General features: G+C 60.8%; 45 protein-coding genes and 3 pseudogenes. 18 read left to right on the top strand and 30 right to left on the bottom strand.

Features of this window, described 5'->3' with window-relative positions:
• Positions 1 to 324 (bottom strand): annotated as a pseudogene (locus AACS24_RS19840) (glyceraldehyde-3-phosphate dehydrogenase); the annotation flags it as partial.
• Between the two features lie 211 nt (positions 325 to 535).
• Here AACS24_RS19840 and AACS24_RS19835 point away from each other — a divergent pair.
• Both AACS24_RS19835 and AACS24_RS19830 read left to right on the top strand, forming a co-directional pair.
• Positions 536 to 1,336 (top strand): DUF2989 domain-containing protein, encoded by an 801-nt coding sequence (locus AACS24_RS19835; protein WP_108571755.1) that lies wholly within the window; start codon positions 536 to 538, stop codon positions 1,334 to 1,336.
• Between the two features lie 7 nt (positions 1,337 to 1,343).
• On the top strand, positions 1,344 to 1,907 hold the full coding sequence (locus AACS24_RS19830) for an NUDIX domain-containing protein (protein WP_108571754.1): 564 nt from the start codon (positions 1,344 to 1,346) through the stop codon (positions 1,905 to 1,907).
• 107 nt (positions 1,908 to 2,014) lie between these two features.
• On the opposite strand, the gene lipA is transcribed toward AACS24_RS19830, so the two are convergent.
• From lipA to leuS, 14 genes are all read right to left on the bottom strand, one after another.
• Entirely contained in the window at positions 2,015 to 2,980 is a 966-nt protein-coding gene (lipA, locus tag AACS24_RS19825) for a lipoyl synthase (protein ID WP_005335190.1), read from the bottom strand.
• Positions 2,977 to 3,654: a lipoyl(octanoyl) transferase LipB gene (lipB, locus tag AACS24_RS19820; RefSeq protein ID WP_040066806.1), complete on the bottom strand. Its 678-nt coding sequence runs from the start codon at positions 3,652 to 3,654 to the stop codon at positions 2,977 to 2,979. Before lipB ends, lipA begins: the two co-directional genes overlap by 4 nt.
• A 62-nt stretch (positions 3,655 to 3,716) precedes the next feature.
• Positions 3,717 to 3,980, bottom strand: coding sequence for a DUF493 family protein YbeD (gene ybeD, locus AACS24_RS19815; protein WP_005335178.1), 264 nt, complete (start codon positions 3,978 to 3,980; stop codon positions 3,717 to 3,719).
• 292 nt (positions 3,981 to 4,272) lie between these two features.
• Positions 4,273 to 5,469, bottom strand: coding sequence for a D-alanyl-D-alanine carboxypeptidase family protein (locus AACS24_RS19810; protein WP_005335176.1), 1,197 nt, complete (start codon positions 5,467 to 5,469; stop codon positions 4,273 to 4,275).
• Between the two features lie 186 nt (positions 5,470 to 5,655).
• Complete coding sequence (locus AACS24_RS19805; protein WP_108571753.1) at positions 5,656 to 6,627, bottom strand: septal ring lytic transglycosylase RlpA family protein; 972 nt, start codon at positions 6,625 to 6,627, stop codon at positions 5,656 to 5,658.
• Complete coding sequence (mltB, locus tag AACS24_RS19800) at positions 6,566 to 7,567, bottom strand: lytic murein transglycosylase B (RefSeq protein WP_108571752.1); 1,002 nt, start codon at positions 7,565 to 7,567, stop codon at positions 6,566 to 6,568. Before mltB ends, AACS24_RS19805 begins: the two co-directional genes overlap by 62 nt.
• The gene (gene rodA, locus AACS24_RS19795; RefSeq protein ID WP_033112715.1) at positions 7,567 to 8,670 is read right to left on the bottom strand and encodes a rod shape-determining protein RodA; all 1,104 of its coding nucleotides are present in this window, start codon (positions 8,668 to 8,670) and stop codon (positions 7,567 to 7,569) included. The genes mltB and rodA overlap by 1 nt, the downstream gene beginning before the upstream one ends.
• Complete coding sequence (mrdA, locus tag AACS24_RS19790) at positions 8,663 to 10,585, bottom strand: penicillin-binding protein 2 (RefSeq protein WP_108571750.1); 1,923 nt, start codon at positions 10,583 to 10,585, stop codon at positions 8,663 to 8,665. The genes rodA and mrdA overlap by 8 nt, the downstream gene beginning before the upstream one ends.
• Before the next feature lie 99 nt (positions 10,586 to 10,684).
• Positions 10,685 to 11,152, bottom strand: a complete 468-nt coding sequence (gene rlmH, locus AACS24_RS19785; protein WP_005335166.1) for a 23S rRNA (pseudouridine(1915)-N(3))-methyltransferase RlmH — start codon at positions 11,150 to 11,152, stop codon at positions 10,685 to 10,687.
• Between the two features lie 21 nt (positions 11,153 to 11,173).
• Complete coding sequence (gene rsfS, locus AACS24_RS19780; protein WP_033112713.1) at positions 11,174 to 11,515, bottom strand: ribosome silencing factor; 342 nt, start codon at positions 11,513 to 11,515, stop codon at positions 11,174 to 11,176.
• Positions 11,516 to 11,612: 97 nt separating this feature from the next.
• Positions 11,613 to 12,263, bottom strand: coding sequence for a nicotinate-nucleotide adenylyltransferase (nadD, locus tag AACS24_RS19775; protein WP_108571749.1), 651 nt, complete (start codon positions 12,261 to 12,263; stop codon positions 11,613 to 11,615).
• Positions 12,257 to 13,294 (bottom strand): DNA polymerase III subunit delta, encoded by a 1,038-nt coding sequence (gene holA, locus AACS24_RS19770; protein WP_108571748.1) that lies wholly within the window; start codon positions 13,292 to 13,294, stop codon positions 12,257 to 12,259. Before holA ends, nadD begins: the two co-directional genes overlap by 7 nt.
• A gap of 100 nt (positions 13,295 to 13,394) precedes the next feature.
• The gene (locus tag AACS24_RS19765; protein WP_033112710.1) at positions 13,395 to 13,877 is read right to left on the bottom strand and encodes an LPS-assembly lipoprotein LptE; all 483 of its coding nucleotides are present in this window, start codon (positions 13,875 to 13,877) and stop codon (positions 13,395 to 13,397) included.
• Between the two features lie 98 nt (positions 13,878 to 13,975).
• Positions 13,976 to 16,555 carry a leucine--tRNA ligase gene (gene leuS / locus AACS24_RS19760; protein WP_108571747.1) on the bottom strand — a complete coding sequence of 860 codons (2,580 nt, stop codon included), beginning with the start codon at positions 16,553 to 16,555 and terminating at the stop codon, positions 13,976 to 13,978.
• A gap of 145 nt (positions 16,556 to 16,700) precedes the next feature.
• Between leuS and AACS24_RS19755 the strand changes: the two genes are divergently transcribed.
• A complete protein-coding gene (locus tag AACS24_RS19755; protein WP_108571746.1) occupies positions 16,701 to 17,189 on the top strand; it encodes a zinc ribbon-containing protein in 489 nt (162 codons plus the stop codon).
• 158 nt (positions 17,190 to 17,347) lie between these two features.
• On the top strand, positions 17,348 to 18,469 hold the full coding sequence (locus tag AACS24_RS19750) for an AAA family ATPase (protein WP_108571745.1): 1,122 nt from the start codon (positions 17,348 to 17,350) through the stop codon (positions 18,467 to 18,469).
• Positions 18,470 to 18,552: 83 nt separating this feature from the next.
• Here AACS24_RS19750 and AACS24_RS19745 read toward each other — a convergent pair whose 3' ends face one another.
• The 3 genes from AACS24_RS19745 to fldB all read right to left on the bottom strand — a co-directional run bounded on the left by AACS24_RS19745 (position 18,553) and on the right by fldB (position 22,055).
• On the bottom strand, positions 18,553 to 19,893 hold the full coding sequence (locus tag AACS24_RS19745) for a TldD/PmbA family protein (RefSeq protein WP_108571744.1): 1,341 nt from the start codon (positions 19,891 to 19,893) through the stop codon (positions 18,553 to 18,555).
• Entirely contained in the window at positions 19,893 to 21,293 is a 1,401-nt protein-coding gene (locus AACS24_RS19740; RefSeq protein WP_108571743.1) for a TldD/PmbA family protein, read from the bottom strand. Before AACS24_RS19740 ends, AACS24_RS19745 begins: the two co-directional genes overlap by 1 nt.
• A 243-nt stretch (positions 21,294 to 21,536) precedes the next feature.
• Positions 21,537 to 22,055, bottom strand: coding sequence for a flavodoxin FldB (fldB, locus tag AACS24_RS19735; protein WP_108571742.1), 519 nt, complete (start codon positions 22,053 to 22,055; stop codon positions 21,537 to 21,539).
• 217 nt (positions 22,056 to 22,272) lie between these two features.
• Here fldB and xerD point away from each other — a divergent pair, with 217 nt between their 5' ends.
• Positions 22,273 to 23,172 carry a site-specific tyrosine recombinase XerD gene (gene xerD, locus AACS24_RS19730; RefSeq protein WP_108571741.1) on the top strand — a complete coding sequence of 300 codons (900 nt, stop codon included), beginning with the start codon at positions 22,273 to 22,275 and terminating at the stop codon, positions 23,170 to 23,172.
• Here the strand turns inward: xerD and AACS24_RS19725 are convergent.
• Positions 23,169 to 24,704 carry a sensor domain-containing diguanylate cyclase gene (locus AACS24_RS19725; protein WP_108571782.1) on the bottom strand — a complete coding sequence of 512 codons (1,536 nt, stop codon included), beginning with the start codon at positions 24,702 to 24,704 and terminating at the stop codon, positions 23,169 to 23,171. The genes xerD and AACS24_RS19725 overlap by 4 nt on opposite strands.
• Positions 24,705 to 24,793: 89 nt before the next feature.
• Positions 24,794 to 25,204, bottom strand: a complete 411-nt coding sequence (mscL, locus tag AACS24_RS19720) for a large-conductance mechanosensitive channel protein MscL (protein ID WP_033112703.1) — start codon at positions 25,202 to 25,204, stop codon at positions 24,794 to 24,796.
• Positions 25,205 to 25,522: 318 nt separating this feature from the next.
• Here mscL and AACS24_RS19715 point away from each other — a divergent pair, with 318 nt between their 5' ends.
• From AACS24_RS19715 to nqrE, 4 genes are all read left to right on the top strand, one after another.
• A complete protein-coding gene (locus AACS24_RS19715) occupies positions 25,523 to 26,170 on the top strand; it encodes a disulfide isomerase DsbC N-terminal domain-containing protein (protein ID WP_050513379.1) in 648 nt (215 codons plus the stop codon).
• Positions 26,136 to 27,866 carry a single-stranded-DNA-specific exonuclease RecJ gene (gene recJ, locus AACS24_RS19710; protein WP_033112701.1) on the top strand — a complete coding sequence of 577 codons (1,731 nt, stop codon included), beginning with the start codon at positions 26,136 to 26,138 and terminating at the stop codon, positions 27,864 to 27,866. The genes AACS24_RS19715 and recJ overlap by 35 nt, the downstream gene beginning before the upstream one ends.
• 229 nt (positions 27,867 to 28,095) lie before the next feature.
• Positions 28,096 to 28,539: a hypothetical protein gene (locus AACS24_RS19705; protein ID WP_238567458.1), complete on the top strand. Its 444-nt coding sequence runs from the start codon at positions 28,096 to 28,098 to the stop codon at positions 28,537 to 28,539.
• Between the two features lie 153 nt (positions 28,540 to 28,692).
• Positions 28,693 to 29,292, top strand: a complete 600-nt coding sequence (gene nqrE, locus AACS24_RS19700; RefSeq protein ID WP_033112700.1) for an NADH:ubiquinone reductase (Na(+)-transporting) subunit E — start codon at positions 28,693 to 28,695, stop codon at positions 29,290 to 29,292.
• A 60-nt stretch (positions 29,293 to 29,352) separates the two neighbouring features.
• Here nqrE and lnt read toward each other — a convergent pair whose 3' ends face one another.
• The 5 genes from lnt to miaB form a co-directional block, all read right to left on the bottom strand.
• Positions 29,353 to 30,897 carry an apolipoprotein N-acyltransferase gene (gene lnt / locus AACS24_RS19695; protein ID WP_108571740.1) on the bottom strand — a complete coding sequence of 515 codons (1,545 nt, stop codon included), beginning with the start codon at positions 30,895 to 30,897 and terminating at the stop codon, positions 29,353 to 29,355.
• A gap of 140 nt (positions 30,898 to 31,037) precedes the next feature.
• The gene (gene corC / locus AACS24_RS19690) at positions 31,038 to 31,922 is read right to left on the bottom strand and encodes a CNNM family magnesium/cobalt transport protein CorC (RefSeq protein WP_033112698.1); all 885 of its coding nucleotides are present in this window, start codon (positions 31,920 to 31,922) and stop codon (positions 31,038 to 31,040) included.
• A 99-nt stretch (positions 31,923 to 32,021) separates the two neighbouring features.
• On the bottom strand, positions 32,022 to 32,486 hold the full coding sequence (gene ybeY, locus AACS24_RS19685; protein WP_041209973.1) for an rRNA maturation RNase YbeY: 465 nt from the start codon (positions 32,484 to 32,486) through the stop codon (positions 32,022 to 32,024).
• Positions 32,483 to 33,532, bottom strand: coding sequence for a PhoH family protein (locus AACS24_RS19680; RefSeq protein WP_071913025.1), 1,050 nt, complete (start codon positions 33,530 to 33,532; stop codon positions 32,483 to 32,485). The genes ybeY and AACS24_RS19680 overlap by 4 nt, the downstream gene beginning before the upstream one ends.
• 54 nt (positions 33,533 to 33,586) lie before the next feature.
• Positions 33,587 to 35,020, bottom strand: coding sequence for a tRNA (N6-isopentenyl adenosine(37)-C2)-methylthiotransferase MiaB (miaB, locus tag AACS24_RS19675; protein ID WP_108571739.1), 1,434 nt, complete (start codon positions 35,018 to 35,020; stop codon positions 33,587 to 33,589).
• Positions 35,021 to 35,287: 267 nt separating this feature from the next.
• On the opposite strand from miaB, the gene AACS24_RS19670 reads away from it, so the two are divergent.
• The 5 genes and pseudogenes from AACS24_RS19670 (at position 35,288) to AACS24_RS19650 (ending at position 39,002) form a co-directional block, all read left to right on the top strand.
• Complete coding sequence (locus AACS24_RS19670) at positions 35,288 to 36,451, top strand: FAD-dependent oxidoreductase (protein WP_108571738.1); 1,164 nt, start codon at positions 35,288 to 35,290, stop codon at positions 36,449 to 36,451.
• Between the two features lie 18 nt (positions 36,452 to 36,469).
• Positions 36,470 to 36,865: a hypothetical protein gene (locus tag AACS24_RS19665; RefSeq protein ID WP_108571737.1), complete on the top strand. Its 396-nt coding sequence runs from the start codon at positions 36,470 to 36,472 to the stop codon at positions 36,863 to 36,865.
• A 100-nt stretch (positions 36,866 to 36,965) separates the two neighbouring features.
• Positions 36,966 to 37,532: an isochorismatase family cysteine hydrolase gene (locus tag AACS24_RS19660; protein WP_033112693.1), complete on the top strand. Its 567-nt coding sequence runs from the start codon at positions 36,966 to 36,968 to the stop codon at positions 37,530 to 37,532.
• Between the two features lie 187 nt (positions 37,533 to 37,719).
• Positions 37,720 to 37,857 (top strand): annotated as a pseudogene (locus AACS24_RS19655) (excalibur calcium-binding domain-containing protein); the annotation flags it as partial.
• A 197-nt stretch (positions 37,858 to 38,054) separates the two neighbouring features.
• Positions 38,055 to 39,002 carry a GGDEF domain-containing protein gene (locus tag AACS24_RS19650; RefSeq protein WP_108571736.1) on the top strand — a complete coding sequence of 316 codons (948 nt, stop codon included), beginning with the start codon at positions 38,055 to 38,057 and terminating at the stop codon, positions 39,000 to 39,002.
• Positions 39,003 to 39,089: 87 nt separating this feature from the next.
• Here the strand turns inward: AACS24_RS19650 and AACS24_RS19645 are convergent, their stop codons facing one another.
• Positions 39,090 to 39,998: a LysR family transcriptional regulator gene (locus AACS24_RS19645; RefSeq protein ID WP_108571735.1), complete on the bottom strand. Its 909-nt coding sequence runs from the start codon at positions 39,996 to 39,998 to the stop codon at positions 39,090 to 39,092.
• A gap of 115 nt (positions 39,999 to 40,113) precedes the next feature.
• Between AACS24_RS19645 and AACS24_RS19640 the strand changes: the two genes are divergently transcribed.
• Together AACS24_RS19640 and AACS24_RS19635 are read left to right on the top strand one after the other, a co-directional pair.
• Positions 40,114 to 40,359, top strand: a complete 246-nt coding sequence (locus tag AACS24_RS19640; RefSeq protein WP_108571734.1) for a hypothetical protein — start codon at positions 40,114 to 40,116, stop codon at positions 40,357 to 40,359.
• Positions 40,356 to 41,045 (top strand): HAD-IA family hydrolase, encoded by a 690-nt coding sequence (locus tag AACS24_RS19635; RefSeq protein WP_108571733.1) that lies wholly within the window; start codon positions 40,356 to 40,358, stop codon positions 41,043 to 41,045. The genes AACS24_RS19640 and AACS24_RS19635 overlap by 4 nt, the downstream gene beginning before the upstream one ends.
• 113 nt (positions 41,046 to 41,158) lie before the next feature.
• Here the strand turns inward: AACS24_RS19635 and AACS24_RS19630 are convergent, their stop codons facing one another.
• From AACS24_RS19630 to AACS24_RS19615, 4 genes are all read right to left on the bottom strand, one after another.
• Positions 41,159 to 41,761 carry a nitroreductase family protein gene (locus AACS24_RS19630; RefSeq protein WP_108571732.1) on the bottom strand — a complete coding sequence of 201 codons (603 nt, stop codon included), beginning with the start codon at positions 41,759 to 41,761 and terminating at the stop codon, positions 41,159 to 41,161.
• 184 nt (positions 41,762 to 41,945) lie between these two features.
• Positions 41,946 to 43,307, bottom strand: a complete 1,362-nt coding sequence (dcuC, locus tag AACS24_RS19625; protein WP_108571731.1) for a C4-dicarboxylate transporter DcuC — start codon at positions 43,305 to 43,307, stop codon at positions 41,946 to 41,948.
• A gap of 54 nt (positions 43,308 to 43,361) precedes the next feature.
• Positions 43,362 to 44,279: a ribonucleoside hydrolase RihC gene (gene rihC, locus AACS24_RS19620; RefSeq protein WP_258223002.1), complete on the bottom strand. Its 918-nt coding sequence runs from the start codon at positions 44,277 to 44,279 to the stop codon at positions 43,362 to 43,364.
• A 16-nt stretch (positions 44,280 to 44,295) separates the two neighbouring features.
• A complete protein-coding gene (locus AACS24_RS19615) occupies positions 44,296 to 46,098 on the bottom strand; it encodes an adenine deaminase (RefSeq protein ID WP_108571729.1) in 1,803 nt (600 codons plus the stop codon).
• Positions 46,099 to 46,232: 134 nt separating this feature from the next.
• Here AACS24_RS19615 and AACS24_RS19610 point away from each other — a divergent pair, with 134 nt between their 5' ends.
• Positions 46,233 to 47,174: a LysR family transcriptional regulator gene (locus AACS24_RS19610; RefSeq protein WP_108571780.1), complete on the top strand. Its 942-nt coding sequence runs from the start codon at positions 46,233 to 46,235 to the stop codon at positions 47,172 to 47,174.
• Between the two features lie 268 nt (positions 47,175 to 47,442).
• Positions 47,443 to 47,647: pseudogene (locus tag AACS24_RS19605) on the top strand (hypothetical protein); the annotation flags it as partial.

Genomic DNA, 47,647 nt, shown 5'->3' with positions numbered 1-47,647 from the left:
GTCCTCGATCCCCGCCTCATCCTGATGATCCTGCCAGTAACCGACCGCCAGCTTGCCAAGGTCTACCTCGGCGGCGGTGGGTTTGAGGGCAACGATGGCCTGGAGCAGGGGGAAGCTTTGCTGGATGGGGAGGGGGGCGCCCTGGTGGCGGCGAACGACCCGGTGGGCCTTGAGGATATCGATGGTGGAGGCGTTTTGCAGCGGGCGGCCGTAGAGGGTGATCTCGACCCCTTGTTGTCGGTAGAGGCGACCAATCAAGGGCTGCATGGCTTCGGCGAGCTCCTGGCTCTCCTGCCACGTTTGCAGATAGTGCTCGTGGGTCATTGACCAGATCCTTTATTTCACGTTGTTGGTGCAAATAGAAAATTCGTCGAATGCAGATCAGTGTAGGGGTGTCGATTTCGTTATAGTATTCTGCAATCGCGGCCTTATACGGCGCGCGCATTGTAATGGATATGTAACCGGTTTGCTAGCCGAAGGTGGCCACATAAGGCTCCAGTTGTTGCCAGTCACTGTTATCAACCAGATGTGAGCCATGATCCCCACAGCCCTGCGACAACCGCTCTTTATCCTCTCGGCCGGCCTTGCCGTCGCCGGTTGCGATAACGATCGGCTCCACACCATCTGCAGCAATCACCCCGAGCTCTGTCAGGATCTGGTGGACGACGGCTGGTGCCGCTACGAGCGCACCGATGTCATCCGCAGCCGCTTCTACCTGCAAGAGGAGCAGAGCGATCGCCGCAGCTACGAGCTGATGCGCAGTCTGGAGCGTTACATCAAGTGCGCCGAGCACTCCACCAACATCGAGTACAAGCGGGCCCGCGAGCAGAAGAGTCCACGGGTAGAGGGGATGCTGGCCGCCGGCGATCAGCTGGCCCGGCTCGATACGGCGACCCGCAACTCGCAGGATCCCTACCTGCTGCTCTGGCACTGGACCAACAACAGTGACGAGCGGGCTCGCCAGCTGTTTCTGGCGCAGGAGGGGGGCAAGGGGCTGGAAGAGCCCGACCTGCAGCTGGTGCTGGCCGGCATTTATGCCAAGAGCGAGCCGGACAAGGCCATCGTCATCCTGCACCACGGCCTCTCCCTCTATCGCGAGGGGGAGCCGCTCAACAGCCGTCTGCTTACCTCCCTCAGCACCCTCTACATGGGCCAGAAGCAGTATGAGCAGGCCTATCTGTGGGGCAAGGTGAGCGAAGCCTTCCCGAACAACCCCGAGGTCTCCGCCAAGCGTTTTGGCCTCTACTACAGCCTGAGCAAGCCCCGTCAGGATGCCCTCGATGCCCAGGCGGCCGAGATCGTCCGGCAACTGCAAGGCGGCAGCTACCGACCCTGAGGAGATGATGAGCAACCCATCCGGGGCCAGCGTCTGGCCCGAGCCCTTTGACCTCTCGTTTGTACACGGCGAGATAACCACCAATGGCCGCACCCTGGAGCGCCTCACGGTGCGCGCCGTGGTGCCCCGTGGCGACGAGCTGCTGCTGGTTCACTCCCGGGTCAACGGCGATCTGATGTTCCCCGGGGGCGGCATTGAAGCGGGGGAGAGCCACCATGTGGCGCTCGCTCGCGAGCTGCTGGAGGAGTGCGGTGCCGAGCTGCGGGAAGTGGGGGGCCTGCTTGGCGAGACCCGTGAATATCGTGCCGCCCGCGAGCCGGGGTTCGATGCCTACTGTATCCGCTCGCTCTACTACTTGTGCCGGATTGGCGATCAGCTGGTGGCCCCGCAGCCGCAGCCCTACGAGATCCGCCTTGGCTTCGTGCCCGGCTGGTTTGCTCTCGACGAAGCGTTGCAGACCAACAAGACCCAGCTGGCGGGGCCCTGTCCCCAGTGGACGGCGCGGGAGACCCGGGTGCTGGCCCAGTTGCAACGCTGGCATCAGCAGGGGATCTTCGACCACGGCTACTGAAGTAGATCAAGCCGCAACGGTCAGTGACACCAACAAAAAGAGCGCCAATGGGCGCTCTTTTTTTCATTGCGAGGGTGGCGGTTGCTGGGCCACTCTGTCGTACGAGATCATTTGACCTCTTCGCCCTTGGCTTGCAGATCAGCATGGTAGGAGGAGCGAACGAAAGGACCGCAGGCAGCGTGGGTAAAGCCCAGCTCCATGGCGACATCTTTCAGCTCGTCAAACTCTGCTGGCGGCACGTAGCGCTTGACCGGCAGGTGGTGGCGGCTCGGCTGCAGATATTGACCCAGGGTCAGCATGTTGACGCCGTGGGCGCGCAGATCCTTGAGCACCTCGACGATCTCTTCGTTGGTCTCGCCAAGGCCCATCATCAGACCGGACTTGGTCGGCACGTGGGGGTGCATCTCCTTGATGCGGCGCAGCAGCTCCAGCGACCACTTGTAGTCGGCGCCCGGGCGGGCGACGCGATACATGCGCGGCGCGGTTTCCAGGTTGTGGTTGAAGACGTCCGGCGGGGTCTCGCGGAACACCTCCAGCGCTTGCTCCATCCGGCCACGGAAGTCCGGGGTCAGGATCTCGATGCGGGTCTGCGGGCTGTGCTCGCGGATCTCGCGGATGCAGTCGGCGAAGTGCTGGGCACCGCCGTCGCGCAGATCGTCGCGATCCACCGAGGTGATCACCACATACTTGAGGTTCATCTCCTTGATGGTCAGCGCCAGCTTCTTCGGCTCTTCCGGATCGAGCGCCAGCGGGCGGCCGTGGGCCACGTCGCAGAAGGGGCAACGGCGGGTGCAGATGGCGCCCATGATCATGAAGGTGGCGGTGCCGTGGTTGAAACACTCCGCCAGATTGGGGCAGGAGGCCTCTTCACAGACCGAGTGCAGCTTGTTCTTGCGCAAGGTGCTCTTGATGTGTTCGATCTTCTGGCTGGAGGGGGGCAGCTTGATCCGCATCCAGTCCGGCTTGCGAAGGAGTTCTTCGTTGGGATCCGGCATGAATTTCACCGGGATCAGGGCCATCTTGTCGCCATCGCGCAGCTTGACGCCCGGCTCCATACGAACGGGTTTGCTCATGATTCACTCTCGGTGTTTGTTATTGTTTGATAGCCAATCAGGCGAGCCAGCTCGGCCACCAGAATGGATTGCGCCTCGGCCACGCTTTGCGGGCCGCCCAGGGCGCTGGTCTGGGTCATGGCCATGCCCGCATAGCCGCACGGATTGATGTGCAGGAAGGGGGTCATGTCCATGTTGATATTGAGGGCCAGCCCGTGGAACGAGCACCCCTTGCGGATGCGCAGCCCCAGCGAGGCCAGTTTTGCCTCCATGCCAAGGTCATTTTTCACATAGACCCCGGGGGCATCGGCCTTGGCATAGGCCTGGATATCGCTTTTGGCGAGGGTGTTGATGATGGCTGTCTCCAGAGCGGTCACCAGCTCGCGAACCGAGAATTTGCAGCGGCGGACATCCACCAGTACGTAGAGCACCAGCTGGCCCGGGCCGTGATAGGTCACCTGACCGCCGCGATCGCTCTGCACCACCGGGATATTGCCCGGATTGAGCAGGTGTTCGGCCTTGCCGGCCTGGCCCTGGGTGTAGACGGGATCGTGCTCGACCACCCAGAACTCGTCCGGGGTGTCGCTGGTGCGGTTGTCGGTGAAGGCTTTCATGGCGTCCCATACCGGCTGGTAGGGGCGGCGACCCAGCTGCCTGACAATCAGGCTGGACTGGGCGGGGATCTGGGATGACATGGCGTCCTCGCGGCGTGCTGCGGCCAAAAACAGTCGCCCCGCAGAACGGGGCGAGAGAGAAATTACAGTACGTATTTCACCAGCTCGATCTTGCCAAGGGCGTGGTACATCGCTTCGATGTGCTCTTTGCTCTGGGCAGTCACGGTCACGCGGACCGAGTGGTAGTTGCCCTTGGAGCTCGGCTGGACGGTCGGGCTGTAGGTGCCGGGGGCGTGCTGCTGCAGCACTTCAACCACCATTTCCGGCAGTGCCGGGTCGGCAACGCCGAGTACCTTGAACGGGAATTTGCAGGGAAACTCCAGCAGTTCATCAAACTTGGTATTCATTTACTCACCTTTTGCGTCATCACCGGGATGACTTCATCTTGGATGGCTAGTGGCCGATGGCCCGTGGAGGCCGCCATTTCAAGTCTATATGGGCACGGCTCATAACTATATGGGCGCTGCCCGGACCGGGATCAAGGCCAGGATCGGTCAGACAAGGATGGAAGTGCTGCTTTTTACCACAAATCAGGGTAAGGCGGAACCTGCAGTTTACAGGGTTATTCACTGCTTTTGTCTGTCACAGACAGCAGCGGCGCCTGTTGGCGCCGCTGTTTGGTGAGGATTGTGCGTTGGATTACTTGAACCAGCTGGTGACCAGCAGTACCAGGTAGTCCCACAGACGGCTCATCAAGCCACCTTCCTGCACCTCTTCCAGGGCTACCAGCGGCACCTGCTTGATCTCTTTGTCACCCTGTTTCAGGAACACGGTACCGACGCGCTGACCTTTGGCCAGCGGCGCTTTCAGCTCGCTGTCGAGCTGGAAGTCAGCCTTCAGGTTGTTGCCCTGACCGCGGGTGACCAGCACGGAGACATCTTTGTCGACGCCCAGTTTCACTTCCGGTTTGTCGCCCATCCAGATCTTCTGGGTGACTAGCTCGGTGCCTGCCTTGTACGGGGTCAGGCTCTGGAAGAAGCGGAAGCCGTAGGTGAGCAGTTTTTTGCTCTCGGCGGCGCGGGAGGCTTCGCTGCTGGCGCCCAGTACCACGGCGATCAGGCGCATGCCTTCGTTGTTGGTGGCAGAGGAGACCAGGTTATAGCCGACCTGGCTGACGTGGCCGGTCTTGATGCCGTCAACTTGCAGGGATTGATCCCACAGCAGGCGGTTGCGGTTGTGCTGGGTGATGCCGTTGAACACGAAGGATTTCTGGGAGTAGATCTTGTACTCCTCCGGCAGGTCGCGGATCAGCGCCTGACCCAGACGGGCCATATCGTGAGCGGTACTGTAGTGACCTTCCGCATCCAGACCGTGCGGGTTCATGAAGTGGCTGTCGTTCATGCCGAGCTTGGCGGCCCAGCTGTTCATCAGGCTGGCGAAGGAGTCGGTGCTGCCCGCCAGGAACTCGGCCATGGCGACGCAGGCGTCGTTGCCGGACTGGATGATGATGCCCTTGTTGAGATCATCGACGGAGACCTGCTTGCCCACCTCGATAAACATCTTGGAAGAGTCGGAGTAGTTCTTGGACCAGGCGTTCTGGCTGATGGTCACCATGTCGGTGCGCTTGATGTTCCCCTTCAGCAGCTCCTGGCCGATGATGTAGGAGGTCATCATCTTGGTCAGACTGGCAGGCGGCAGACGCTCTTCGGCGTTCTGCTCGGCCAGCACCTGACCTGAGTAGTAGTCGATCAGAATATGGGCCTTGGCGGAGATCTCCGGCGCGGCGGGAACCACCATGGGCATGGCATTCGGGGTCGGTGTCGGCACCGGCGTATTGGCCTGGGCGGTTACGCTGATCAGTGAGGCCAGAAGAACTGAACGGGCAAATTTGGACATCTTGAAATTCCTGCGAGCCAGATGGGGATAAAATGCGGGCCTAACTATACCAGATGCGCCCGCAGGTTATAGCCCGAGATGGCGATCAGAACTGGTTTTTTATCCATCACTCCCTGTCATCACGCCATAAAACGACGTGATGACAGTGAGTAAGCGGTTAGTCACATCCGCGGCAAAAGGGGGCGATCAGGGCACGATAAAGGCCTGTTCCAGCCCGCCCTGACGTACTTTTTCCAGCACACTTGCCTGCTGGTCGGCGGCGACCGGGCCAATCAGCACCCGGAAAATGGCGCCATGAGCATCGATTCGGTAGGGTACGCCGTAACGCTGGGTCATCACCTTGCCCATCGCCTCGGCCCGATCCCGGGAGCCGCTGGCCAGTACCTGGATCATCTTGCCATCATCACTGCTGGCAGGGGCTGCCGCCTTGGCCGGTGCCGCTTTGGCTGGCTTGGCGGCGGGTGCCTTGACGGGCGCCGCTTCTGCGGCCGGCGCAGCCATGGCGAGCTCGGTCGGTTGACCGATGAAGCCATCCTGTGACATCGCCTGAGGTGCAGCGGCGGCAGCCGGGGCGGTCGGCGTCATCTCGATGGGCTTCATCGGCTCCATGATCACCATCTGATCCGGGGTGTCGTTGATGAGTTCGAGCCGCACCCGCGCCTCGCCCCCCTCGATCATCTCGAGCTGTTTGGCGGCAGCGGGGGAGAGGTCGATGAGGCGACTGCTGTCAAACGGGCCGCGATCGTTGACCCGCACTATGGTCTCCAGCCCGTTGTCCAGATTGGTGACCCGCACGTAGCTGGGCAGCGGCAGGTTGCGGTGGGCGGCGCTGAACAGCTTGCTGTCCTGCACATCGCCGTTGGCGGTCTTCTGGCCATCGAGGGAGGGGGAGAGCCAGCTGGCAGTGCCCTCTTCGCTGTAGTGCTTGATATCGCGCCACACCTCGAATTTCTCCTGACCGCGCCAGTAGTCCCGGTTGCCGCTGGTGCTCAGGGGCTCGGGGCGCGGGATGGCGCCGGTGGCTTGCGGGATCTCGATAACGGGCGGTTTGCTGGCGGGCGGCAGATCGACCGGGGCGGACTGTTCCGGCTGGCTGCTACTGCAGGCGGCCAGCAACAAGCTCAGGCTGAGCGGGAGGAGTTTGTGACGAAGATGCATACGCTTCCTGAATGGCTTGGCTAAGTTGATACACCGCCATCGCGTAGAGCGGGCTGCGATTGTAGCGGGTGATCACATAAAAGTTATGCCGTGCGACCCAGTATTCCGGTCCATCGGCTTGATCAAATGCCAGTAACTTGACCGGCGTCTGCGGGGCCAGCGGCGTGGCGAGCTCAATCCCTGCCGCCGCCAGTTCTGACCACTGTTGTGTCAGCTCGGGCTCTCGCCTGAGCAGGGGATCAACCGCCATCAGCCCAATCTGGGCCGGCTCGACCACCGCTTCGCCCCAGCGCCACTGGTGGCTGGCGAAGTAGTTGGCCACGCTGCCGATGGCATCGGCCGGATTGGCGAAGAGATCCCGTTTGCCATCGCCGTCAAAATCGACGGCGTAGTGGCGATAGCTGGAGGGCATGAACTGCCCCATCCCCATGGCTCCGGCATAGGAGCCCTTGAGGGTATCGAGTTGCCACCCCTCCTCTTTGGCCAGCAATACCAGCTGGGCAAACTCCTTGGCAAAGAAGTCGCTGCGCTCTGGATAGTGAAACCCCAGGGTGTAGAGGCTGTCCAGCACCGGATGACGGCCCATCTGGCGACCGTAGAAGGTCTCGATGCCGATGATGGCGACGATAAGCGAGGCCGGTACCCGATAGGTCTGCTCGGCTCGCGCCAGCGTGGCGGCATGCTGCTGCCAGAACTGCAGGCCATCCCGGATGCGATCCGGGGTGACGAACAGCGGCCGGTAGCGGTGCCAGGGCTTGGCCTCCCACGGGCGGCTGATGGTGTCGAGCACCTCCTGCCTTAGCCGGGCGCTGGCCACCGCCGCCTGCAACTCCGCCAACGGCACCTGCTGCTGTTCGGCGAGCAGGGCGAGCCCGGCAGGTTCGACGGCCGCCTCTGCCGTAAGGGCAACGAGCGAGAGCAACAACCCAACCAGACGCATCAGGCAAGCAGTCTTCTATGAGTCTGGATGGACATCAGGATACCGAATCCGGCCATCAGGGTCACCATGGAGGTGCCGCCATAGCTCACCAGCGGCAGTGGCACCCCTACCACCGGCAGGATGCCGCTCACCATGCCCATGTTGACGAACACATAGACGAAGAAGGTGAGGGTGATGGCGCCACCCAGCAGCCGCTCGAAGCTGTTCTGGGCCTGCATCGAGATAAACAGGCAGCGGCTGATGACGTAGAGATAGAGCACCAGCAGCAGCGCCACCCCCACCAGACCGAACTCCTCGCTGAATACCGCGAAGATGAAGTCGGTGTGGCGCTCGGGCAGGAACTCGAGCTGAGACTGGGTGCCCTGCAGCCACCCCTTGCCAAAGACGCCGCCGGAGCCGATGGCAATCTTGGACTGGATGATGTGATAGCCGCGGCCGAGCGGGTCTTTCTCCGGGTCGATCAGCATCATGACCCGCTGGCGCTGATAGTCGTGCATCAGGAAGAACCAGAGCACCGGCATAAAGGCCGCGATCAGCAGCACCGCCAGTCCGATCAGCCACCAGCTGAGCCCCGCCAGGAAGATGACGAAGAAACCGGAGGCCGCCACCAGAATGGAGGTGCCAAGGTCGGGCTGGGCGGCAATCAGCAGGGTCGGCAGCAGCACCATGATGAGGGCTATCACCACGTGGCTGAGTTTGGGGGGCAGCGAGTGACGGCTGAGCCAGGCGGCCACCATGATGGGCATGGAGAGCTTCATCACCTCGGAGGGCTGGAACTTCATAAAGCCCAAGTCGAGCCAGCGCTGGGCCCCCTTGCCGATATGGCCGAATACGTCCACTGCGATGAGCAGCAGCACTACCCCGACAAACAGCGGCACCGACCAGCGGGCGTAGAGGGAAGGCGGCAGCTGGGCCATGCCGATCATCAGGGCGAAGGCGAGTCCGCCGCGCACCAGCTGGCGCACGATGGAGTCCATATCCTGGCCGGAGGCGGAGTAGAGCACCACCATGGAGAGGGCAACGACGGCCAGCAACCCCAGCAGCAGGGGCAGATCGATGTGCAGTTTGTACCAGATACTCTGCTGGCGGGCTGAATTACTCATTGGTTGCAACCTCACTCGGTTTGGACGGCTTTTCCGGTGCCGGTGGCAGTTGTGGTTCGGGCGGCAGCAGGAAGGCATCCATCATCTGGCGGGCGATGGGCGATGCGGCACGGCCGCCACCACCACCAATGGAGTTTTCCAGCACCAGCGCAACGACCGCCTTGGGGGCTTCAAAGGGGGCATAAGCGACGAATAGCGCATTGTCGCGATGTTCCGCCTTGACGGTTTTGATGTTGTAGACCTGGTTCTCTTTCAGACCGACCACCTGAGCGGTGCCAGACTTGCCGCCCGATGTATAGGGGGTATTGGCAAATGCGTGGCGACCACTCCCTTCCTTGCCTTGGTTCACCCGCCACATCCCCTCTTGTGCCACTTTCCAGAAGCTGTCGTTCTTGAGCTTGAGGGCGATGTTGGGGTTGACCGGGGCATCGACTACACCCGCTTGCGAGGCGGTGCTCTTAAGCAGGTGCGGGGTGACGTCGTGACCGTTCTGGGTCAGGATGCTGATCGCCTTGGCCAGCTGAAGCGGGGTGGCGCTCCAGTAGCCCTGACCGATACCGATGGAGATGGTGTCCCCCTGATACCAGGGCTGGCGCCAGCGAGCCATCTTCCAGTCGCGGGACGGCATGACCCCCTTGCTCTCCTCATAGAGGTCGACCCCGGTGTACTGACCGAAGCCGAACTTGGTCATGTAGCTGTGGATCTTGTCGATGCCGACCCGGTAGGCGAGATCGTAGAAGTAGGTATCGGCCGATACCTCGATGGCGCGATAGACATCGAGCCAGCCATGACCCCAGCGGCGCCAGTCGCGGAACTTCTTGGTGGTACCGGGAATAGAGAAGCTGGGGCCACCGAAGTAGCGATAGCCCGGGGTGATGGCCCCCTCGTTGAGGCCCATGATGGACATCATGGGTTTGACGGTGGAGGCGGGGGCATAGATCCCTTGCGTGGTACGGTTCACCAGCGGCCGCGCCGGATCGTTGAGCAGCGCCGAGTAGTTGGCGCCGGAAATACCGGTCACGAACAGGTTGGGGTCATAGCTCGGGCTCGACTCCATGGCCAGAATGGCGCCGGTCTTGGGATCCATCATCACGATGGCGCCACGCTGTCCGGCCAGCAACTGCTGGGCCTTGAGCTGCAGCCGCACATCGATGTTGAGGTAGATATCCTTGCCGGGAACAGGGGGCTGGAACTTGAGGGTACGGACAATCCGGCCGCGGTTGTTCACCTCGACCTCCTGATAGCCTGCCACGCCGTGCAGCTGATCCTCGTAATACTTCTCTACCCCCTGCTTGCCGATATCCTTGGTGGCTGCGTAGTTGGCGAGCTTGTCTTCCTTGTCGAGGCGCTCCACGTCGCGGGTGTTGATCTTGGCCACGTAGCCCAGCGCATGGGTGAGGGTGTCACCAAACGGGTAGTAGCGCTTGAGGTAAGCCTCGATGCTGGCACCCGGGTAGTTGTGCTGGTTGACCGAGAAGAGCGCCACCTGATATTCGGTCAGCTTCTCGTAGAGGGCGACCGGCTTGAAGCGGCGCTGGCGCTTCACTTCGGCCAGAAACTTCTCTTTTGTCCCCTCCGGCAGCCCCAGCAGGGCGACCAGCTCATCGGCGGTTTTGGCCAGATCCGGTGTCTCTTCGGGGACTATCTCCAGACTGTAGACGGGGCGGTTTTCCGCCAGCAGCACGCCGTTGGTGTCATAGATGAGGCCGCGCGGCGGCGCCACCGGCACCACCCGGATACGGTTGGAGTTGGAGCGGGTCTGGTAGGTGTCGTAGGACTCGACCTGCAGGTAATAGAGATTGCCCAGCAGCACCAGCATCAGCACGACGATGCCGATGTAGGCTACCAGGGTGCGCCGGAAGAACAGATTGCCCTCGGCACTGTGATCGCGCATCTCGATGCGTTGTTTCAGCATGCCTTTACCTCAGAACCATTGGGGCAATAACAGCAGGAGCGGCATTGTTCACTCTCTGTGATTCGCATGTGTGTCGGGGAGGGTGAGCCACATCCTGGCTCACTCCCTGTGATACGGGTGATTGGTGGTAATGCTCCAGGCACGGTAGAGGCTCTCGGCGACCAGTACCCGCACCAGCGGGTGGGGCAGGGTCAGCGGCGAGAGCGACCAGCTCTGCTCGGCGGCCGCCTTGCACTCCGGTGACAAGCCTTCCGGCCCGCCTACCAGCAGGGCGACATCGCGGCCATCGAGCTTCCACGCCTCGAGCTGGGTAGCCAGCTGCTCCGTGGTCCATGGCTTGCCCGGAATGTCGAGGGTGACTATGCGCGAGCGGCCAGCGGCAGCCAGCATGGCTTCCCCCTCTTTTTGCAGAATGCGGGGAATATCGGCATTTTTGCCCCGTTTGCCGGCGCCAATCTCCACCAGCTCGAACGGCATATCTTTCGGGAAGCGGCGGCGATACTCTTCAAAGCCATGCTCTACCCAGGCGGGCATCTTGGTGCCCACCGCGATCAACTGAATCTTCATGTCGGTACTTTGCTGCTCTCGTTATTGCGTGTTCACTTGAGCGGCACCGCCCCACAGTTTTTCCAGCTGGTAGAAGTCACGATGTTCATCCTGCATCACATGCACGATCACCGATCCCATATCTACCAGTACCCACTCTCCGCTCAGCTCGCCTTCCACGCTCAGCAGGTCTAGCCCGGCATGGCGGGCTTCACTGGCCAGATGGTTGGCGATGGCGCAGACGTGACGGTTGGAGTTGCCGGAGCAGACGATCATGGTGTCAGTGATGCTGGATTTGCCGCGCACATCGAGGGTGATGATATCGCGGCCTTTCATGTCATCAATCTTGTCGATGATAAAGGCGTGAAGTTCTTGGCCTTGCAATGAGTCTCTCCTGTATTCCGGCGCCTGACAGCGTGAGGGCGGCGGATTATATCATGGTCACTCCCGTTTCCTACCGGAACGGGACAGCTGGGGAGTCTTACCGGCAGATGGCGCGGTAGAGCCCCTGTTGATCAATATAGTGCGCAACCGGCTCGGGCAAGAGGTAGCGGGGATCTTCTCCCGCCGCCAGCAGCTTGCGCAGCCGGGTGGCAGACAATTCAATGGGTTGGTTGCTGGCCAACCAGATATAGCCTGCCCGTTGCCGGTGCAGGGCGGCTACCTCTTTGACCTGATGACGGGCCAGCAGTTCAGCCAGTTCGGCCGGATAATCGGGTTGCCAGCCGGGGCGGGTACTTACCACCAGATGGGCGTAGTCGAGCAGTTCCCGCCAGCGGTGCCAGCCGGGCAGGCCAAGCAGCGAGTCCATCCCCATCAAAAAGCAGAGCGGCGTATCGGGCAGCTCCTGACGCAGCGCGATCAGGGTATCGATGGTGTAGGAGGGCTTGTCGCGCCAAAGCTCGCGCTCATCCACCACGAAGTGGCGGTTCTCTGCCGCCGCCAGCCTGACCATGGCCAGACGCTGCTCGCTGGAGCAGTGCGGGTTGGCGCGGTGGGGCGGTATATGGTTCGGGATCAGCCGTACTTCGGCCAGACCAATGGCATCACGCGCCTCGATGGCGGGGCGCAGATGGCCGATATGGATGGGATCGAATGTGCCCCCCAGCAGACCAATAGGCGCCTTCAGCATGGCGTACTCTCCATCGCCAGCGGCAGGGGCGTGCCGTCACGAAAGCCGAGGGCTATGGTCTGCAGCATCAGCCAGGCTTGCTCGGTATCGAAGCGGCGCTGGGCGTCATCCAGCTGCGCCATCAGCTGCCACAGTTGCTGCAGCTTGGCGAAGGGGAGCCGGGTCAGTGCCTGTTGAATGAGCTGCTGGCGGCTCTGCCAGATGCGCAGGCGGCTAAAGTGTTCCCCCAGCGGCTGGCCGTTGCGCATCGCCAGCGACAGTTCGGTCAGCTGCTCCAGCTCGCGGCAGAGGGTCCATGCCAGCATCCCCGGCTCGGTGCCTTCGGCCCGAAGTGCCGCCAGAATGCGCTGGGCCCGGTTCACTTTTCCTTCCAGCAGGGTATCGACCAGCTGGAACGGGGTGAAGTGGGCGTGGCGGATGATGGTCTCCTGCAGATAGGTGACGCTGATGGGCTGGGGCGGCGAGAGCAGGGTCAGCTTCTCGATCTCCTGACTCGCGGCCAGCAGGTTGCCCTCGTAGGAGTGGCACATGAAGTTGATGGCATCCGGCAGCGCCTTGAGACCAAAGCGTTGGAAGCGGGCGCTCATCCAGCGCGGGAAAAACTTGGGCTCCGGGTGGTTGACCGGCACATAGGTGCCGATCTGGTAGAGCTTGTCGAACCAGGATGCCTTCATCTGGGTCTGGTTGAGACGACCGCCGCTGAGTACCAGCAGCAGATCAGGGTGGAGCTGCTTGCCAATGTCGCTGATGCGGGCAGCGAGATCCTTGTCGACCTTGGCGGGCAGTTCCAGTTCAATGATTTGGCGGGCAGAAAAGAGGCTCATCGCCTGACAGGCGTCGTAGACCTGATTCCAGTCCAGCCCCTGTTCCACCACGAAGGTGTGGCGTTCATCGAATCCCTGCTTGCGGGCGACCTGACGGATGGCGTCGATGGCTTCCAGTCGCAACAGGGGCTCGTCACCAAAAACGAGATAGCAGGGCCGAAGCCCTGCTTTGAGGTGGTCACCAAATTGTTCAGGATAAATTCGCATCAGAAGCTTGCCTGACTGAAATGAAGGCGTGCAAGAGTAGCGGCCTGCTTTGGCTGCTTGAACTGCGACTCGTCACCAAATTGTTCAGGGTAGATCCGCATCAGAAGCTGACCTGACTCAACTGCCGGATCACCTGGTTGGCCGCCTGCTCCTGCATTTCGCGGTTGAGCTGCTCCTGCTCACGAGAGGAGGCGAGCGCTGCATCCGGCTTGTTGAGGAAGCTGCGGTTGAAGTTGATGGGGAAGACCTGAGTCGGTTTGCCGGGCACCGAAACGGTGAACTGGGTGCTAAAGCCCAGCACATACTCGGTATCGACACCCTGTGCGTTGACCGAGGCGACCTGACTGCTGGCACCGATGCCGCCCAGGGTCAGTACCGGGATCCCCTCCTTGTCGGCCAGGGTAACCCCTGACGCCTTGAGACGGGTGGTGACCATCCGGTAGAAGTCGCTCTTGTTGTCGCCCACGACCTTCATGGTCTTCAATTCGGCCGGAATGCCAGTGCCGCGCATGTGAAAGCCGCAGCCTTGCAGCAGCAGGGCTGCCAGCATGATAGCCATCCAGCGGGTGAAGATGGTGCCCATAGAAAATCCTCTTTGCATTAAGGGAAAGCGGCGGGCGCAGGGCCCGCCGTTATCATCCGTTTGCTGTTACAGATTGGCAATGATCAGTTGGCAACTGATCAGTTAGCGACAATGTTGAGCAGCTTGCCCGGTACATAGATCACCTTGCGTACGGTCAGACCGTCGGTGAACTTCTGTACCGAAGCGTCAGCCATGGCCAGCTTCTCGACATCAGCTTGGCTGATCTCGGCCGGTACGGTCAGTTTGCCGCGCATCTTGCCGTTGATCTGCACCACCACCAGCTTCTCGGTCTCGACCATGGCCGCTTCATCGGCCACCGGCCATGCAGCGTGATCCACGTCGTCGCCCTTGCCCAGCATCTTCCACAGCTCGAAGCCGATGTGCGGAGTGATGGGGTAGAGCATGACCACCACGGCTTCCAGCGCTTCCTGCATCAGGGCGCGGTCCTGCTCGTCGCTGCCCAGCTTGGCCAGATTGTTCATCAGCTCCATGATGGCGGCGATGGCGGTGTTGAAGGTCTGACGGCGACCCACGTCATCGCTCACCTTGGCGATGGTCTTGTGCAGTTCGCGGCGAATGGCTTTCTGCTCGCTGGTGAGGGCGGCTACGTCCAGCGCGGCAACAGCGCCACCGGAGACGTGCTCGAAGGTGGTGCGCCACAGGCGACGCAGGAAGCGCTGGGCACCCTCTACGCCAGAGTCGGACCACTCCAGAGTCATCTCGGCCGGGGAGGCGAACATCATGAACAGACGGACGGTATCGGCGCCGTAACGCTCGACCATCAGCTGTGGGTCGATGCCGTTGTTCTTGGACTTGGACATCTTGGTCATGCCGGAGTGGATCACTTCACGGCCCTCAAGGTCGATGGCCTTGGTGATGCGACCCTTATCGTCACGCTCTACCTTGACGTCGGTCGGGCTGACCCAGACGTTGCCGCCCTTCTCGTCCTTGTAGTAGAAGGCGTCAGCCAGCACCATGCCCTGACAGAGCAGACGCTTGAACGGCTCGTCGCTGTTGACCAGACCTGCGTCACGCAGCAGCTTGTGGAAGAAGCGGGCGTAGAGCAGGTGCATACAGGCGTGCTCGATGCCGCCGATGTACTGATCCACCGGCAGCCAGTGGTTGGCAGCCGCCGGATCCAGCATGCCCTTGTCGTAGTCCGGGGAGCAGTAGCGCGCGTAGTACCAGGAGGACTCCATGAAGGTGTCGAAGGTATCGGTCTCGCGGAACGCTTCCTGACCGTTGTAGGTGGTCTTGGCCCACTCGGCGTCGGCCTTGATCGGGCTCTGGATGCCGTCCATCACTACATCTTCCGGCAACAGTACCGGCAGTTGATCTTCCGGAGTCGGGACCACGGTGCCGTCAGCCAGGGTCAGCATCGGGATGGGCGCACCCCAGTAACGCTGACGGGAGACGCCCCAGTCGCGCAGACGGAAGTTGACGGTACGCTTGCCGTGGCCGAGGGCTTCCAGCTTGTTGGCGATGGCATCGAAGGCGGCCTGGAAGTCGAGACCGTCAAACTCGCCTGAGTTGAACAGCACGCCCTTCTCGGTGTAAGCGGCTTCGCTCACGTCAGGGGCTTCGCCATCGGCCTGCTTGATGACAGCCTTGATCTCGAGGCCATATTTTGTGGCGAACTCGAAGTCACGCTGGTCGTGACCCGGAACGGCCATTACGGCGCCGGTGCCGTAGTTCATCAGCACGAAGTTGGCGACCCAGACCGGTACTTTGCGGCCATCCAGCGGGTGAATGGCATAGAGGCCGGTGGCCATGCCCTTCTTCTCCATGGTGGCCAGTTCTGCTTCGGCGACCTTGGTGTTCTTGCACTCTTCGATAAAGGCAGCCAGTTCAGGATTGCTGGCAGCAGCTTGCAGGGCCAGCGGGTGACCGGCAGCGATACCGACATAGGTGACGCCCATAAAGGTGTCCGGACGGGTGGTATAGACCTCCAGCTGCTCAGCCTGACCCTCGATGGCGAAGCTGATGTTGACCCCTTCGGAGCGGCCAATCCAGTTGCGCTGCATGGTCTTGACCATCTCTGGCCAGCCTTCCAGATTGTCGATATCGTTGAGCAACTCTTCGGCGTAGTCGGTGATCTTGATGAACCACTGGGGGATCTCTTTTTGCTCCACCGGGGTGTCACAGCGCCAGCAGCAGTTGTCGACAACTTGCTCGTTGGCCAGCACTGTCATGTCGTTCGGGCACCAGTTGACGGATGAGGTCTTCTTGTAGACCAGACCCTTTTCGTAGAGCTTGGTGAAGAACCACTGCTCCCAGCGGTAGTAGTCCGGTTTGCAGGTGGCGACTTCACGATCCCAGTCATAGCCCAGACCCAGCATCTTCAGCTGGTTCTTCATGTATTCGATGTTTTCGTAGGTCCAGGGGGCCGGCGCAGTGTTGTTCTTGATGGCGGCGTTTTCCGCCGGCAGACCGAAGGCATCCCAACCGATGGGTTGCAGCACGTTCTTGCCATTGAGGCGTTGATAACGGGAGATCACATCACCTATGGTGTAGTTGCGAACGTGCCCCATGTGTAGACGACCAGACGGATAGGGGAACATGGAGAGGCAGTAGAACTTCTCTTTGTCTACTTTCTCCACGGCCTTGAAGGTTTTCTTGGCATCCCAGTGCTTCTGCACTGCTGGTTCGATAGATTGGGGAACGTATTGCTCTTGCATTGGTGACATCCGGATCTGTGAAATGAATAGATAAATCAGCTGGGAAATCGCAATAGAATACCCATATCCTGCGGCGGCAACAACCGCCAGCATCCGTCAAGCCTGAAGCCGGGCCAGAAAGGGATTTAGCAGAGGAGTAACAGCCATGGACAAACGTCAAAAAGGGTATGAAACCTTCATTGCCGAACTGCAAAAGCAGTGGCAAGAGACAGAGCAGTTCCACGGGGAGCGCCTCAACCGGATGATTGCCCGCGTTCAGGCCTATCTGGAGGCGGCCAGCGACCTCACTCAGGACGAGCTGGCGCTGATCGCCGAGTATGTGAAGCGGGATCTGGGCAACTATGACGAGGGGCGCAAGGATGAGCTGGTGGAGGAGTCTCTCTTCATGCTGGCGCTCAAAGATACCGCTTGGTCCTGGCTGGCGGATGTGACCGACCGCGCCCAGGTGGAGTGGCTCGAGCTGGCTGACGAGCTGGAGCACAAGGGGGTTTACGAAGCGGGTGACTGGGTGGGGCTCGGGGTTATGGTGTGCGACCAGTGTGGCTGGCGCCATACGGTGCTCCATCCAGAGCAGCTTGATACCTGCCCCGAATGCGGCTGCGCCGAGTACCATCGCGAGCCGCTCTCGCCCTGATCCCGTCGTTTTAGCATGGTAGCTTGCAAGAGGCACCTCAGGGTGCCTCTTCTCATGTGGCTGAGGGGGCTGCTTTCCCGAGCGGATCACAGTAGCCTTGTGGCCCGGCGGGGTTGGCTCGCCTTCAGGGCGTTTATCAGGTGCAAGGAGTCATCCCCATGTTGAGCGAGATCTGGATCCGGGGCTATCGGTCGGTGCGCAAGCTATCCATGCCCCTTGGCAGGATCAATCTGGTGCAGGGGGCAAATGGCTGCGGCAAGAGCAACCTCTATAACGCCATTCATCTGTTGGCGAGCGCAGCCAGCGGAGAGCTGGCGAGAGCCATCTGCGCCGAAGGGGGCATCAGCCAGACCATGTGGGCAGGAGGTCTGCGTCCTGGCGATCGGGCAGATGCGCCCAAACGCATTATCCTCGGTATGCAGGCAGACCTGTTCGGCTATGAGCTGCAGATAGGTTTGCCTCCACCGCCGGTCAGCCCCTATTTCGCCTTCGATCCCGAGATCAAGCAGGAAGAAGCGTGGCTGGGGGAGCGCCGCTCCCCCTCCAACCGGTTGCTGATGCGGCGCAATCAGGCGGTCAAGGTGCTCGGCATCGACGGCAACAAGGTGGACTATGCCCCCGGTATGCTGCCCCACGAGTCGGTCTTCGGCCATCTGGCCGAGCCGGAGCGCTATCCCGAACTTGCCAGATTGCGCCACCTGCTTAACCAGTGGCGCTTCTATCACCACTTCGATATCGCTCCCGGCTCCCCCCTGCGCAGCCCACAGCAGGCGATCCGCACTCCGGTGCTGAGCCATGATGGGCGGGATCTGGCTGCGGCCTTTGCCACCATCGTCGAAATTGGCGATGCCCGATTGTTGCACGATATTCTCGCCCGTGCTTTCCCCGACGCCAGCTTCCACGTGGGGAACAGCGAAGCGGGGCTCGAGATGATGATGACGCGGGAGGGATTACGCCGCCCGCTGCGGGCTCGCGAGTTATCCGATGGAACCTTGCGCCTGCTCTGCCTGACGGTGGCCCTGCTCAGCCCGCGCCCGGCGCCGCTGGTGGTGCTGAACGAGCCGGAGAGCAGCCTGCATCCCGATATGCTGCCCGCACTGGGCCAGCTGATTGGTGAAGCGTCGCGCCACTCCCAGCTCTGGGTGACCACCCATAGCCCGGTTCTGGCACAGGCGATCGAAGCCCATGCGCCGTGTCGCCACATCCCTTTGCAGATGATTAACGGGGAGACCTGTCTGCATGATCCGGCTCGTCGCGAGTGGCGATTTGACGAGGATTAAAGGGTCAGAAATTGCAGGGCAAGAGATGAAAAAACGGCGCCCCGGGCCATGCGTTGACCCGGGGCGCCGTTAGTCAGGCAGGATTACTTGCCCGCGACGGAGAGACCGCCAAAACGGATCCGCGGGGCGTAGAAGCCCTTGCCATCGTTGTGGTGCAGGATATCCCCGACCGCTTCCAGCTCACCCAGCAGGCGGTAGAAGTTGCCCGCCACCGTGATGCCGCGTACCGGCTGCAGGCGAACCCCATCGCGGCAGAGGAATCCTGATGCGCCAAAGGAGAAGTCGCCGCTCACCGCATCGGCACCGGAGTGCAGACCATCGAGCTTGACCAGCTCCAGATAGTCGCCGCTCTGCACCTCCGCTTCGCTGTGGGGGCCGGCGCCAAACACCAGATGGCGAGCGGTCACATCGAGGGCACTGCGGGCGCCGCGTGCGGCCGAGCCGTTGCTGGCCACACCAAAGTGACGGGCGGTAGCACTGTTGTGGAGCAGGGTTTTCAGCTCCCCATCGCCAATCAGCAGCAGATCCGAGGTGGCAGCCCCCTCGCCATCAAATGCCTTGATGTTCATGCCGCCCGGCATATAGACCCGGCTCTCCAGAGTGAGCCAGCGGGAGGCGACGCTCTGCCCCACCTTCTCCCGCCAGGGGTTGATCCCCTGCTGGGCCCACTTGCCCGACAGTACCCCCTGAAAGCAGCCAAACAGGCTGGCGAAGCAGTTGGTACTGAAGATGACGCTGTAGCGACCGCTTGGTACCGCCTCGCCCGGCAGCAGGTCGCTGGCGACGGCATAGATTTGCGCGATGAGCCGCTGGCTATCCAGCTCGTCGAAGAGACGGCCATACTGCCCCTGCGAGTGCATCGACTGGCGGCCATCCCGTTCGACCAGCGCCGAGGTGTAGCAGCCGACGCTGAACTCGCCGTGCTGGCAGAGGGTGCCCTGACTGTTGGCGAGCCAGAGCTGGCTCTCCCCTTCGAAGAAGCTGTTGTAGGGGGCGCCGCTCACATCGGGCATGGCCAGCATGTCAGACTCGAGGCGCAGGGCCAGGGCGATCTTCTCCTCTACCGGCGTGGTATCGGGCTGATTGATCTCGGCGCAATCTGTGCTGAGCCGGTTATTGGCCACCGAGATGCGCTGATCCGGGTCTACCTTGGCAAAGCGGCTGGCATCCAGCGCATCCTGCAGCATGGCATCGAGCGCCGCCTCATCGAGCGATTCCGAGTAGGCGATGCCGACCCGGCCTTCCCTGATCAGACGAATGCCGAGCTGCTGACTGCTGGTCACCTTGTATTCGCCGAGCTCGCCCTTGTCGGCCTTGAGGGAGAAGGCTCTCTCCTGATTGGCGATGATGTCCGCTTCGGCGTTGAGATCGGCCACCTTGTCCAGCAGGCGGGTGAGCAGTTGATTCATGTCGATGGTGCTCATCAGGCGTTCCCTCCCACCAGAATATTGTCCACTTTCAGCGCCGGCTGGCCCACCGAGGTGGGGACCGAGCCCGAGACCGAGCCGCACATGCCGGCGGCCAGCGCCAGATTGCTGCCTACCATGGAGATCTCTTTCAGCACCTGCGGGCCGGTACCGATCAGGGTGGCCGACTTGAGCGGCTTGGTGATTTTGCCGTGCTCGATGAGATAGGCCTCCTGCACGTTGAAGTTGAACTCGCCGGTGCCGGGCTGTACCGAGCCGCCCCCCATCTTCTTGGCGTAGATACCGTGTTCGACGGTGGCCAGCATGTCGTCGAGGCTATGGTTGCCCGGTTCGATATAGGTGTTGCGCATGCGCGAGGTGGGGGCGTACTTGTAGGATTCGCGCCGACCCGAGCCGGTGCGGGCATAACCGGTCTTGAGGGCGCCCATTCGGTCCACCAGAAAACCGGTCAGCACGCCGTCCTTGATGAGCTGGGTGTGCTGGGTCGCCATCCCCTCGTCATCGACGTTGATGGAGCCCCAAGCATTGCTTTGCAGCCCTTCGTCCACCGCATTGACCACCGGATTGGCGATGAGCTGGCCCATCTTGTCGTGGAATACCGAGGCCTTTTTGGCCACCGAGGTGGTCTCCAGCAGATGGCCGCACGCCTCGTGGAAGATGACGCCGCCAAAGCCGTTCTCCATGATGACCGGCAGGGTGCCGCTCGGACAGGGAGCCGCGCCCAGCTTCACCAGTGCCTGACGGGTGGCGGTGAGCGCAAGCTCGCGGGGATCGATGCGCTCGGCATGTTCCCAGCCCATCAGGGCGCCCGGTGCCTCATAGCCGACGCTCTGCTCGCTACCTTCCCGGGCGATGGTCTGGGCCATGATGCGGTTGTAGTGGCGGCGATCGGCGACTTGCAGCCCTTCGCTGTTGAAGATCTCCACCTCCTGCTCCCAGCCCAGCACGTTGCCGGAGAACTGGCTCACCTTGCTGCTCTCGGCGCGAGCCACCGCATCCATGGCGTGCAGGTAGGCAATCTTCTGCTCCAGCAGCTTGTCGGCCGAGAGCGGCAGCACCACCGGATTGCGGTCGGTCAATCGGGTGAAATCGAAGGCGGTGGCGGTCACCACCGGATCGCGGCGGTCTTTGGCCGCCAGCAGGGTGACGATACGCAGCAGCTCGTCGCGGCTGGCCAGATTGGTGTAGCCGTAGAGCACCTTGTGGCCGTAGCAGAGGCGCACGCCGATGCCGAAATCGAGGCCACCGCTGATGTTCTCTATCTGGCTGGAGAGCAGGCTGAGCTGGCTGCGGCGCTTGCGCTCGGCAAACAGCTCGGCGAAATCGGCCCCGAGTGCCAGTGCGTGATCGAGCACGTCGCGGGCGATGGCGGGGGCCAACAGGGAGAGTGGCGTCATAGGATCTCCTTTTCTGGGCGGGTCTCAGCCTTCGCGACCCGGATTCGAGCGTGATGGTGTAGCTGCCCCATTGTTGCAGAGCGTTACTCAAATGTCGCTATGGCGTCAGCGGATGATACCGATTGAAAAAATCGATGCGATAACTGCGACCGCACTGGCGGCAAGGAAGGTTTAAGAGAGCGGAGAGAAGAGGGGGAGAGACCGGCATCCGCACTGGCTGGGATGCCGGACAGGCAGCGCGGGTCAGAGCAGCTCGTGAATTTCGGTCAGGATCTGGTCGACCCACTGTTCGATGCGGGAGTCGGTCTGGTCATACTGGTTGGCATCGTCGAGGGCTAGGCCGACGAAGTGGCGGCCATCGTCGATCAGCGCCTTGGAGGCATCGAATTCGTAGCCTTCGTTGGGCCAGTAGCCCACCAGTTTGACCCCTCTGGGTACCAGCTGATCGTGCAGCATGCCGAGTGCATCCTGGAACCATTCGCCATAACCCAGCTGGTCGCCGAGGCCAAACAGGGCGACGATGCGCCCCTCCAGATGGAGGTCGGCAATATCTTCCCAGCGGGACTCCCAATCCTCCTGCAGCTCGCCGAAATCCCAGGTGGAGATGCCGAGGATCAACACCTCGTAATCCTCCATCAGGCGCAGGGAGACATCCTTGATGTTGTGAATATCCACCAGCTCGGGGCCGATAAGGGCGCGGATCTTCTCGGCAGCCATCTCGGTGTAGCAGGTGGTAGAACCGTAAAACAGACCAATCTTCATCGCTCTTTATCTCTTTTGGCGCTTTCTCGCTTGCTCGTGTGGACTGCACCTGTTGGCAACACGATGGGCAACATAAGGGGAGGGCGCCAGTCTAGCAGATTGGCTGCGTCCCTTCACCGCCCGATATCACGGGCAGATCAGGTTGCGGCAAGCGGCTTGCACATCCGGCAAGCAGAGGCGTTACAATGGGCTACTGTTCTTCTGACTGCGACCGACCATGAGCAAGCCCGAGCCACATCCCCTGATTGAACCCTTTCTCGATGCCCTCTGGCTGGAGCGGGGCCTCTCCGATAATACGGTTAGCTCCTATCGCACCGATCTGGAAAAATTCTCCCTCTGGCTCGATGAGCAGGGCAGCTCCCTGCTGCTGGCAGGGATGGACGAGATCCAACACTATCTCGCATGGCGGGTCGATCATCAGTTTGCCGCCAGCAGTACGGCCCGCTTTCTATCGGCCCTGCGTCGTTTCTATCAGTACCTCAATCGCGAGAAGCTTCGCAGTGACGACCCTACCGTACTGTTGGAGGGGCCCAAATTGCCCAAGAAGCTCCCCTCCGATCTGAGCGAAGCGGAAGTGGAAGCGCTGTTGACGGCGCCGCTGGTGGATGATCCGCTGGAGCTGCGGGACAAGGCGATGCTGGAGCTGCTCTACGCCACCGGCTTGCGGGTCTCCGAGCTGGTAGGGCTGACTGCCGAGCATGTCAGCTTGCGGCAGGGGCTGGTGCGGGTGGTCGGTAAGGGTAACAAGGAGCGGCTAGTGCCGATGGGCGAGGAGGCGATGTACTGGTTGGAGCGCTATTACCGGGAGGGTCGAACCCTGCTGCTCGGCGGTACCAGCTCGGATGTGGTGTTCCCTTCCAAGCGGGCGCAGATGATGACCCGCCAGACCTTCTGGCACCGCATCAAGCTCTATGCCCAGCGGGCCGGGATCAACGGTGAATTATCCCCCCATACCCTGCGCCACGCCTTTGCCACTCACCTGCTCAACCACGGCGCCGATCTGCGGGTGGTGCAGATGTTGCTGGGCCACGCAGATCTCTCCACTACCCAGATCTACACCCATGTCGCCAACGAGCGGCTCAAAGCGCTGCACCGCGAACACCATCCCCGTGCTTAAGCCCGTTGCAGGCGATTCTTGCCCGCTTGTTTAGCCTGATAGAGGGCTGCATCGGCGCGAGCCATCACATCATCTGGTGCATCATTCTGGGATTCGGTAATGCCACCGCTAAAGGAGACGCTTAATCCCTTTTCCCGCCAATCCTGTTGCCCCATGCTGGCACGCCACAGCTCCATCAACTGCTGCGCGCTGGCAATATCCGTCTGTTCGAAAATGGCGACCAGCTCTTCTCCCCCAAAGCGGCACAGGGTTGCTTGTTCCTCCAGCAATTGGCTACCGAGCTGAGCTGTGCGTTTCAAAACGGCATCACCGATGGGATGACCATAGGTATCATTTATTTTTTTAAAGTTATCAATGTCGATAATCGCCAATATGTATTGGCTATTTTCTTTATACAGAGTGGCGAGCGTCTCTTCCAAATGACGGCGGTTGTACAAGCCGGTTAATGCATCACGCAGCGATTTTTCTGTTTCAGCCTGCATTTTGTCTGAAATCATCACAATTTCATCCTCCAGCTCCTCTATGCCAGCCAGCTTGGGGATAATAATCTGTTGCCCCGGTGGGGTTATACGCAATTGTCTAACAACTTGTACCAACGTGCTGATGGTATGTTCCAGACGTTGTCTGAAAATAATGGCAACCAGCGTGAACATCGATAGTGACAATACCAGAGTGATAAATATGGTAGGCAGCATTTCACCGATCAGTATATTGCTCTTGAAAGGAAAAACAGTAATAACTAGCCACGAAGGATTATTGTGAAGGGCATGATATGAAATGAGATCACCATTTTCGCTCATTAAGGTACCGTTCCTGCCTTTTAATTTATAAATCCATGGTTGATCAAGTAGACTGCCGTTTTTCAGTGGGTCGCTATGAGCCACAATCATCTTGCTGTCCCGGTCAAAAAGCATATAGGCAACTTGATTACTGCTCTCCAGTATACGGCCTATACGTGCTGAAAAAACTTTCAAGTTCAGGTCTATGCCAATCACGCCAAGAAATTCCCTCTGGTTATTAAAAACAGCATGGGAAAGGGTGACGACCGGTGTTTTTTCAATTGCGTCAATGTAAGGGGAACTCCAGATATTGGTGCCGGGATGCTCGATGGCATTGCGGTACCATGGACGTTCCGACTCTTTGAACTCTATCGGGGTTGGATGAAGAGAGAAATTGATATGCTTGTTATCCTGAAGCATGTAGTACACGGTTTTTATTGGGCCGTCGGGGTAAAGAAGGTATTGCCAAATGTCGCGATAACGTTGTTTTAATTCCGGTGGAAGATCTCCATCGTTTTCAGTGATGTCAGCAATGATGATATTTATTTGTCGTTCAACTGAAGAGAGCGAGTTATCCCATTGCTGCGCAGTACTATCGTTAAAAAATCTGGCGGTATTCAGCAAGGTATTCTTCTGCATAACAGAAAAAAGATACGCACTACCCAATGTGGTCAAAACCAGTGGTAGGGCTAGCAGCAAAAGATAGCGGAGAATAAAACTGTGATTGGAGTTTGTAGCAGAGGAAGTTTGCATAGTCACGATGCCCATAGAATATATTGATGCCATGTAACCATAGCCTACGGGCATCGTGACACATATACACACCAGTCCGGGAAGTCGGCTTAACGCTCCTGTTGGGCTTTCAGCAGGTCGCGGATCTCGGTCAGCAGTTCCTGATCCTTGGTCGGTGCTGCAGGGGCGGCTGCCTCCTCTTCCTGCTTTTTCTTCAAGGTATTGATGGCCTTCAGCCCCATAAAGATGGCGAAGGAGATGATCAGAAAATCGATGATGGTCTGGATGAACTTGCCGTAGGCAATGACCACGGCAGGAGCGCTGCCTTCGGCAGCCTTCAGGGTGACTGCCAGGTCGCTGAAGTCCACGCCGCCCAAGATCAGGCCGATAGGCGGCATGATCACGTCACCGACGAAGGAGGAGACAATCTTGCCAAAGGCGGCACCAATAATGATACCGACCGCCATATCGATCACGTTGCCTCTGGATGCAAAGGCCTTGAACTCTTGTATCAGACTCATTCTTTCCTCCGAAATTAAGCACGCTAGCGTAACGGTCGGGCCTTGTTCTGGCGGCGATCCGCTATCGGGAGCAGGGTAGCAAGAGCACATGCTACCTGTTCTCCCTGACTAGCTTGCTGAGGTTGGCTCTGCTTGGCAATCAGGGGGGCGTGATTTTTTGGTTCAACCTGATATTAATTTTTCGATAAATAGCAGGTTGAATGCTGAACTGTGCTGCTGTACTTTGTTGAGTCCATTCATTCATGCCACGTGAGTAAAAGAGTGAAGTATTTACTACTGGGAATGATGCTTTTGTGCACATTTACTGCCAAAGCGGGGATGGATCCCCAGGCCTTGAAAACAGCCATATCCACCAGGCTGGGGATATCCGTATATACGGTTGATCAGACGCCTATTGCGGGCCTGTATATGCTGGGCACCTCCAAGGGGGTGCTCTATAGCGATGCCAAAGGGGATTATCTGGTACAGGGGGTCATGCTGGACATGACCCGGGACATGAAGAACCTGACCATCTCCGGCATGCGCACTCAGCGTCGACTGGGATTGGCGCAGGCAGCCCATGCTCCCATTGTGCTCAAGGCCCGGGATGAGCGTCATCGGGTCGCGTTGTTTCTTGGCGAGAAGGATGCGGCACGGCGTCAGCTATCCGGTACTCTGCAACATCTGCAGGCATCCGGGGTGAGCATCGCGATCTATCCGGTCATTGACCATGCCGAGCGAGCCACCGACTGGTGCAACGATCCCCTGCTGCAAAATTCGCCCTTCAAAGCTTATTTGCCTCAAAAGGAATGTAGTGAGACCCTTATCCAAAATATTGGCCTGAGCCAATGGTTGGGGGTAAAGGTACTGCCGGCCTGGATCTCCTCTGAAGGAGATCTGGTGCGGGGTTACCAGAGCCCTGAACAACTGCTCAAGATACTGGATAATTTTGATGCCTCTGCACATTCGTCGTCGTCCGCGAGTTGATGATTCCCATCTGCCCGCCAACCTGCATCCGCTGCTTCGCCAAATCTTCGCCAGCCGTGGTGTAGACGATCCCGTCCTGCTCGAGCGCAGCGCCAGCTCGCTGCTGCCACCCCAGCGCCTCTATGGCATGGAGCAGGCGGTGCCGCTGCTGGCCGATGCGCTGGCCGCCCAGAAACGGATCCTCATCGTCGGTGACTTCGACTGCGATGGCGCCACCAGCTCGGCGCTGTGCGTGCTGGCCCTGCGCGCCATGGGCGGCCGCCACATCGATTTTCTGGTGCCCAACCGCTTCGAGTTCGGGTATGGCCTTACCCCCGAGATCGTCGAGCTGGCGGTAGCCCGCGGTGCCGAGTTCCTGATCACGGTGGATAACGGCATCTCCAGCATTGCCGGAGTGGCGGCGGCCAAGGCGGCCGGCATGCAGGTACTGGTTACCGATCACCATTTGCCGGGTCAGGAGTTGCCTGATGCCGATGCCATCGTCAATCCCAATCAGCATGGTTGTGACTTCCCCTCCAAGTCGCTTGCCGGTGTCGGGGTCGCCTTCTACCTGATGGCGGCGCTCAACACTCACCTCAAGCAGTCCGGCTGGTATGAGCGGCTCGGCATCGTGGCCCCCAATGTGGCGGATTACCTCGATCTGGTGGCCCTCGGCACGGTGGCAGACGTGGTGGCGCTCGACGGCAACAACCGCATTCTGGTGCATCAGGGTTTGCAGCGGATCCGGGCCGGTCGCTGCCGCCCCGGCATTCAGGCGCTGGTGGATGTCTCCGGCCGCGATGGCCGACGCCTTACCGCCGCCGATCTCGGCTTCGCGCTGGGGCCACGCCTCAACGCTGTAGGTCGCCTTGATGACATGTCCCTCGGGGTCGCCTGCCTGCTCTGTGATGACCTCAATCTGGCGCGCCAGCTCGCCTCCGAGATGGATAGCCTCAATCAGGAGCGCAAGGAGATCGAGCAGGGGATGCAGCAGGAGGCGCTTGCCACCCTGGAGCAGATCCGGTTTCGCGATGGTGAGGTCCCATCCGGCATCGTGCTGCACCGCAACGAGTGGCATCAGGGGGTGGTAGGGCTGGTGGCCTCCAAGGTGAAGGAGAAGTACTACCGTCCGGTCATCGCCTTTGCCGAGAGCAGCGAGACCGAACTCAAGGGCTCTGGCCGCTCTATCCCGGGGGTGCATCTGCGCGATGCGCTGGAACTGCTCGACACCCGCCATCCGGGGCTGATGGGCAAGTTTGGCGGTCACGCCATGGCAGCGGGGTTGACTCTGCCCAAGGCCAATATCGAGGCGTTCGGTCGGGCTTTCGAGGAGGTCATCTGCGAGCTGGTGACGCCGGAGCTCTTGACCGGGGTGCTGCTCACCGATGGTGAGCTCTTGCCGGACGAGCTCAATATCGAGCTGGCGGAGCTTATCCGCGCCTCCGGCCCCTGGGGTCAGGCCTTCCCCGAACCACTGTTCGACGGCGAATTCGTGCTGGTACAGCAGCGGCTGGTGGGGGAGAAACACCTCAAGATGATACTGACTACCGATTCTGGCCATGCGGTCGATGCCATCGCCTTCGGCGTTGATCTCAAGCGCTGGCCCGATGCCTCGGTAAAGCGGGTACGTCTGGTCTACCGGCTCGACGTCAACGAGTGGCGCGGCAACCGCAGCGTGCAACTGCTGGTGGAGCATCTGGAGGCCGCCGGTCTCTAATCTTCAGCGCTGTCTTGTTGCGGATGACGGCCACCTTCGGGTGGCCGTTTTGTTTTGCCCGGTTGGTGCAGAGCCACTCTGGATGACAGTTTTTAATTGCTGGTTTCATGAGAAGGGTGATTTTAAGTATCGCAAGTTACCGCTTGGCATGGTGAAAAATTCAATAAAGAGATGAATCGTGATATATTCGCACTGTTTTATATTCTCTCTTCTGAACGGGACTGATCCCTTGCCGCTCTTTGGCCGACTCTCGACCCGGGCGATGGCCCTCGCCATTGCCTGCCTCTTGTGGCTTGCCGCCTCTGCTGCGGCAGAGGTTGTTGCAGCTCCCCGTCAGGAGACCGTTGGGCAGAGGGTTGCCCTGCAACTGCATGAACCCTCCGATCAGGGCTTGGCCAACAGTGTCAGCTTGCCGCCCGCAACCCAGTGGCGGCTTGGCTTCGAGCAGGGGCGGCGACTGGATGGTGCCCCTCATCCTGAGCTCTACCAGATGGTGCTGGCCTGGTTCCAGCACGAGATCCTGGGCCTGCTCTGCGGCCTGCTGTTTTTCCTTCCGCTCGTCTATGTCAGGCAGTTGTCCGGCTATTTCGGTTATCTGCACCGACGGCTGCTGCTTTGCCACCACCTGCAATATCGTTTCTGCCACAGCGACTCGGCCGCGGCTGCTTGCTAAGCGCCCGTCCGGTTGCGGTCTCTGCTCTGGCTGACTGACTCGATTCCGGCAGATTCTGCTTTTCGGTTAAGGGCCCTGTTGCCCCCTTGTTTCGTGCCTGTCAGCTGGCGAGCACAAAGAGGGGTCTATCCCGCATACCTGTGAGCAGATCCGATGGAATATTACGTAAACCTCTTTATCCAATCGATTTTTGTGGAAAATTTGGCACTCGCCTTCTTTCTTGGCATGTGCACTTTTCTGGCCGTATCCAAGAACATCAACACCGCCTTTGGCCTTGGCATGACGGTGTTGGTGGTGATGGTGATTGCCACCCCCCTGAGCAATCTCATCTACCGCCATATCCTGCGCCCCGGGAGCACCTTTTTCGGGGAGTTTGATCTGAGCTTTCTCGATTTCATCGTCTATGTCGGGGTGCTGGCGGCGCTGGTGCAGGTGATGGAGATGGTGCTCGACAAGCACTTTCCGGCGCTCTATCACGCCCTTGGCATCTATCTGCCGCTGTTGACGGTGCACTGCGCCATCTTCGGCGGGGTGATGTTTATGGCGCAGCGGGACTACGACTTCATCGAGTCGGTGGTGTATGGCGCGGGCTCCGGGCTTGGCTGGTTGCTGGCCATCGTCGCCATCGCCGGATTGCGGCAGAAGATGAAGTATTCGGATGTGCCGGAGGGCTTGCGGGGGATTGGCATCACCTTCATCGTGGCCGGGCTGATGTCGCTCGGCTTTATGTCCTTTTCCGGCATGTCGTTTTGACGCTGCAAGACAAAAAAGAGGCGCCTATGGGCGCCTCCTTTGTTATTCAGAGCGGATGGCTCAAAGCTCGCGGGCCCAGGGGTGCGCCTTGGGGCGCAGCGCCAGTGCCAGACCCAGCAGCAGGACGGTCAGACCGTAGAGGGGCCAGTTGCCAAAGCGCATATAGGGGGTAGCACCGTGGGCCGGGCGCACTTCGCTGCGCAGCACACCCGCTTCGAACTGCGGGATCTGGCCGATGATGCTGCCATCGATCTCGGTAACGATAGTGATGCCGGTGTTGGTGTCGCGCAGCAGCGGACGAGCCAGCTCCAGCGCCCGCATCCGGGCGATCTCCATGTGTTGCCAGGGGCCGATGCTGGTGCCGAACCAGGCATCGTTGGAGACGGTCAGCAGGAAGTCGGTATCCGGGTTGACGTTGCGGCGCACCTCTTCCGGGAAGATGATCTCGTAGCAGATGGCGGCGGCAAACTTGAGCCCCTTGGCGATCAGGTTGGGCTGCACCTCCTCACCCCGGCTGAAGGAGGACATCGGCAGGTTGAAGAAGGGGGCGATAGGGCGCAGCAGATCTTCAAACGGCACGAACTCGCCGATGGGCAGCAGGTGGTACTTGTTGTAGCGGTTGGGGTGGCCGTAGAAGTAGGACTCCTTGCCATCCGCATCCTGTACCCCCATGCCGAGCACGGTGTTGTAGAAGCTTTGCTTATCCTCGTCGTAGTGGATGATCCCTGCCAGCAGGCCGGTCTCGTTCACCTTCATCGCCTTGTCCAGATTCTCCAGATAAGGGCCCATGGTCTTCTCGAGGGCAGGGATCGCCGATTCAGGCCAGACGATGATGTCGGCATCCTGATTGTCGCGGCTCAAATCCTGATAGGTACGCACCGTGGGGGCCAGCGCCTCCGGATCCCACTTGAGGGACTGGGCGATATTGCCCTGCACCAGCGCCACCTTGACCGGCTCGCCACGGGTTACCCAGTTGAGCTGCATCAGGCCATGAGCGCCGGCAGCCAGCAGGGCGGGCACCGCCAGCCACAGTGGCGAGCGGGACTTCCACACCAGCCAGATGGCGGAGGCGGAGAATAGTAGTGCCAGGGTGATGCCCTGTACCCCGAGAATGGGAGCAAATCCCTTGAGCGGGCCATCGATCTGGGTGTAGCCAAACCAGAGCCATGGGAAGCCGGTCATCACCCAGCCGCGCAGCCAGTCGGCCAGCAGCCAGAGTGCCGGGAAGGCGAGCAGCCAGCGGCTCCAGTGACGACCGCTGAAGAAGCGGGCAAAGGCCCAGCAGGCCAGCGTCGGATAGAGCGCCAGATAGGCTGACAGACCAGCCAGCAGCACGAAAGCGACCGGCAGCGGTATGCCGCCAAATTCGGTCATGCTGACGTGGATCCACCACAGACCCGGCAAGAACAGCCCCATGGCGTAGCCAAAGCCGCGCCAGGCAGCCTGTTTGGGACTGGCCTTATCCAGCAGGGCGTAGAGGCCGAGCAGGGAAGGAATAACCAGCGGCCAGTAGCCGAAGGGGGAGAAGGCCAGCACAGCGATGGCACCAGAGGCCAACGCACTGAGGCTTAACAGAATTTTTGAAGTAACAGGGGATAATCTCACGGGCGATGGTGCTCGTCTTGGTCTGCAACTGGGTCGAATGGCCGGTATCTTACCCTGTACGGTTGCCAACGGCGAGCCTCCTGCCGTCCGGATAGCACAACGCCCCGAGGTCGGGGCGTTGTTCAATGCACTCAGGCGACTTACTGGGGCTCAGATTGCGCCACGGCGTGGTTCTCGGGGATCTTCACCTGCAACTGCTGCAGGCGGCGCTTGTCGGCGTGCATCACCTTGAACAGGTAGCCGTCCAGCTCGATCTCCTCGCCCTTCTTGGGCAGGTGGCTGAAGGCGTGCATTACCAGACCACCCACCGTATCCACCTCTTCATCGCTGAACTTGGTGCCGAAGAAGTCGTTGAAATCCTCGATCTCGGTCAGGGCGCTGATGGAGAAGACCCGCTTGCTAAGGCGGCGGATCTCGTCCGGCTCATCCTCGATGTCGTCAAACTCGTCGTCGATCTCGCCAACGATAAGTTCCAGTATGTCTTCAATGGTCACCAGACCGGAGACGCCACCAAACTCGTCGACCACGATGGCCATGTGGTAGCGCTCTTCGCGAAACTCCTTGAGCAGGCGATCAACGCGCTTGCTCTCGGGGACGATCACCGTGGGGCGCAGGATCTTCTCGAGCTGCAACGGTTCGCTGGCATGGTGGCCACCGAAACCGAAGGGAAGCAGATCCTTGGCGAGCAGAATGCCCTCGACATGGTCCTTGTCCTCGTTGATCACCGGGAAGCGGGAGTGACCCGATTCGATGATCACCGGCAGGATCTCGTCGATCGGCTGGGACTTCTCGATGGTGACCATCTGGGAGCGGGGGATCATGATATCGCGTACCCGGAGATCGGCGATCTCCAGCACCCCTTCGATCATGTCCTTGGTGTCCTGATCGATAAGGTCACGCTCTTCGGCATCGGCTATCACTTCTACCAAATCATTGCGGTCTTTTGGCTCGCCCTGGAAGAGTTGGCTGAGCTTGTCGAGCCAGGTTTTCTTCGGCGAGCCGGTACTAGGGTGATCGTCGGTCATTTTTTCTCTTGGTTACTCATTGAATATACGGGGATTTCACTTCAGCTATATGAGGATGGCAGCCATCTGTTTCAAGCCGATGAACTGCCATGCTGCACATTACTCTTCGTCGCTCTGATAAGGGTCGGCAAAGCCCAGCTCCTGCATAATGTCGCGCTCAAGCGCTTCCATCTCTTCGGCTTCCTCATCCTCGATATGGTCATAACCTAGCAGATGCAGACTGCCGTGCACAACCATGTGGGCCCAGTGGGCCATGAGGGGTTTGCCCTGCTCCTGTGCCTCGCGCTCCACTACCTGACGGCAGATCACCAGATCGCCCAGCAGCGGCAGCTCCAGACCGGGTGGCGCCTCGAACGGGAAGGAGAGCACGTTGGTGGGCTTGTCCTTGCCGCGATAGGTGAGGTTGAGCTCGTTGCTCTCCGCCTCGTCGACGATGCGCACCGTCACTTCGGCCTCCTGCTGGAAGCCGAGAATGGTGCCGTCGAGCCAGCCCTGCAGTTGGGCCTCGCTTGGCAGACCGTCGGTGCTGGCACTGGCCAGTTGCAGATCCAGGGTTACGCTCATTGCTCGCTCTCTTTGCTGGTGTTTGCTTGGCCGGCCACCTTCTCGGCTGCCTGCTTGGCGTCGAATGCCTCATAGGCCTGCACGATGCGGGCCACCACCGGGTGGCGTACCACGTCGGTAGACTGGAAGAAGTTGAACGACAGACCATCAACGCCCTGCAGCACTTCCAGCGCGTGGCGCAGGCCGGATTTGGCATTGCGCGGCAGGTCGATCTGGGTGATGTCGCCGGTCACCACCGCCTTGGAGTTGAAGCCGATCCGGGTCAGGAACATCTTCATCTGTTCGGTGGTGGTGTTCTGGGCCTCATCGAGGATGATGAAGGCATCGTTGAGGGTTCGACCGCGCATATAGGCGAGCGGCGCCACCTCGATGATGTTGCGCTCCATCAGCTTCTCGACTCGCTCAAAACCCAGCATCTCGAACAGGGCGTCGTAGAGCGGGCGCAGGTAAGGGTCGACCTTCTGGGAGAGATCGCCGGGCAGGAAGCCGAGCTTCTCGCCCGCTTCCACTGCCGGACGGGTCAGCAGAATGCGGCGGATCTCCTGACGCTCCAGCGCATCCACCGCCGCCGCCACCGCCAGATAGGTCTTGCCGGTACCGGCCGGGCCGATGCCGAAGCAGATGTCGTGGCGCACGATATTGGCGATGTACTGGGCCTGATTGGGGCTACGTGGCTTGATGAGACCGCGCTTGGTCTTGACCGTCACCTCCTTGCCATAGGGGATGGAGGGGGCCGGTTCGTCATCCTGCTCCAGCACCCGCGACTCCAGAATGGCCAGGTGGACCATGTCGGGGGTGATGTCGGTCACCTTGCCACCCTTGAGGGGCTGGGTTTCCACATAGAGGTGCTTGATGATGACGGCGGCGGCATCCACCTGGGCCTGCTTGCCCAGCAGCTGGAAGTGGTTGTCACGGTAGCTGATCTCGATGCCGAGGCGGCGCTCCAGCTGCTTGATGTTGTCATCGAAGGGGCCGCAGAGACTGGCAAGACGCTGGTTGTCGGCGGGTTCGAGATGCAGGTTCAGGGTCGAGAGGTGTCGGCTCACAATATCCTCGTATCAGGGCGCTCCCCATCCGCCGGGCGGATGGGGAGGGGGAGATTAATGGGGAGTGAAGGCGGCCACGCCCAGCTCATCCGGCACGTTGTCGGGACGACGGGCCAGAATGTCGCTCGGGGCGGTGGCGATGCGCAGGTTCATCTCACTCTCGCCGCGGATGAATTTGCCGCGCAGGGAGTTGGGCAGCACTTCGGTGATCTCCACGTCGGCGAAGCCGCCAATCAGGGTATGGGCCCCTTCGAAGTTGACCACCCGGTTGTTCTCGGTGCGGCCGCACAGCTGCATCGGGTCGAGCTTGGAGGGCCCTTCCACCAGGATGCGTTGGGTGGTGCCCAGCATGGAGCGACCAATCTGCATCGCCTGATTGTTGATGACGTGCTGCAGGCGGGCCAGGCGGGCTTTCTTCACTTCCATGTCGACATCGTCGGGCATGTCGGCGGCCGGCGTACCGGGGCGCGGACTGAAGATGAAGCTGAAGCTCATGTCAAAGCCCACATCCTCGATCAGCTTCATGGTGGCCTCGAAATCCTCATCGGTTTCGTTCGGGAATCCAACGATGAAGTCGGAGCTGATGGTGATGTCGGGACGGGCGGCGCGCAGACGACGGAGTTTGGATTTGTACTCCAGAATGGTGTGCGGGCGCTTCATCATGGTCAGGATACGGTCGGAGCCGCTCTGCACCGGCAGGTGCAGGAAGCTGACCACTTCCGGGGTGTCCTTGTAGACCTCGATGATGTCGTCGGTGAACTCGATGGGGTGGCTGGTGGTGTAGCGGATACGGTCGATGCCGTCGATGGCGGCCACCAGACGCAGCAGCTCGGCGAAGGTGCAGATGCTGTCGTCATGGGTCGGGCCACGGTAGGCATTGACGTTCTGACCGAGCAGGTTCACTTCGCGCACCCCTTGCTGGGCGAGCTGGGCGATTTCATAGAGCACGTCGTCCAGCGGTCGGCTCACCTCTTCACCGCGGGTGTAGGGCACCACGCAGTAAGTACAGTATTTGGAGCACCCTTCCATGATGGAGACGAAGGCGGTCGCCCCTTCGGCGCGCGGCTCGGGCAGGCGGTCAAACTTCTCGATCTCGGGGAAGCTGACGTCCACCTGGGCGCCACGCCCCTCCTGAACCTGTTTGATCATGGTGGGCAGGCGGTGCAGGGTCTGCGGGCCGAACACGATATCGACGTAAGGGGCGCGTTGGCGAATGGCATCGCCCTCCTGGGAGGCCACGCAGCCACCGACACCGATCACCAGACCGGGCTTGTTTGCCTTGAGCTTTTTCCAGCGGCCCAGCTGGTGGAACACCTTCTCCTGCGCCTTTTCGCGGATGGAACAGGTGTTGAGCAGCAGCACATCTGCCTCTTCCGGCTCCTCGGTAAGCGTGTAGCCATTGCTGGCATCCAGCAGGTCGGCCATCTTGGACGAGTCGTACTCGTTCATCTGGCAGCCCCAGGTTTTAATGTGAAGTTTCTTGCTCATTGCTACTCTTGACTGGTTTTGAATTTGGCATGGTCAAAGGACCGGGCATTTTACTCCGCAATCGTGAGACTGCCTAGCGAATATCCAGTCCGGCCCCTTTGCCAGCGGGGGCGCCGCGTGCGGGGGAAAATCGGCTTTCCCCTTGATTTGACGCAGCAATTCTCCACCCCCTTCACTGTTTATCCCGTCCCCTTGCGGTATCATGGCGCCATTCGGTTTGGCCCCGGCCACCCATGAGCGGGGCGCCCCTTTTGCAGGAATAAAGTTATGGAACAGTGTGATATCGCCATCGTCGGCGCCGGCATGGTGGGGGCGGCTACCGCCTGTCTGCTGGCGGCCCAGGGCCTCTCGGTGCGGGTCATCGAAACCCAACTGCCGGAGCAATACGCGCCGGAGCAGCCGCTGGATCTGCGGGTCTCCGCCATCAGTCAGGCCTCGGTGGCGTTGCTGGAGCAGGCTGGCGCCTGGCACCACCTGCAGCAGATGCGACTCTGCCCCTATCGCCGGCTGGAGACCTGGGAGCTGGATGGCTTTGCCACCCGCTTCAACGCCGCCGACCTCGGCCTGCCCCAGCTCGGTTACATCATCGAGAACCGGCTGGTGCAGCTCGCCCTGCTCAAACGGATGGAAGATTTCCCCACTATCCAGACCCACACCCCGGCGGCAGTGACCAGCCTGCGCCAGAGTGCGGATGAAGCTGTGCTGACTCTGGACGACGGCACTGAACTGGCCGCCCGCTGGGTGCTGGCCTGCGACGGCGCCGAATCCCATACCCGCAAGCTGGCCGGCATCGGCGTATCGCGTTTCGAGTACCGCCAGCACTGCATGCTGATCAATATCGATACCGACTTCCCGCAGGAAGATATCACCTGGCAGCAGTTCACTCCGAGCGGCCCGCGCGCCTTCCTGCCACTGCCCGGCCAGCATGGCTCCCTGGTGTGGTATGACAGCCCTGCCCGGATCCGGGCGCTGGCAGCCATGAGCAACGAGGTGCTCGCCACCGAAGTGCGCCGCCACTTCCCAAGCCGCCTCGGCGGCTTTACCGTCACCGGCAAGGGGAGCTTCCCGCTGGTGCGCCGCCACGCCAACGACTACCACGCCGGTCGGGTGGTGCTGCTCGGCGATGCCGCCCACACCATCAACCCGCTGGCGGGGCAGGGGGTCAACCTCGGCTTCAAGGATGTGGCCTGCTGGGCTGATCTGCTGCAAGGGGCTGGCGCCGACTGGCATCAAGCTGTGCTGGCCGAGCGCTACCAGCGCCGTCGTCGCCCCGACAACCTGCTGATGCAGTCGGGGATGGATCTCTTCTACGGGGTGTTCAGCAACGAGATTGGCCCCCTCAAGCTGGCTCGCAATCTGGCCCTCAATCTGGCTGACAAGGCGGGCCCCCTGAAGGAGATGGCCCTGCGCTACGCGCTTGGACTGGTGTAAGCAGAGGTGAGGATTCAAATGGAGGGCTGCCACTTTATCAACGGCGAACTGGAGCTGACCAGCGAGAAGGATCTGCAGCCGCTGGTTGACACGCTGGTGCAGGGCGGGATGGATTGTCTGACCCTCCATCAGGAAGGGGGGCTGTGGCACGGGCGTCTGGAGCTGTTCGCCGGAGAGGGCAATTACAGCGAGCCGCGACAACTTGTAGCGCACCTATTCGCCATTTTGGCTGAGCTACCCGAACCGGTTTTGCCGCTTTGGCAGGGTTGCCTGCGCAAGGAGATGGATCTCGGTTACCAGTCAGGCACTGCTCCCATCCTGCAAAACCGGCTGCCGGCCGCTCAGCTGCTGGGGCTGGCCGAGCAGGGGCTCGATCTGGTGGTGACCCTCTATCCGGGGGAGGTGCTGGCATAAGCGGACTGGCCATGCCAACGAGGTCGCTGAGACAGGCTGTGCAGGCGCGAAAAAGCGAGTATAACGGGTCGGCTATCAACCACGATTTGGGAGAGAAGGGATGAACAAGGCACTACTGGTGATCGATTTTATCAACGACATCGCCCATCCTGACGGTCGCATTGCGACCACGGCCGACCATGTGATGGAGCAGAACGCCATCGCGCATGCCAATGAGGCGATGGCTTATGCCCGCGCCCACGATTGGCTGGTGGTGCTGATCAAGGTCGGTTTCGACAGTCGTTATCAACTGCAACCCAAGGGTTCCCCCATGTTTGGCCGGGCCCATCAGCTTGGCGCCCTCTCTCTTTGCGACAGCGGCACCGATTTTCATGCAGAGCTCGATGTGCAGCCCGGTGATCTGGTGCTGGCCAAGCCCAGAGTGAGCCCATTCTATGGTACTGCGCTGGAACCCGCCCTGCGGGCCAACCATATCGACCACCTCTATCTGTGCGGCGTAAGCACCAGCTGGGCCATTCAGTCGGCAGCGCGAGATGGTCACGATCGCGACTACGCCATCACCATTCTGGAGGATGCCTGCGCGGCGGCGGATGCCACCGAGCACCACACCTCGCTGCGGATGCTGAGCCGTATTGCCGAGGTCATCAAGGTGTCCCAGCTCGACTGACCCTTTGGCAGCAGGCTGCGCTTGCTCACTGTTTTGACATTTTGTCTGCGGCCCTCTGTTGGGCCGCAGCTGTTTCCGCTTCTCGGCCGAGTCGGTGACTTCCGCGCCGGCTACTCCTGTCAGCAGTGGAGAGAGCTGTATGGGGCTGCCTGCAGAAACGACTGCATTGCTGCCAACCCGCAGCTATCAGTGCGATGGTCGCCAATATTGTTCCCAGATGACCTCTTGTGAGGAGGCGACCTGGTTTTTGCAAAACTGCCCTAATACCAAAATGGATGGAGAGGGAGATGGCATCCCCTGTGAAAATCAGTGGTGCGAGAATTAAATACTATTTCTAAATAAAAAATGGATGATTTGTTCTTTTTTTATCCGGCTCGGGAGCTGGCCTGAAACCTTGCCGGATGGTGTGACATGGTGACATTTGGTCTCAGTTGGCTAAGTGAGAATAGGGTGCTTTACTCTACCTGCTGACTTAATTGTTAATAGGTGGCGAGGCGCCACTTTTGCCACAGGATGGCCACCATGATCGATAACATGCCGGGGGGGATGCGTCGCTTTGCCGAGCGAGCTCAGGACCTGGTTGCATTGCTAGATTCACTGGATGACCAGTTTGCAGTAATAGACGGCAACGGGGTGATCCATTATACCAACCTCGCCTGGAATCGATTCGCCGAGCAAAATGGCATGGCAAAGGGGTATAACTGGCGTGGCGTCAATTATTTAAGCGCTTGCGATGGCTCTGCTGAACCTTCGGCGCTGAGCGCTATTGAGGGGTTGCGACGGGTCTTGCTGCGTCAGCAGGAGAGCTTCTATCTGGAATATCCCTGCCACAGCCCGGATATCCAGCGCTGGTTCATGATGCGCATTGTTCCGGTCAAAGGGGTCAAAGGGATAGATGCCGAGTTTTATGTCATCACCCATTCCAATATTACCGAACGGAAATTGCTGGAGCTGGAGGTGGAAAGCCTCTCCCTCCATGATGCGCTGACCGGACTGGCAAACCGCAGACTGTTCAACAGTTTCCTGAACAACGAGTGGCGCCGGAGTGTTCGCGACAAGACTCCTCTCTCGCTTATCATGATTGACCTCGATAACTTCAAAGCCTGCAATGATCATCTTGGCCATCAGATGGGTGATGGTTCCCTCCAGCTGGTGGGCCATCTGTTGCAATCCTTTTGCCAGCGCCCGGCCGATCTGCCCTGCCGCTTTGGCGGTGACGAGTTTGCTCTGATCCTCGGTAATACCAACAGAGAGGCTGCACAACGGATTGGCGAGGAGATCCGCCAGGCCATCCACGATCTCGACATCGTGGTGGCGTATAATATTCAACTCAGCGCCAGTATTGGCATTGCCACCTACACGGCAGAGCAACCACTGGAGGGGGAAGTGGCGTTGCTGGCAGCCGCGGATGCGGCGCTCTACAGCGCCAAGGGGGCGGGTAAAAACCGTAGTTATTGCACCAACTGTTGAGCCTGACCGCAGCTTTTGTTGTTAATGCGCCCCCTTCTGGGGGCGCATTGTTTTGGCTGGGTATTGAACAACCCATAGCCGCTGCCATCAGCGCTCGGGCGTGGCCGAGATTGGCGTAGGGTGTGCGGTGATCACCAGCTTGACGAAGCTGTCACGGATAGGATCGGCAAAGAGGGGATTCCATACCAGACTGATCTCCCACTCGGAATTGGGGCCAGAGAGAGGATAGAGGGTGACGTCAGGGCCGGCGATAAAGCTGACGCTGCGCGGCAGGATGGCGTTGCCGATACCGGCGGCCACCAGCGCTACCAGAGTCTGGATATCTTCGGCCTCCTGGATCATCCCGGTCAGCCGGTTGGCGCCGAGAAAGCTGGCGATCTGCTGGCTGAGGCCGGGGCAGCGGTGGCCAACCATCTGCAGCAGCGGCTGGCTGGTCAATGCCTGCTGGACATCAAACGCAGCCGGATCTGGCAAGGTCATTCGGGTCGGCACCGCCAGCACCAGCCGATCAATAAGCAACCTGTGTTCGCGCAGTTGCGGCAGCTGCGGGCGGCGCATAAAGCCAAGCTGGAGCTGGCCGGAGAGCAGCTGCTCCTGCTGGATGGCGGAGGGCATATCCTGCAGATGCACCATCACATCGGGCACCTGCTGCTTGAAGCGGGCGACCAGCGAGGGGGCCAGCGCAAAGCTCGACAGACCAAAGCCAATCTTGAGCCGACCGGCGACTCCGCTCGCCACCGCCAGCGCATGGCTTTCAAACTCCCGCCCGTGCTCGACCAGCGCACTCGCCTGGGTCAGCAGCTGGGCGCCGACGGCCGTGAGTTCGGCGCCATGGCGGCCGCGATTGAACAGGGTGCTGCCGAGGGTCTGCTCCAATCCCTGGATCTGCTTGGTGAGGGCGGGCTGGGTAATGAAGAGGCGATTGGCCGCTTCCCGGTAGTTGGCGGTCTCTGCCAGCATCACGAACGCCTGCAGTTGTTTGAGGTCTAATTTCATTCCGTTTGGTTATCGAAAGCGGCCATTTGTTCATTATAAATTATCTAAACGCCCTGTTCTAATGGCGCTGAAAGGGGAGCCGAGTCCCCTCCGGTCTGGAACAAGGAGTCATATCATGTCTACCCAACGCTATCTCTTTTTGATGAAAGGCACCCTGGTGTTGGCCCAGCCGCTGGCCGCGCCTGAAACGGGTGAGCTGCTCGCCAGCCTGCTGCAACAGGGTTTTGTGGTCGGCCCGCTGCAGGTGTGGGCAGGCAGCGCCGAACAGGCGCTGGCCTGTTATGAACGTGCCGCCCAGCAGCAGGCCTTTGCCGATGCGTTGCAGAGCGCTGAGCCTGAGCTGGCGGGAGTATCGGCATGATTACCGGCATGAGTCGCGAACCGGGCGTTTGTATAGGCGGCACAAAAACCGTGGCGGTCGCCGCCCTGCTGCTCGATATGGATGGCACCCTGGTCTGCTCGACCGAAGATGTGGAGAAGGTATGGCGGATCTGGTGTTGTGAACATCAGATCGAGTCCGAGCCGGTGCTGGCGATGTGCCACGGCATGCGCTCGCGGGAGGTGATCCGGGCGCTGGCACAGCAACTGGATGTGGAGCGGGAGGCGGCGCGGCTCGACGAACTGGAGATGCTGCATACCGGCGGCGATGCCATCGCAGGGGCTGGCGAGTTGCTGTGCCGCTTGCCGCCAGAGCGTTGGGCGGTGGTGACCTCCGCCAGTGAGCAGGTTGCCCACCATCGTCTGCGTTGTGCCGTTTTGCCGCTGCCCGCCGTGCTGGTGGGGGCCGAAGCTGTGGTCAATGGCAAACCCGATCCCGAACCCTATCTGCTGGGGGCTGAACGGCTTGGCGTTTCGCCCGCTCGCTGTCTGGTGTTCGAGGATGCCCCGGCCGGTATCGAGAGTGCCCTGCGTGCAGGCTGCGCCGTGGTACAGGTGGGGGGCGATGCGCCGCTCAATCCGGCGGTGGTGGCGGTGATCCGCGACTGGCGCGAGGTGAAGGTGGAGTTGGGGGAAGGCGAGTCCCTGCTGGTGACGCTGCCCGCCTGAGCGATGGAGATAATGGGTTGTGGCCGCATATTGCGGTATAAGCCATCGCCATCCGCACTGTATGTCGCAATAAAAACGCCCCCGAACTGCGGGGGCGTGTTGCTATCTGACCGTTATTTGAAGACGCGGAAGCGGGTGGCGTCGTCGATAAAGGTCTTGCCGCCGGCCGGTTGCTTGATGCTGCCAAAGGGCATCTGGGCGCGCAGCAGCCAGCTGGCGGGCAGGTTCCACTCCTTGCGTACCGCCTCGTCGATGAGGGGGTTGTAGTGCTGCAGGGATGCTCCGACCTTCTCCTGCGCCAGCGTCGTCCAGACCGCAAACTGGGCGATGCCGGTGGCATGTTCCGACCAGATGGGGAAGTTGTCGGCATACAGCGCAAATTTTTGCTGCAGATCCTTGATGACGTCGGTGTCTTCAAAGAACAGCACGGTGCCAAAGCCTGCGCGGAAGCTGCCATCCACCTTGGCTTCACTCTGGGCGTAAGCCTCCGGCGGCACGATCTTTTTCAGCTCGGCTTTGACGATATCCCACAGCTTGTGGTGCTGGGCGCCAAACAGGATGACGGCGCGGGAGCTCTGGGAGTTGAAGGAGGAGGGGCTGTGCCTGATGGCATCCTGGATCATGGCCGTCAGCTGCTCCGGCGTATGGGAGACCTGGTCACCCAGGGCATAGATGGTACGACGTGCTTTGATCTGCTCGATAAACGGACTGCTCATAACATCTCCTTTGCTTGATAGTCACCGGGCGCCAGCCTTGTGGCCAGCCATCCCCTGTTGTTCAAGCTATAGACTATACCACCCGATTATCTTCCGGGCGTTTACATGCAGTGGGTTCACTTTCAACCGGGGGTAAAAAACCGTCTGCAGGCGACCGGCTTGATCGCCTGCAGATGGAGCCGGGTTAGCTGAACAGCAGGTAGGAGAGGGTTATGCAGCAGATGATGCCAGAGATGATGGGCACCGAGGTGCGCTTGATGATCTCGATGGGGTTGCTGCCGGTGATCGAGGCGATGACGATGATCACTGCGGCGACCGGCGACATGGAGCGGATCAGGTTGGCGGTGAGTTGCATCGGCAGGGCCACTGACACGCTGTTGACCCCGACCTTCTCGGTGATCTCGGGAATGATGTTGATAAAGGAGTAGAAGACCGCCAGCCCGCTGCCGCTGATAAAGCCAATCAGCGCCGCCGTGCCGGAGAAGAAGAACATCAGGATAGAGCCGACGCCGTCGATGTGTTTCACGCTCTCCACCAGGGTATCTATGATGCCGATGGCTTTGAGCCCCTCCACCAGCATGCTGGCTGCCACGATGAGCGAGACCACCTGAGCGAGCCCTGTGCCCATGCCGGTAAAGAAGATGGCGAACTCTTTACTGGTCTCCTTGATATTGCCTTTGCGCAGCAGCTCCACCCCTATGGTGAGCAGCAGACAGACGAAGGTGATCTCCACCAGCCCGAGGGAGATGTGGGTGAAGCAGATGCCGAACAGCAGCACCAGCACCAGCGGCAGTAGCGGGAAGAGGCCGTAGTAGGCGGGCGGCAGCCCGGTCGGCACGGCGAGCGACTCCTCTTTTTCCTCCAGTCCGCCGCGCGCCTGCTGGCGCTTGTCCATCGCCTTTTGCCAGAAGTAGTGCACCACCGCCATCAACGCCAGCGTCGGCAGCGAGATAGGGGCATGGTAGGAGACGATGTACTCCACCAGCGGGATCCCCAGCTTCTGGGCGGCCAGCACGTTATCGGCCCCCAGCGGGCTGGGCATGATGGTGGCGGTGGTGGCAATGACGGCCCCCGCGGTGAGGGAGGACATGTTCGATGCCTTGAGCACCGGATAGAGGGTCGCCATCAGCAACACCGCCAGACTGGCAGCGCTCGGCACCACCAGCGAGAGCAGGTTGCCCAGGAGGAAAATCACCGGCACCAGCAGGTAGGGGGAGCGGATGCGGCTCAAGGGGCGGGTGAGCAGCATGACGGTGACGTCGTTGGCGCCGATGTGGCTCATGTAGCTGGAGAAGCCGAACAGCACCATGATGGTGAGGCCGACATTGCCCATCTGGCTGATGAAGATCTGCTTGATCTGGACGAAGGGGTCAAGCCAGCTGAGGCCGCTGCTCTCGGCTTCAGGCAGCAGCGGGTGACCCAGTCCGACGGCAGCAAACATCAGCAGTAACCCGGCGCCAAACAGCACTATCTTGGCATCGTAGTTTTTGGCGATGAGATAGCCACAGATGACCAGGATCAGGGTGCTGACAATTATTTCCAGCATGTTTCCAACACTCTCTTCTTGATGTGAATGGGCCAGCGAGCTGGCGGTTCGGGATCAGATGGCGCGGGCAAGGGTCTCCATGCACCATGCCCTGAATCCGGGCACGTCGATATCGAGGCACACCTCGGCGTTGGGCGGTCGCTTGAGCCGGTTGTTGATATCCACCGAGGTGGTGCCGAGGGTGTGCTCACCCTGGGTCTCAATGGCCACATGGCAGGCCCGGGTGATAAAGAGGTCGGGGCGCACCAGATAGGCGATGGCGCAGAGATCGTGCATCTTGAGCCCGGTCTGCATACTGCCGCCGCGATAGTGGCCGAACAGGGCGTGGAGCATGGCGCCAGTGCGGTTGAGAGCGGGCAGCGCCGCAATCATCTCGCCGGTCAGGGTGGCGCGGCTGGTGACATCCAGCCCGCACATCACGATGGGCAGGCCGCTGCTGAAGACGATGTGGGCCGCCTCGGGATCCACGTAGATATTGAACTCGGCATTGGGGGTGTGGTTGCCCCGACCGGCCGAGCCGCCCATCAGCACGATCCGCGCGATCTTCTCCCGACACTCGGGGTGCAGGGTGAGCAGCAGGGCGATATTGGTCAGCGGCCCGATGGGCACCAGCGTCATGGGCTGTTCGCTGGCGAGCAGGGTGGTCTTCATGGCTTCGACGGCATGCATCGGCAGCGGCTGTTGCCCGGGCTCGGCAAACTCGTAACCATCGAGGCCGGAGTGTCCGTGGATATGGCTGGCATTGTCGAGGGGGCGCACCAGAGGCTGGCTGGCCCCCTGTGCCACCGGCACCTCTTTGCCGAAAAAGTGCAGCAGGCGCAGGGCGTTGCGGGTGGTCTTGCTGACATCGACATTGCCGGCGACCGTGGTGATGAGCTCCAGCTCGATCCCGGGGTGAAACAGGGCGGCGGCGATGGCAACGGCATCGTCGATGCCGGGGTCGGTATCCAGAATAATGGCGACAGGGTTCACACTGTTCTCCTCGGTGTTAATCGGCTTGGCGGGCATCGGCGTGAGGCCAGCAGCAGATGAAGGGGTCGACAATCTCGCGGGTCAGGCCGTCGGTGAGGCCGAGATCGGTCAGATGGGGCCCCGCATTGCAGGCAAGACAGGTCCCCTCGATGGCCTTGAAGACCCGGTAGGGAGGCTCCCACTCCACCACCTTGCAGCTCACTTCGCGCAGGGCGTGGAAGCTGGCGGCCAGCTCGCTGGCTGGCAGATCGGAGAGCATGCCCGCGATGGGCATGGCAACGTGGGCCAGCACCTCACCTTGCTGAACGACGGCCATGCCACCTCCGCTGGCGATCAGAGTGTTGGCGGCCAGCATCATCTCTTGCGGGTCGCGCCCCAGCACCACCAGATTGTGGGAGTCGTGGGAGTAGCTGGTAGCGATGGCCCCTTGCAGCTCGCCCCACCCTTCCAGCAGCGCCAGCCGGGTGCCCGCCTGATGGCGGCCGTGACGGTGTTGCACCGAGATGAGGCTAAATCCCGCCGGCACAATCACTTGACCCTCTTTGACCTCCACTTCGGTTTCACTCCACTGGGTGAAGCGAGCCCCCTTGATGGTCTTGAAGCGGGCCCGCCCCGCAGTCAGCCCGGGCACCCGAATGACAAAGTCCTCAAGGGTGCGCAGGGGGATCTGCATGGTATCGCGCGGTGCCTGACAACCAGCAACAGGCTCGGAGGGCTTGAGAATGGTGCCATGGCGGGCGACCCGCTGGCCGCCGCTGTAGACCCAGAGCGGGTTGAGATCGCTGAGGTTGTCGAATACCACCAGATCGGCGCAGCGGCCGGCAGCGACCAGCCCCAGATCGTTGCGCTGCAGGCGGATGGCGGCGTTGAGGGTGGCCATCCGCAGCACGTCGGGCACCGCCAGCCCCAGCTCTGCCAGCAGTTTGACCAGCGCAATCATGCCTCCCTTCTCCAGCAGCATGTCTGGCGGGACATCGTCGGTACAGAGAGTGATCTGGGAGGAGAGGTGGGGCAGCTGTTTCAGCGCCGCGACGATCTCCGGCAGCAGGTAGGGGTGGGAGCCGCGCAGCTGCAGGGTGAGCCCGGCCCGCAGCTTCTCCAGCGCATCGGCCGCCGAGGTGAGTTCGTGATCCGAGCTGACCCCGGCCGCCAGATAGGCTTGCAGCCGGTGGCCACTGAGGCCCCGGGCATGCCCCTCAATCAGGGCATTGCGCTGCAAACCGGCGTGCAGGATGCCGGTCATCCGCTCGCTGCCGCCCAGCACCCCCTGCATGTCCATCACCTCGGCGATCCCCGCCACCTCCGGCCACTCCAGCATGGTGGCCATCTCGGGGCCGTGGAAGTCGGCGCCCGACATCTCGAGACCCGGCGTCGAGGGAACGCTGGAGGGGGCGGCGCAGATCACTCGCAGCGGCAGGTTGCGGCTGGCATCGATGGCGTAGCGCACCCCCGCCAGCCCGAGCACATTGGCCAGCTCGTGGGGATCCCAGAAGATGGTGGTGGTGCCCTGCGCGACCACCACATCGGCGTAGCGCTCTGGCGTCAGGTGGGAGCTCTCCACATGGACATGGCTGTCGATAAGACCGGGTGAGAGATAGGCGCCGGCCAGATCGTGGGTCTCGCGTGCCTGCTGGAAGGTACCGACCGGATGGACGCTGGCGATCAGCGTGCCGACCAGTCCCACGTCGACGGGGCGGATCTCGCCGGTCACCATGTCGATCAGGTTGGCGTTGGTCAGCAGCAGATCGAAGGGGGCTTCGCCGAGGGCAGCCTGCACGGAGCGGCGGCGCAAGTTGAGGGATGCATCTTGTTCACACATGAAGGAGATGGCCTGACAAGGGGAATAATGGGCCCACTTTAGGGAGGGGATTGGCTCGTGCATAGCGCAAAGAATTTATAACTGGATAAGAAAGGGTTATGCTGCTGCAAACGTTTTCTCCGGTTGTCTCTTCCATGTCTGAACCCTGGCGCCGTTTGCCTGCGCTCTCCCTCAAGCAGATCCAGTATTTTGTTACCCTGGCCCAGCTGCGCCACTTCACCGAAACGGCCAACCAGATGGCCATCAGTCAACCTGCCCTGAGCAGTGCTTTGCGCCAGATTGAATCTGTGCTCGGCGGCAAATTGTTTCACCGCACCGCGCAGGCAGTCACCCTCACCGAGCAGGGGGAGGCGATCCTGCCTCACGCCAAGGGGCTGCTCAATGTGGCCCACGCCGCTTTTGCCGATATGCAGCAGGTGATGGTTGAAGGGGGCGATGGCACCCTTCGCATCGGCCTGATCCCGTCGGCCTGCACCCTGATGTTTCCGTTGGCGGCCGCCCGTCTGCAGCAGCAGTTTCCGGGATTGCGGGTCGAGTTTCAGGATCACACCAACGATGGTCTGTTGCAGGCGCTGGCCGAGGGATCGCTGGATGCGGGGATTGGTGTGCTGGATGGCGAGTTGCCCGATTCGCTGGAGGTGACGCCGCTGCTGGACGATGCGCTGGTGGCGGTGATTAACCGGCAGGATCCGCTGGCAGAGGAAGAGACCATCTGCTGGCAGGAGCTGACCCGCCGCGACATCGCCCTCTTTGCCAGAGGCAACGTCAGCCGACAGGTCAACGGGCTGACCCAGAGCCAGCTGCCCGGGCTCAAACCCAGATACACCACAGATTATGTCGAGACACTCTACGGGCTGGTGCGCTCTGGGCTGGCGGTTGCCATCCTGCCCGGGCTCTATGCCGCGAACCAGTGCGATCCCCAGCTCAAGGTCTTGGCGTTGCGCGAACCGGTGCTGAGCCGCACCCTGGCGCTGATGTGGGCGAAGGGGCTCTCCCGTTCAACCCGTATTGATGAGGGGCGCGCGTTGCTGCGTCAGGTCATCATGGCGCAGTGCGCCGCATCCTCCTCTCGCTAACCGGCAGCAGGGCTGGTGACAGGAGCTGTCCGATGGCCGCTTGACCCTGACGGGCGAAAGTTGTGGCAACTGCCTTTGGTTGCTCTCCTCCACTTCTGATATTTCACCGGTTTCCCCTTCTGATTCAATTCGTTGTATCGATGGCTCCGCTTGCATTCCTGATTTGGTACGACTTGAGCAGCATGGGGGGCAATTGTCCCCCATCTGGCGCTGGCCCCGCTGCTTTGTATAGTGCCGGTGGAATTAATCAGGTTTGGCAGGAGTACCCATGGAGATGAATTCGCGCGCGCTTCGCGCACTGGCCCTGTTGGGCGCCTTGCTCGCTGGCAGTACGACCGTACACGCCTCCGAGACCCTAAATACCATTCTCGGTGGTGGCGCAGGCGGGGTGGCGGGCACCGTGATCGGCAAGGAGTTGGGGGGCGATACCGGTGCGCTGGTTGGTGCGGCCATTGGCGGCGCAGCTGGTGGTG

It is taken from the genome of Aeromonas sp. HMWF016 (assembly GCF_963878195.1).
Lineage (GTDB): Bacteria > Pseudomonadota > Gammaproteobacteria > Enterobacterales > Aeromonadaceae > Aeromonas > Aeromonas lacus.
The sequence above is the reverse complement of the archived record's forward strand: the minus strand, read 5'-3'. Positions and strand labels throughout refer to the sequence as shown.

Coding starts and splice junctions, on each gene's coding strand:
- lipA (WP_005335190.1), bottom strand. CDS start 2,980: ATGAGCAAACCCGTTCGTATGGAGCCGGGCGTCAAGCTGCGCGATGGC.
- AACS24_RS19805 (WP_108571753.1), bottom strand. CDS start 6,627: ATGCATCTTCGTCACAAACTCCTCCCGCTCAGCCTGAGCTTGTTGCTG.
- AACS24_RS19765 (WP_033112710.1), bottom strand. CDS start 13,877: ATGGGCACCATCTTCACCCGCTGGATGGCTATCATGCTGGCAGCCCTG.
- AACS24_RS19660 (WP_033112693.1), top strand. CDS start 36,966: ATGAACAAGGCACTACTGGTGATCGATTTTATCAACGACATCGCCCAT.
- mscL (WP_033112703.1), bottom strand. CDS start 25,204: ATGAGTCTGATACAAGAGTTCAAGGCCTTTGCATCCAGAGGCAACGTG.
- xerD (WP_108571741.1), top strand. CDS start 22,273: ATGAGCAAGCCCGAGCCACATCCCCTGATTGAACCCTTTCTCGATGCC.
- AACS24_RS19745 (WP_108571744.1), bottom strand. CDS start 19,893: ATGAGCACCATCGACATGAATCAACTGCTCACCCGCCTGCTGGACAAG.
- mltB (WP_108571752.1), bottom strand. CDS start 7,567: ATGCGTCTGGTTGGGTTGTTGCTCTCGCTCGTTGCCCTTACGGCAGAG.
- dcuC (WP_108571731.1), bottom strand. CDS start 43,307: ATGCTGGAAATAATTGTCAGCACCCTGATCCTGGTCATCTGTGGCTAT.
- lipB (WP_040066806.1), bottom strand. CDS start 3,654: ATGTCATCCCAGATCCCCGCCCAGTCCAGCCTGATTGTCAGGCAGCTG.
- miaB (WP_108571739.1), bottom strand. CDS start 35,020: ATGAGCAAGAAACTTCACATTAAAACCTGGGGCTGCCAGATGAACGAG.
- AACS24_RS19670 (WP_108571738.1), top strand. CDS start 35,288: ATGGAACAGTGTGATATCGCCATCGTCGGCGCCGGCATGGTGGGGGCG.
- AACS24_RS19750 (WP_108571745.1), top strand. CDS start 17,348: ATGTTGAGCGAGATCTGGATCCGGGGCTATCGGTCGGTGCGCAAGCTA.
- recJ (WP_033112701.1), top strand. CDS start 26,136: ATGCCTCTGCACATTCGTCGTCGTCCGCGAGTTGATGATTCCCATCTG.
- AACS24_RS19630 (WP_108571732.1), bottom strand. CDS start 41,761: ATGAGCAGTCCGTTTATCGAGCAGATCAAAGCACGTCGTACCATCTAT.
- fldB (WP_108571742.1), bottom strand. CDS start 22,055: ATGAAGATTGGTCTGTTTTACGGTTCTACCACCTGCTACACCGAGATG.
- ybeY (WP_041209973.1), bottom strand. CDS start 32,486: ATGAGCGTAACCCTGGATCTGCAACTGGCCAGTGCCAGCACCGACGGT.
- AACS24_RS19755 (WP_108571746.1), top strand. CDS start 16,701: ATGGACAAACGTCAAAAAGGGTATGAAACCTTCATTGCCGAACTGCAA.
- AACS24_RS19665 (WP_108571737.1), top strand. CDS start 36,470: ATGGAGGGCTGCCACTTTATCAACGGCGAACTGGAGCTGACCAGCGAG.
- AACS24_RS19645 (WP_108571735.1), bottom strand. CDS start 39,998: ATGAAATTAGACCTCAAACAACTGCAGGCGTTCGTGATGCTGGCAGAG.
- AACS24_RS19635 (WP_108571733.1), top strand. CDS start 40,356: ATGATTACCGGCATGAGTCGCGAACCGGGCGTTTGTATAGGCGGCACA.
- AACS24_RS19740 (WP_108571743.1), bottom strand. CDS start 21,293: ATGACGCCACTCTCCCTGTTGGCCCCCGCCATCGCCCGCGACGTGCTC.
- rodA (WP_033112715.1), bottom strand. CDS start 8,670: ATGAGTAATTCAGCCCGCCAGCAGAGTATCTGGTACAAACTGCACATC.
- AACS24_RS19640 (WP_108571734.1), top strand. CDS start 40,114: ATGTCTACCCAACGCTATCTCTTTTTGATGAAAGGCACCCTGGTGTTG.
- mrdA (WP_108571750.1), bottom strand. CDS start 10,585: ATGCTGAAACAACGCATCGAGATGCGCGATCACAGTGCCGAGGGCAAT.
- AACS24_RS19725 (WP_108571782.1), bottom strand. CDS start 24,704: ATGCAAACTTCCTCTGCTACAAACTCCAATCACAGTTTTATTCTCCGC.
- AACS24_RS19615 (WP_108571729.1), bottom strand. CDS start 46,098: ATGTGTGAACAAGATGCATCCCTCAACTTGCGCCGCCGCTCCGTGCAG.
- AACS24_RS19830 (WP_108571754.1), top strand. CDS start 1,344: ATGAGCAACCCATCCGGGGCCAGCGTCTGGCCCGAGCCCTTTGACCTC.
- nqrE (WP_033112700.1), top strand. CDS start 28,693: ATGGAATATTACGTAAACCTCTTTATCCAATCGATTTTTGTGGAAAAT.
- ybeD (WP_005335178.1), bottom strand. CDS start 3,980: ATGAATACCAAGTTTGATGAACTGCTGGAGTTTCCCTGCAAATTCCCG.
- AACS24_RS19650 (WP_108571736.1), top strand. CDS start 38,055: ATGATCGATAACATGCCGGGGGGGATGCGTCGCTTTGCCGAGCGAGCT.
- AACS24_RS19835 (WP_108571755.1), top strand. CDS start 536: ATGATCCCCACAGCCCTGCGACAACCGCTCTTTATCCTCTCGGCCGGC.
- AACS24_RS19810 (WP_005335176.1), bottom strand. CDS start 5,469: ATGTCCAAATTTGCCCGTTCAGTTCTTCTGGCCTCACTGATCAGCGTA.
- rlmH (WP_005335166.1), bottom strand. CDS start 11,152: ATGAAGATTCAGTTGATCGCGGTGGGCACCAAGATGCCCGCCTGGGTA.
- nadD (WP_108571749.1), bottom strand. CDS start 12,263: ATGCTGAAGGCGCCTATTGGTCTGCTGGGGGGCACATTCGATCCCATC.
- AACS24_RS19610 (WP_108571780.1), top strand. CDS start 46,233: ATGTCTGAACCCTGGCGCCGTTTGCCTGCGCTCTCCCTCAAGCAGATC.
- leuS (WP_108571747.1), bottom strand. CDS start 16,555: ATGCAAGAGCAATACGTTCCCCAATCTATCGAACCAGCAGTGCAGAAG.
- AACS24_RS19715 (WP_050513379.1), top strand. CDS start 25,523: ATGGATCCCCAGGCCTTGAAAACAGCCATATCCACCAGGCTGGGGATA.
- holA (WP_108571748.1), bottom strand. CDS start 13,294: ATGCGAATTTATCCTGAACAATTTGGTGACCACCTCAAAGCAGGGCTT.
- corC (WP_033112698.1), bottom strand. CDS start 31,922: ATGACCGACGATCACCCTAGTACCGGCTCGCCGAAGAAAACCTGGCTC.